This window comes from Helicobacter sp. 16-1353 (assembly GCF_003288815.1).
Lineage (GTDB): Bacteria > Campylobacterota > Campylobacteria > Campylobacterales > Helicobacteraceae > NHYM01.
The window spans coordinates 57672-115342 of sequence record NZ_NHYM01000003.1 but is presented as its reverse complement, the minus strand read 5'-3'; the positions used below and the strand labels follow the sequence as shown (position 1 = coordinate 115342).

Genomic DNA, 57671 nt, shown 5'->3' with positions numbered 1-57671 from the left:
GGTGCTAAAATCTCTAAATTTAGAATCTAGCTTTTTATACCCCAAAACACCCGTTGCGGTGTGCGGGTCGATGATAATGCCCTTGTTAGCGGAATCTCTAATAACCTCCAAAACGCTCTCATCGTCGCTAAAAACCGCCTCGAAATCCTCTCTTAATTTCGCCAGTTCTCCCTCGCTTAGGGCGTAGCTCTTATTTTTATCCAAAGATTCCATTAGCTCTTTTGTCCGCACCGCCCCAAATAGGCTAAAAAGCACTCGCTCGACATTTGAGCTTTTTAGGATATCCATCGCTGGGGAGAGCGTTTTTATGAGTTTTTTATTGGAAATATCGTATTTGCCACTTTTTATTAGCTCATAAAGGACGCAGTTTGCGTTCGTGGCGATGATAATTTTATTGATTTTCACGCCCATTTTTTTAGCAAAAAACGCCCCCAACGCATTACCAAAATTCCCACTTGGCACGATGATATTAATGGCTTCCCCAGCCTTAATCGCCCCATTTTTAAGCAAGTAAATATAGGAGTGAATGTGATAGATGATTTGAAAAATAATCCGCCCAAAATTCACAGAATTTGTCGCAGACAAGGCGAAATTATGCGAATCTAAAAAGCCCCTAAACTCCGCGTCGCTAAGCAAATCTTTTAACGCACTCTGCGCCATATCAAAGTCGCCATTTAGGGCGATGACCTTGGTGTTTTTGGCATTTACGCTTGTCATTTGAAGCCGCTGCACATCGCTCGTGCCGCCATTTGGATACATGCAAACGCAAAAAATATTTTCCTTATCCTTTATCGCCTCAAGCGTGGCTGGTCCCGTGTCGCCACTCGTGGCAGTCAAAATCAAATATTTTTGGCTTTTTTGCTTCGCCAACGCACATAAAATCGCCCCGAAAGGCTGCATTGCCATATCTTTAAACGCCCGTGTTGGACCCGTAAAAAGATTTTGCAAGTATAGATTTGGCTCTAGCTTCGTGTAGCTTAGGGGCAAGTTTGGGTTATCAAAAGACCTATAAGATTCTAGGGCGTCTCTTAGTAGATTCGTGGCGAAATTATTGGAATGGGCGGAATCTGTGGAATCTAGATTCGCAGAATCTGGATTCTTGGAATCTGCAGAATCTGCGACGAAATCTTTAGATTTTACGCCAGATTCCGCCGAATCTAGATTCTTGGAATCCACGCCAGATTCCGCCCCAAACTCGCTAAATCCTAAGATATTAAACACATATTCCACCAACTCAAAATATTCTAAATCCGCAATTTTTTCTAGCTCAATTTGCGGGAAAGATTCCAAGCTATAAAGCCCATTAAAACTCGCACTTGGGTTTAAAATCGCCTCAGCTAGGCTCACTTTTAGTGGCTTTTTGCCGTCATTTCCTCTTGTTTCTACTAGCATTTTTTACCTTTGTTTTTAGATTATCGCCCAAAAAATCGTGCAATTTGTTATATTCGCTCTTGTTTAAAAATCGGCTTTTCCCCACTGGCAAGGCATTTAGCGAGATAAAGCCATAGCTTACGCGCTTTAGCTCCAAGACTTCCAGTCCAAAATATGCGAAAAATCGCCTTAACTCGCGGTTTTTCCCCTCACTTATGCCGACTTTGATTTTCGTGTATTTTTCATTTTCAGAGATTACCTCAAATAGCCCAAATGGGGCGAAGTCCATAGAAATTATCTTGCTATTTTTATGCCCTCCAGCCCTTGCGTCCTCCACGCTCATTCCCAAAAAAGCGGAATCTATTATTTTTTGTGTGATTTTGCCGCTCACTTTTAGATTGTAGATTCGTTCCAATTTGCTCTCCATTAGGGCTTTGATGACCTTTGGGCTGTCGCTTAAAAGCAATAATCCGCTTGAAGCAAAGTCCAATCGCCCCACTGGCAAAAAGTGGCTAAACTTCCCAAGACTCTCATAAATCGTCTTTCGCCCTCTATCATCGACTTTGCTTACAATCTCGCCTTTTGGCTTGTGGTAGGCAACTACGCTGTATTTGGTGGAATCTTTGGGCTTGATTTCCTTGCCATTGATAAAGATTCGCAAGATTCTAGAATCCTTAGAATCTTTAGAATCTGTCGCATTTTTCACGCTTTTTTTAATCTTGCCAAAATCCCTAGAATCCGGAATCTTATCACTCAACTCTGCTATTTTATGATTAATCTTTACCTTGCCCTCTTTGATTAGATTATCCGCCTCACGCCTTGAATAGTGCGTATTGTGGGCTATCCATTGATTAATACGCATTAAGCAATCTTTATTGTTGATTTTATTTTTTCTTTGAAATGATTATTAATCCTATATGATGAATACAAATCATAACTTAAATCATTAGTTTTAATCCTAAATACAAGTCGCTCTATCCCACTATTTTCAATTGCTAGATTCTGAATCTCTTTTAGAATCTCATAGCTTATATTACAAGGGAGATGTAGAAAATAGTCGATAATCTCTTCTTGGATAGAATCCTCTTTATATGTGGAGTTTGATAAATCCTGAGAATCTTCATTTTCATCATTAAATTCTGGAGTTACTCTCTCTTTGCTTGCTTTTTCTAACGATAATATAACTTGTTCAAGTTGCAAAGACATAGTCCCATCTCTTGAGTTAGCACGACATTTTAAACAAATAGGAGAATCTTTAGATGCCAACTCAATCTCAGCTAAATGCTTTTCAAAAACCTGTAGCCAAATATTTCCAACCTTATCTACCATCAAGATTTCGGCAAAAGGATTCCCCTTTTTGCTAATTCTTTTTTTAATATCTTTGATAATTCCAACGATAAGTGCTTTTGAGTTATCCTTAAGATGTTGAATATTATTGCTAAATACAACGCCTTTGATTTTATCTATATCTTTACTAAAATCATCTAAAGGATTCCCACTCATAAAAATTCCAAGCATTTCATACTCAAAATCTAATAATTGATTTTTGGTATATTCCTCCTCATCTTGGATATTTAAACTAACCGAATTAGACAAATCATCTGCACCAAAAAGGGAGTTTTGCGAACTTACCATTTCTAGATTCTTAGAATTATTCCTAATAATATCCGCTAATAAATCAATATTATTAATAATACTTTTTATGCTAAAACCCAGACCATTTAATGCACCTGATTTAGCTAAGGATTCAAGCACTTTTTTATTTATCACTTTAGAATCCATCTTACTTAAAAATTCATTTAGATTATTAAAAGATTTGCCATCTCTAGCTTGTAAAATCATCTGTATGGGATTCTCCCCTATTCCCTTAATCGCACTAAACCCAAAAATAATGCTTTTCTCTCCATCAATAGTCGTAACACTGAAATCCTCTTGTGAGCTATTAATATGTGGCGGAAGGACTTTAATACCCATATTGCGACATTCTTGTATGTATTGATTGATTTTATCAACATTATTTTTTTCACTAGTTAGCAAAGCAGCCATAAATTCGTGTTTATAATAAGTCTTTAAAAACGCTGTTTGGAAGCTTATCATTGCATAAGCTGCCGAATGTGATTTGTTAAATCCATATCCAGCGAATTTTACTATTAGTTCCCATAGCTCATCGCTTTTTCTCACATCAAAGCCCATTTTTGACGCACCGCTTAAAAATTTAGCTTTATTCTCTGCCATAATTTTTGTATCTTTTTTACCCATTGCACGACGAATTAAATCTGCCTCACCAAGTGAGAATCCGCCTATTGTTTGAACTATTTGCATAACCTGCTCTTGATAAACAATAACGCCATAAGTGCTTTTTAGAATGGATTCTAGCTCAGGAAAAATATATGTTATTTTTTTAACACCATGTTTTCTATCGATAAAATCATCAAGCATCCCTGAATCCATAGGACCCGGACGAAAAAGTGCCAAAACAGCGACCAAATCATCAAAGCAATTTGTTTTTAGCTTTTTATTTAATGACCTCATTCCACTAGATTCTATTTGAAACATTCCAATGGTATCGCCATTTTGAATAGTCTTATAAACTTCTTGGTCATTTAGGTCAATATTATTAAAATCCAATTTATCATTAATTAAATCAAATGTTTTTTGTATAACAGTTAGTGTTTTTAACCCTAAGAAATCAAATTTTATTAGATTAACTTTTTCTAGATAATCCATAGAATATTGAGTGGCGATTTTATCCCCAATTTTACAAAGTGGAATCTTATTCCATAATTCTTGCTCACTATCTATTACAATTGCCGCAGCGTGAGTCCCAAGATTGCGTTTTTGATTTTCTAATACAAGTGCTGTCTCCCAAACATTTTTAAGCTCAATATCACTATTGATTGTTGTAGAAATTTTTGGTTCTAGCTCAAAAGCACCCATCTTATCTCTATCGTGTAATTCTCCAGTTTTTAACTGAATCTTTAACTTATTTGGTATGAGTTTTGCAAATTCATCAGCCTTTTTATATTCTATACCAAAAACCCTAGCAACATCTCTTATTACCGACTTTGCAGACATTGAGTTAAATGTAACAACTTGGGCGACATTGTATTGTCCGTATTTTTGGATTACATAATTAATTATATCACCCCGCCTATCTTGGCAAAAGTCCATATCAATATCTGGCATTGAAACACGCTCTGGATTTAAAAATCGCTCAAAAAGTAAAATATGTTTTATAGGGTCAATATCTGTGATTTTTAGGCAAAACGCCACCAAACTCCCAGCCGCACTTCCCCTCCCGGGTCCAACTGGTATATTTTGCTTTTTTGCCTCTCTCACAAAATCCCAAACTATAAGCATATATCCGGAAAATTTCATTCCTTTGATAACTTCCACTTCATATTTAAGTCTATCTTTATATATTTGGTGATTTTCTTCACTTACATATTTAAGTCTATCTTTCAAACCCTCTTCGCATTTATACGCAAAATACGCATCATCATCAGCATAATCCAATCCCTCTGCTTTTGCATATTCTTTTGTAAATTTGAATGTTGGAGGAGCTGGTGGGGTATTAGCAATCAATAGATTGCCATTTGAATCCTTTATCTCTGTGCTTTTTAAATCTAGTTTTAAATCACATTTATTAACTATTTCTTGGGTGTTTTCCAAAACTTCCGGAATATCGGCAAAAAGTTTTTGCATCTCCTCAGTAGATTTTATATAAAACTCGTTAACAGAATGTTTTAGTCGCTTTTCGTCTTTTAGTATTTTACCCATAGAAATACACATCAATACTTCTTGAGAAAATGAATCTTTCTTAGTCGTATAATGTGTATCGTTTGTAGCGATTAGCTTTATCCCACTTGCTAATGATAGATTAATAATCTGCTCATCGATAAATCTCTGCTCAGCAATCCCATGCCGCATAATCTCCAAATAAAAATCATCGCCGAAAATATCCCTATACTCCAAAGCAACGCTTTTTGCGTGTTCGAATCCTTTTGCAATATTTCTACTACTCATTGTATTTAAGTGGTAATTTACCTCACCTTGCAAACAAGCAGACGAGCAAATAAGCCCTTTGGAATACTCTTTTAGAATCTTTTTATTAATACGCGGATTCTTGTAGAATCCATTCAAATATGCTTGTGAGCTAAGATACATAAGATTTTGATAACCCTCTAAATCCTTTGCATATAAACACAAATGGAATCTAAGTGGATTTTTAGATTCTAATAATTCATCATTATGTATATATGTTTCAATCCCAATAATAGGCTTAATCCCCTCTTTTAGCATATTTATATAAAAATCTAATGCCCCAAACATACTTCCGTGGTCGGTCAATGCCACTGAAGTCATATTTAGCTCTTTTAATCTTTTGGCAAGTTTTTTAATTTGATTTGCACCATCAAGAAGAGAATATTCACTATGAAGATGCAAATGTGTGAAATTACTCATTTATACACCCTTATTTAGTAAAAAATGTTTCTATAAACTTACTAACTAAAACGATTACAATAACAAGCGGTGCTACATACTTAACTATGGCATACCATATATTAAATACTTCTCTTTTCATAAATCCTCTAGCAAATTTATAAACCCTCTTTTTCCCAACGATAAAAGTTAAGAATAATAATGCGGATAATCCCCCAAGTGGCATAATAATAGCAGCAGTTATGAAATCCACCCAATCAAATAATGATTTCTTAAAGAATGTTAGATATGAGCCAAAATCCTTAGTCAATGATAGAATAACAAAGATTCCAACGATAAATATAGCAATACAAATATAATATGAAGCTTTTGTCCTACTTATATTATAAGTATCGGATATATATGCCACAGGTGGCTCTAAAATAGATATAGTAGAAGTTATACCAGCAAAAAGAACGGCTACAAAAAATAAGAATGATATAATCTCTCCATAAGCCATTTGTTCAAACGCTAAAGGCAATGAGACAAATAGCATTCCGGGTCCCGCACTTGCCTCTTGTCCGTAATTAAATAAAAATGTAAAAATGATAATCCCTGCGATTAGAGAAACCACTATTCCAGAGAGTGCAACCCAAGCTGCTGATGAAAGAAGATTATCACCTTTTTTAGCCGATGAGCTATATGTTATTATCGTGCCAACACCAATAGAGAGCGAGAAAAACATTTGACTTAATGCCATAATAACAACACTTGGATTAATCTTACTTATATCAAATACAAATAAAAATCTTATTGCTTCCCCAAATGATGGCATAGTTAAGGAGTAGAAAAGCAATCCAATAAAAATAATAAATAATAACGGCATTAAGATAAAATTATATTTTTCAAGCCCATTTTTAACGCCTTTTGATACGATATATGCAGTTAGAAACATACACACAGCAAATGAAACAATAGAAGCAAGAATACTATCACTCACTAATGTATTAAAGATATTTTTTGAGGATTCTATATCACTAGGAAGCCCAAAAGTAACTATCGCTAAATAATAAAACGCCCAGCCCAAAACAACAGCATAAAATGTAAGGATTAGTGGACCACCTACAATCATTATACTTGCTTTTTTCCAATATTTTTTCTCGCTTGGGTCTAACTCATCAAATGCACCAACAACATTTTTTTGCGTTTTATTCCCTATAATCATTTTTGCTACTAGGATTGGGATTCCTATGCAAATAGTTAGTATTATATAAACCAAAACAAACGCACTTCCGCCAGATTCTCCTGTCATATATGGGAATCTCCAAATATGCCCAAGTCCAATAGAGCTACCCAAAGTAGCCAATATAAAACCTAATTTTGTAAAATTATTCATAACACTCGCTTTGTATTTAAGTTTGATAATTTTGAATAATATATAAATTTTTATTTATGAATAATTAAATTGCTTATTTATTTATATATTATTGCAATAAATATTAGTCATTGATTGATTTATAATATTGTTTTAGTTTTTCATTCTGTGTGCTTTGAATGCTGGAAATGGCATTAATACTACTTGAATACATAAGTGAAATGCCAGTCATTATATTATTCCCGCCACTACTTGCACCCCTAATCTTTGCAAATCTAGCAGAAATAAATGGAGAAAAAGCAAAACCTTTATAGATACTTACATCAAGTCGCATATTCAAATTAACATTATAAATAAGGTCGCTCTCTCTAAATCTAGAATAACCTACATATTGCCTTGTGAATCCTTGATAAACAAGTTTTATATCATCATTAATTGGAGTTTTTGCTCTTAGTCCAAGTTCAACTGCTCCTTTAATGCTACTTGGCTTATAAGAAAAGTCTATCTCACCAACACCTGCTAAATATAGCTCATCAATATATTTACCATCTAAAAATCTTGCTCCAGCTTTATATCTTAAATATTGGTTGCGTGAGCCATCTTCTTTTTTTGTAAATTCAGTTTGATACTCACCATCTATAAAAGGTCCAAAAAATCCTTTTTCAAACATAAATGATTTACGCGTATATCCCGTATTAAGTATAAAATTATCTGCTGTTTCTGTTTTCGTGGTTTGCTCATATTTTGGGCTTAATATAATCAAGCCATACTCCGCATAAAGCGTATTCGATAATCTAGAATTCTCAAAATTATACTCCAAAGCCAAATCAGCAACAGCACTTGCAACGGTAGTATTATCTCCGCTAAATTGATTTATCTCTAATTCACGATATACATCACTTACATTTATACTCGTATTTGAAAAATCAATAGCAATTCGCCTTATATTTATCATAAGTAAGGTATCTTCTATAGTATCGATAAAGCCAGTAAAAGTATCCTCAATATATTTATTTGGAAAAATCTTTCTCCAAATCTCATTTTCTAATTTTTTAGAATCTTGTTTATTGGAATCTTGCGTGGAATCTTTATTTTGATTAAAAACTTGATTTTGTAAATCAGTATCAATAGCAACTCGAGTAGAATCCTGTGCTAAGGGAATATTAGACAAACTTGATGATTGAACTATAGTTAAAAAAATAAAAAATAAAATAAATATTCTCAATTATTATCCATTAAAGTATAATAAACTCGACCCCCAAGTAAGCCCTCCACCAAATGCGTCCAATAAAAGTAAATCTCCATTTTTTAGCTTACCACTACTATAAATATCATCAATAGCCATAGGAATACTAGCAGCAGAAGTGTTGCCATATTTTTGGATAGTTAATACAATCTTATTAGAATCTATATTAATTATATCACCAACTGCATTTATGATTCTAAGATTTGCTTGATGTGGGATAAAATAACTAATATCCTCGCTTTTAATATTATTTTTTAATAGAATTTCTTTAACATCATTTGCTAGGGTTTTGACTGCTAATTTAAAGGTTTCATTACCTTTCATTTTTAACAATAATGGCTTCCCTGTAGTATTTTTTATATTTTTAACGGAATCTAGCCCACCATTAGAACATATTGGGGTCATTAAAAAGTCATTATATTTACCATTTGCACTGATATTTACATCAATAATTCGCTTAGATTTATCATTAGTAGCACTAATAACCGCAGCCCCTGCACCATCGCCAAATAAAACACAAGTGCCTCTATCATTAAAATCAAGTATAGAGCTGATTTTCTCTGCCCCTACTATCAAAACATTTTTATACATATTAGATTCTATAAAAGATTTTGCAAGTGAAAGTAGGTATATAAAACCGCTACAAGCACTTATAATATCAAATGCAGGTTTATTCTCAATACCTAATCTATAAGAAATCAAACAAGCATTAGAGGGCATTCCTAGATAATCAGGAGATAGAGTCGCACAAATAACAATATCAATATCATCAATCGAGATTCCAGCTCTTTGTATTGCTACTTTAGCAGCTTTTACGCCAATATCACTAGAGGTTTCTTCGCTATCTGCAAAATACCTTGTTTTAATCCCTGTTCGCTTTGTAATCCACTCATCAGAAGTATCAATAAATTTTTCAAAATCCTTATTGTTTATACAATTTTTAGGAATATAGGAAGCTATAGATACCATCGATGCGTATATTTTACTCAAAATAGCCTCCTTTAAGTTTTATTATATTAAAAAATCGCTAGTGATTTTCTCAACGACTTTAGATTCCACCGCATTAATCCCTTGATAAATAGCACATTCAATCGCTCTCGGGCTACTTTTCCCGTGGCAAATAATGATATTTTTGGTAACCCCAAGAAGCGGGGCTCCGCCATATTCTTCATAATGCACTCGCTTTTTTAACGCACCAAAGGCATTCATCATAAATAACGCCCCGATTTTCGAGCGAAACGATTTTTTCACTTCCTCTTTCAAAATCTTTATTATCGCTTCAGCGACGCCCTCACTTGCCTTTAGCACAAGATTCCCCATAAAGCCATCGCAGACAATCACCTCAACAGAACCATTAAAAATATCATTTCCCTCGACATTGCCTTTGAAAAAACTATATTTTTTTAGCTCTTTGAAAACTTCCTTTGTAAGTTCATTGCCCTTATTATCTTCCTCGCCATTTGCTAAAAGCCCTACTCTAGGATTCTCATATCCAAGCACGGATTTTGCGTATTCATAGCCCATTCGTGCAAATTCTACCAAATGCTCTGCTTTACAATCCACATTCGCCCCAGCATCTAAAATAATGCTTGGCTTTCCGTCGATTCGTGGCATAGTAGTGCAAATCGCTGGACGACTAACACCTGCAATCCGCCCGAATCTAAGTGTAGCTAAACTCATACTAGCTCCACTATGCCCAGCGGAAATCACCACATCAGCTTCGCCATTTCGCACAATCTCAATTGCCTGATAAATGGAGCTATCTTTCTTTTTTAGGGCATTTGTAGCGGAATCTTCCATTTTAATATAATCAGCACAATGTTGAACTTCAATATGTTTATCACTAGAATCTAAATATGGCGATATTAATGCCTCATCTCCAACGATAATTGCGTGAAATGCCCTACATTTAAGAGCTGATTGCACACCTCTTATTATCGGTTCTACACCATTATCACCGCCCATAGCATCTATAACTATTTTAAGCATTGAAGCCTCGATTATTTATAATTTCCTGTTTCTTTATTCATCGTATGTGGTAGCTTCCAATTGCCATTTTTATCTTTTACTGGCACTTGAAGTTTGATTTTATAATGCGTTCTTCGCTTCAAACCTCGTGTTTTGCTAACTCTTCTCTTTGGAACAACTGCCATTTTTACTCCTTTTTGTAATTTTATTATTCTTTTGTGTGATATTCAAGATTTATGGATTCTAGCTCACTTTTAAATATAAAGCTTAAATCCATATATCCATCAAAAAATTCAATCACATCAAAATTTTCATCATTAATTTGATTTTCAAAAATGCCATCTTTTGCAAATAGCACTACATTTTCATTAAGATTCTTAGTAAATTCCTCGCCACTTAAATCACAAATTAAATTAATATTACCACTGATTATAGAATCTATCTTAACCAAACCATTTGCAAGTTTGTAAAAACTACCCACAACTTTTACATTATAATTTTTATCACTTAAATCTAATGTAAATTGCTTTGGTGAAGCAACAATCTTCCTAAATTCTATTTTCAAGATTCTATATTTATTTTATTTCTGTTTGTGCAAAGAAGAACGAAATCTCATTTTTTGCATTCTCCAAGCTATCACTTCCATGAACTGCATTTGCATCAATACTCTCAGCAAAATCCGCTCGAATAGTCCCAGCTTGTGCCTTTTTTGGGTCTGTGTCGCCCATTAGCTCTCTATTTTTCTTAACCGCATTTTCTCCCTCTAAAACCATCACTACAACCGCTCCGCTCGTCATAAAATCCACCAAATCCTTAAAAAATGGTCGCTCTTTATGAATCGCATAAAATTCCCCAGCACTAGCTCTATCCAAAAGTAGCTTTTTTATAGCGACAATCTTTAAGCCATTGCTTTCAAATCTATCAATAATTTTCCCAATTACATTCTTTTTGACGGCGTCTGGTTTTATTATTGAAAGTGTTCTCTCCATAAATAAAACTCCTACATTAAATTAAAAATAAAGCTAAAATTTTAGCATAAATAAATTTTACTTCACTTTAATGAATGCTATTTTAAGATTTTGCTAAGTTAATCTAAGAAGATTAATCACCAGAATCTACTTCTAGTGATTAAAATAATACAATCTAAACAACAGAAACGCTATCGTTTCTTTGAGCATCACTTATATCATCTCTATTTACAGAACCCTTAGCACTCCAAACAATGCAACCCTCAGTAGGACAAGAAGTAGCACAAGCAGGCTCATCATTATGACCTACACACTCTACACATTTATCAGCATAAACATAGTAGATTCCCTCTCCTGTTGGATTATCATCATCATCAACTATCGCATTAACAGGACACTCATCTATACAAGAACCACACGAAATACACGAATCAGTAATTTTAACAGACATTATAACTCTCCCATAATATATTTTTGGCTTTTGCCTATATAAGTATAAACAATTTTTGTAAAAACTAAAGACAAATTAAATAAAAAAATATTGAATTTTTTAAAAATCTTTTATTGCTTCCACTTTAATTGGTTTTCTCTAAAATTCACTTAGCCGCTCCCAAAATGCCACATAACTCGCAGTTTCTCTATAAATTGCTCGAGATAAATTAAAAGATTTATGCCATTTGGGTTAGCTTAAATATCGCCTTAAGGCATTTTTTAACCTCATTAAAGCTACATTTATGCGTATTATTAAAATCAACTCTACGCCAAATTTATGATTTTAAATCGCAATTCCCCGTAGCTAGTTTGCAAATCTATCTAAAATCTATCTATGACTTTTCCCGCTCTCGCCGACTAAAACTGCCTTGATTTTCTTATCTTTGAAATACTTTTCGCCCACTACTTTCCATAGCTCTTTGCCCTCGTCCCAAGTGAGTAAATCAATATCACTCACGCTTTTTACAAAGTCATAATACACCGCATAAAAGCTTAGAAAATCCACATTTTTAGATTCTGTGATTTTTTTAAGTCGTGCCCTCTCTGCCATTTTTTCCTTTTCGCTCATATTTTTTAGGTCATAATATGGCACATAGTAGCTAGTCTTAAACCCAGCATTTTTAAAAATCCCTAGATTTTCCCAGCTCCCACTCTCCACGATAATTTCATTATATGAAATGCCGTTTTTATCACAAATCCTTTTTAGCTCAGCTAGGGCGTTTTGGGCGTTTTTAGCATTTAGATTCTTAAAGTCAAGCCAGATTCTAGCCTCCGCATTTGGCTCTCTAATAAACTCAATCTTAGCTAAATTTTCTAACATTAAATCCAAATCCAAATTTATAGACTTCACGCCATTTTTCCCACCCAAGCCATCATGCCCGACATCAAAATACCACCGCTCTCCATTATGCAAAAAATGCGTATCAATCTCAAAGCTATTATATTTCTTGCTAAATTCGTGTAATTTCTCCACGCTATTTACGCGATGAAGCCAGATTCTGCTACCTAGTTTAGCGTATTTATCGCTCTGATTTCGTAGCTCAAAATCGTAATTTTTATCATAAACCATTCGAATCCGCTTTTGATTAAAATCATCACTAAATAATGAGCGAGACGATTCAAACTCGCCCACTTTAATCCCACTAACATCAAGCAAGGCGTGGATAAAGTCATCACTCATAAATGGCTTGTTTTTGGCATTTTGAATCTTTTGGGACAGATTTGGATAAGTGGCGATAAACTCATCACTCATAAAAACTAAAAATGGGATTTCTACCATAAAGCGTGAGACCATACTCCCAGTATGCCCCGCAAAATCACGGAAATCATACACCTCTTCTCCGTGGTCGCTAAAATAAAATACAAGGCTATTTTTATCCTTAAATCGCTTTATAATCTCGCTCACTATAAAATCATTATACAAAATCGCATTTGCATACTCCGCCCTAATCTGCCTTTGCTCAAGGCTTAAATCTGGGTTTTTAATATCATCTTTGGTGAATTTATCAAACGCTCTTGGATAGCGATTTTTAAACGCCCCATGCGTCCCCATAAGGTGAATAATGTAGAAATTCTTTTGGGTTTTGGCTTGTGTGTTTAGTGAATTTTTGGCTGGATTATTGCTTAGATTCTCGCTTGGAATCTCGTTTGGAATCTTAGGCGGATTTTCTGTCCGCGTCTTAGTGGAATCTAGCGTTTTTAGCCCCATTTTTGCCTCTCTATCTTTAATCACCCTATCTAAAAGTGGCAATATCTTTTCATCATATGGCTTCTCGCTAAAACTGCCACTAAGAGTGGTGAAAAGTGTGAGATTTGAGCGTCTAGCGATAGTTTCTGGGGCATTGCCATAGATTGAAACTACCTCTTGATTGCTAATCCAGCTCGTGTAATATCCCGCTAACTTCATAATATCGATTAGATTCATCGTCTTATACCACGGAATCTGTGCTTTATTCTCATAATTGCTAAATGTCAAAACCTCCTTTAACACGATGTCTGTGTGGGTTGCCGGCGAGATGACATCGCTAAAAATTGCTAGATTTTTAGGCGGTATTTTGCTAAGAAGTGGATTGTTTGGTAAGGGTGGATTTGTGGAATCTTGGGCTTTAAAATCTTTGGAATCTGCGGAATCTATGGAATTTTTAGAATCCGCTGTTTTAGAATCTGGAATCTTAGAATCTAGATTCTTGCTACATTAACGCCATATTCTCACCTAAGCTTAAATTCTGCCCTTACTAACTCACCTTTATACTAAAAGTTCGTTGTGTTGGGTGGATTCCCACAGTTTCTGCCCTAGAATCTAACTTCTCGCATTCTAGCACAATCTAGATTCGCACTTGTGCCTAAGTTTAAATCAGTTCTACCACCCCAATTTAACATTAAAAAATCCGCTATTCTGTATAGATTCATCGCCAAAGTTTCCTAGATAGTTTAAGCCTAGTTCTATATTTGAATTAACTTGATAGTTTACTCCAAGTCCAAAGTAAGCTATGAGTTTGTCTGCTCCCAAATTGTAAGATTGGGTGTAAGACTGAATTCCACCATTTGAAATTTGAATATTTCCAGTTGGATTATTTAGCAAGTATTTTATCCCAAGTGTGGAATCTAGCCCAATGCCATTATCAAAATTAATATTATAATTTATCCCTAAATCTGCATAGATTAGATTTGTGAATTGAGCTTTAAAAGTTTGTGAGCCAATTATTGTGTCGCTTGAATTTAATCCAAGTGAATTTAATCCAAGTTCAACTCCAAAGATTCCAGCAGATTCAAAATCAAAGTCTTTTCCAAATGCTATATTTAGGTTATAACCAAGTGAGTTAGAATCTGCTTTATTCACATTATTTGAGATTACATAATTTGCATTATTATTTATGAAAACTGCGTCGATTAGGGCTTTCACATACATTTTATAAACCAAATCAAGCTTATAATGAAGCCCTAAAAGTGCATTTAGATTCGTAGATTCTATAGATTCATTTGTATTTGAACCTTTTAGATTCCCATAGCTAAAGCCTATATGAGTTCCAAGTGTGTGAGAATCTCCAAGCTTTGCATTAAACCCACTAACAAATCCATAGCTTAATCCACTTACATTATTTGCATTGATTATAGAGTGTGTAATAAATGGAGTAAAGAAAAAGTGATAGTTATGTAAATATTGCATATTAGATTCATTAGTATTTGCAAGATTACAACTACCATTAATCCTATCAATTACAATATTTTCACCACTAATGCTAGTATCTAGCTCTGTGGTATTTTTAGCAGTATTATTATGATACATTAGGCTACATTGATTATCTTGGATTTTTACTGGGTGATTGCCTAGGACTTGTTTATTTATGCTATTTAGTGCTAGGACTTGGATTCTTTGCTCTTGGGAGCTAGTGGAAAAGGCATTTTTTAGACTTGCTCCACGATATGTATTTTTAAATACATTATGTCCTATATGTTGGCTTAGGAGATTCACATTTGAGATATTTGATTTAAGACTTATGCTACCTATATTTGCTTGGATTCCTTGAGATTGGTTTGCACCTTTTACTACGATTCTAAAGCTATCTGCTACACTTCCCCTTTGTAGCTCATAAGTGGAATCTAGTAGTTCTAAGTGGGAGTATAAATCACTAACGCTTACATTATTACTATACACTATATCATACACACTGCCATCATTATTTACAATTAGTTTACTTAAAAGATAGTCTTTATTTAGCTCGAAATCTCCGCCAATAGATATGAGAATCTTGGAGTTAGAATCTAAGAGTTTTATGCCATTTCCAGCACTTGAGTAATTATCGTTTATAACTAAATGTGATATATCATCAATAACACCAGTGTAGCCATTAAATGCATTAAAATCATTTGCGGTTTTAGTGATATCTAGGTGGTAGTTTGAGATGTTTATAGTTGCAGTTGCGCCTATATTATAGATATGGGCGATTCCGCCATAACTTGGGTCTCGGCTCATGGAGATTCTGCCTTGGTTGTTTAGGTTGGCGATTGTAGCATAATCGCCATGATTTTGAAATCTTGTGATAGTCCCATCGCTTAGGTTGTTTAGCGTGGCGATTGTGCCAGTGTTGTCCACTGTTGCGATTGTGCCGGAGTTGGTTAGCGTTGTTATAGTGCTACTACTAAATGAGTTCTGTAATAGAGTGATTGCGCCGGAGTTAGTTAGAGTGGCTATCGTTCCTCCGTCATTATTAAGATTTGATATATTTCCAGCCTTTAAGTTCTCTAGCGCGTTAATTGAGCCTTGATTGTTTAGAGTGTTAACTGTTCCGTTATTATAAAAATATGATGTTATATTTCCAGTGTTTGTGTTAGTTAGCGTGGTTATCGTGCCTTGATTGTTTAGCCTATCGATTTTGTTGGAACTATCTAGTGTTATGATATTTCCACCATATGGGTTGTTTAATAGAGAAATCGTTCCTTGATTGTTTAGATTATTTAGTGTTCCTTCATTATCAAACAATGCTATATTTCCAGTGCTTAAGTTATTTAGTGCACTGATTGTGCTGAAATTCTCTATTTTTGTGATATTGCTTTGGTTGCTTAATGTGGTAATTAAGCCTTTATTGCTTAGATTAGTGGCTATATTGCCGCGATTTTCTATTGTGGTTATCTCGCCTTGGTTGTTTAAGCTACCGATTGTGCCTACATTTTCTATTTCATCTATGGTTCCCGTGCTAGTGTTGGTTAATGATTCAATTGTGCCGGTGGTGGCATTTGCAATACCAGCATTCGCTCCTCCGCTAATTGTTCCGGAGTTATCTAGCGTAGTTATTGTGCCATTATTCACAAACCCTACGCTTCCTACTCCACCGATTGTGCCTTTATTGTTTAGAGTCTTTATTGTCCCACTATTGGTAAAATCCGCTATAGTCCCAAGAGCATAAGTGCTTAGATTATTTAGCGTTGTGATTGTGCCGGAGTTGCTTAGTGTGGCTATATTGTTGTGGTTGTCTAGCGTGGTTATCTCGCCTTGGTTGTCTAGCGTGGAGATTGTGCCAATGCTTTCTATTTCATCTATGGTTCCCGTGTCAGTGTTGGTTAGTGTGCCTATCGTTCCTACATTTGAATTCTCAATACCATTTGTGATTTTTCCGCTGTTATTTAGTGTAGTTATCGTGCTGTGATTGTGAATGCTCACCATTCCGCTAATCGTGCCGGAGTTGTTTAGTGTGCCAATAATCGCGTTGCCCCAATTTTGAATGCCGATTCCTGCACTAATCGTGGCATTGTTATTTAATGCTCCAATCGTGGTCGTGGCTCCATCAATTAGAATGCCGTATAATGTTACTGCGGTGGTTATATCCGCATTTATATTTACATTATTGTATGATGTGCTTATCCTTTGCTCTGTAGTCTGTGGAGTATTGATATTTAGGTCTGTCGCGTGGAGTTGGATAGAAAGGGCTAGGGCGAAAAGTGGAACTATTAAGAATCTTGCGAATTTATGGAATCTTGTGAGATTGTGGAATCTGCCTAGATTCTGCTTTAGGTTGGAGAATCCTTTAAGATTCTCTGCTAGTTTAGGAAATCTATTTAGATTTTTCGCTAGTTTAGGGAAATTAGTTAGATTCCCCCCCCCCCCCCCATTTTGTGGCTTGGCTAAAGGGTTTTTGGCTAAAGCGTTAGAAAAATGCAAATTGTAGATTTTAGAAAAATACGACATGAAAAAGCCTTTGTAAATTAAAATGCTAAATTGTAACACAAATTTAAGATTTTATTGGGGGCATTCGCAAATATATAAATTTAAGCTTTATTTAAAAAATATGTAATTTAGTGTAGAATTTTAAATAAAAGGAGCAGAAATGCAAGTAACACTAGAGATTTCCAATGCAAATAAATTATAATGCTCGAAAATTAATATAAAGCGTGGAAATGTTAGCAAAATCGCATATGTGCTTGGGGCTACTTGGAGCTGTGGGAGTAAATAGTCTCTTGGGGTTTTTGGGTGTGAATCTTGGGGGGATTTTAGATTCGAATTCTGTTGAAGTATTGAAAAATTTGGATTTGGTGGATTTGGGCGTGGTGGATTCTGCTTTGGATTCTACTAAAAATGGGGTGGATTCTGTGGCGGATTTTACTTTGAATGTGGCGGATTCTGCTAAAAATATGAAAGATTCCGCAAACGATATAGATTCCGCTAGATTCGCCCTAGATTCTGTCGCTTCCGCAAACGATATAAACACCACAAACGCCATAGATTCCACAATTTTAAAAGATTCCGCCACTTCCGCAGCCACCACAATCTCCGCAAATCTCGGCTTTTTATTTCTCTTGCCATTTGTGATTTTAGGCTCTGTGTTCCCCGATATTGACGAGCCACGAAGCTTTATAGGACGAAAGCTCCCCATAATCTCGCATTTAGTTAGCCTTAGCTTTTCACATCGCGGATTTACACACTTTTTGATTTTCGGCATTTTGGTGGCGATGTGCGGAGTTGTGGTATTATTTTATAGTCAAGTTTTGGGGCTTTGCGTTTTTGCCTTTGCATTTGGAATTTTAATGCACCAAGTCGGCGATATGATGACAATCAGCGGAATCCCATATTATTTTTTCCCGCTCTCTAGCAAAAAAGCAGTTTTATTGCCGAGATTTTTACGATTTAGAACTGGTGGGGCGGTCGAAAAAGGAATTTTATATGGCATTTTTATCCCACTTATCGCATTTTTGGGATTAGAATCTGCTGGATTGGCTTCTAGCGTGGGAGATTTAGTGATGAATTTAGAAAATATATTAACAAATTTAGGGGGTTTATTATCAAAGTAGGACAAATGCAGTTTTTGAAAATTGCCAGATTTAGCCCAAATGGGGCGTATTTAATCGACACAGAATCCAAAAGAGCGGATTCTAAGAGCGACTTTGAAGTCTTGCTACCAAATCGCTATATCGCTGACGAAATGGAGCTAAATAGCCTTGTATGGGCGTTTATCTACACGGATAGCGAAGATAGGATAATCGCTATTACCGATATGCCAAAGGCGTTACTTGGGGATATAGTCGCCCTTGAAGTCGCAGATATCGCAAGTAATGGAATCTATTTGGATATGGGGATTCCAAAGGATATTTTTATGCCTAGCAAAAATCCAAAGCGATTTAAAGTGGGGCAGAAAGTCGTAGTTAAGATTACGCTAGATAGGCAAAATCGCCTTATTGCAAGGCAGAATCTAGCGGATTACTTGAGTGCGGCGAGTGCGGAATCTTTTGGGAAAATTGGCGGAGATTCTAGGGATTCTAAAAACTTTAAAAATATAGATTCGGCGGATTCTAAAGTGCGAGATTCTAGGGATTATAAGGTTTCTAAGAATCATAAAAGGGCAGATTCTGGGCGATTAGATTCGGCGGATTCTAAGCGGTTGGATTCTAAGGATTTGGATTCCAAAAACGCGGATTCCAAAGATTTTCAGCTCGTAAATATTTTGCCATTTATGAAAACGGATATTGGTTTGAATTGCGTTGTAAATGGGAAGTTTTTCGGCATTATCCACAATAACGACATCAATCAAAACATCGCAATTGGCGAGAATATCAAAGGCATTGTGAAAAAAATCCGAAGCGATGGCAAGCTAGATTTGGGACTTAGGCGAGATACGAAAAATGTAAAAACGCTAATTTTAGAGGCATTGGAAGCTGGTAAAAAGCTAAGCTTTACACTAAATAGTGATGAAGTGAGGGCTATGCTAAATACTAGTAAAAAGTCTTTTAAAATCGCCGCAAGCTCACTGGTAAAAGAGGACAAAATCGCATTTGATAAGAATCTAAATAGCTTTATAAAAGTGAAGAATACAAGAAAGAAATAATTATAAATAAAATCTAAATTTGGATTCTAGATGAATTATGTAAAATCTAAATAAAATCAGTAATAAAGCAGGTTCTAAAAGAGATTCTAAGATTAAAATCTTTTAAGAATCTCCATTAAGAATTTTATAAATTATAATTTATCCGCATTTTGGGCGAGATATTCTGCTACGCCTTTTGCGTCTGCTTTCATACCTTTATCGCCTTTATGCCAACCAGCAGGGCAAACTTCGCCATTTTCTTCAAAGAAAAGAAGCGCATCTACCATTCTTAGCGTCTCATCGACATTTCGTCCAAGTGGTAAATCATTGATTGTTGCGTGGCGAATGACTTTATTTCTATCGATTAGGAAAGTCCCTCTTAACGCCACAGCTCCGCCAAAAAGCACATCATAATCCCTAGAAATCGACTTTGTAATATCTGATACGATTGGGAACTTCACAGCTCCAATTCCGCCATTTTTCACATCTGTGTTTCTCCAAGCAAAATGCACTTCTTTAGAATCCACAGAAACGCCAATTAGGTTAATCCCTCTATCGTTAAATTCCTTGATTCTATTGTCAAATGCGATGATTTCAGATGGACAAACGAATGTAAAATCCTTTGGCCAGAAAAATAAAATCGCACCATTTTTACCAATATTGCTGTATAACTCGAAATTATCATTAAACTGCCCGTCCGCAGTTACCGCCTCAGCAGTAAAATTTGGGGCTTGTTTTGTAACTAACATTTTTTATCTCCTTGTAATTTTTATTATTTTAACTCTAAAGTTTAAAGTTAGAAAACGGATTATACAACTTGAAATATTAAAATTCTTTAAAATCCAAGATAAATTAGGGCAAATTAAAACAAATTTAATAAATTAATGTTAAAATTTTGGACTTTTAAAAATTTAAAATACAAGGTGAATTTATGAAAAATGAGTTTTTATTTACTTCAGAATCTGTTACCGAAGGGCATCCGGATAAAATGGCAGACCAAATCAGCGATGCGATTTTGGACTATATAATACAAAAAGATAAAAAGGCTAGAGTGGCGTGTGAAACGCTACTATCAAATGGCTTTGGGGTGATTGCTGGAGAGCTAAAGACAACCGCGTATGTGCCTATGCAAGACATCGCACGGGAGGTAATCCGCGAGATAGGCTATACAGACGCATTATATGGCTTTGACTATCGTAGTGCTGGGATTTTAAATGGCATTGGAGAGCAGAGCCCGGATATAAATCAAGGCGTAGATAGGGAAGATGGAGAGATTGGTGCGGGCGACCAAGGGCTTATGTTTGGCTATGCGTGTGAGGAGACAGAAACGCTAATGCCACTGCCAATTTTCTTAGCTCACCGCCTAACAGAGGGCTTAGCAGCTGCTAGGAAAGATGGGAGTTTGCCATTTTTACGCCCAGATGGTAAGTCGCAAGTAACGATAAAATACGAGGACGACAAGCCAATTTATATCGATACGATTGTAATCTCCACGCAACACTCCCCAGATGTGAAGTATAACCACCTAAAAGACGCTGTAATCGAAGAAATCGTGCAAAAAGTCATACCGCAAAAATACTTGCAAGACAATATCAAATACCACATAAACCCAACTGGGAAGTTTGTAATCGGCGGTCCACAAGGCGACGCGGGGCTAACTGGGCGAAAAATCATCGTGGATACCTATGGCGGAAGCTGTCCGCATGGAGGCGGAGCATTCAGCGGGAAAGACCCTAGCAAGGTCGATAGAAGCGGTGCATACATCGCAAGATATATCGCTAAAAATCTAGTCGCCGCAAAAGTGGCTAAAAAAGTAACCGTGCAGATTTCATATGCAATTGGCGTGGTTGAGCCAGTTTCTATTCTTATAAACACGCACGGCACTTCAAAATTTAGCAGCGAACAAATCGAAAAATGCGTTAGAGCCAATTTTAGGCTAACGCCAAAAGGTATTATCGAATCGCTTGATTTACTTCGACCGATTTATCGAAAGACTGCTAGTTACGGGCATTTTGGGCGAGAATTAGCGGAATTTAGCTGGGAAAAAACAGATAAAGTTGAGGCGATTAGAGACTTTTTAAAGATTAAGTAGGTTAATTAAGCCTTAAAAATTTGCAATTTTGGGGACAAAAAAAGCGAAGAAACTAATATTTTTTAGATTCTTTAAAATCCTAATTGGTTTTATTTTGTCCTATCCATCGCTTTTTTAAAGTGTGAGGCTAATGTCTCACATAAGATTTTAAAAATAGTGGAGCAATTTTTAGATTAATTAGATTCAGCGTGAAGCACCAAAAAGAGGTAGCGAGTAGGAATAGATTAAAACATAAGCCGAATGTTTAATCTATTCAAAAAACCTTGAAAGCTTCACAAAAATTTTATTTCAAGCGAATCTATTTCCTTAGTTTATGCCTCTAAGCAGTTCTTTTTCTAGCAAAACGAGGTATTAGTCTAAGTTTGGTAAAAATCGAGTAGGAGGCACTTCTACTCCCTTACTACTTGATTTTGGCAAGGAAACTTCGCTTCGCATACGCAAGGGTGAGAAATAGTTTAGAATCTATTTTAAAAATTGTGGAGCAATCTTTAGCTTAATTAGATTCTGTGCGTAGCACTAACAAATCGTCATAGGGTTGATAAGGAAATTGGCTAAAGCCTTATTTTACTAGAAACTTCGCTTTAGGGGATTGCAATAGGTATGGGAGAGCGATTCGCTTTTACTAGAAATTTCGCTCCGCTTATTTTCAAGGAAGCTACGCTTTCAAGGAAACTTTGTTTCACCTTTGGCAAATCATCATTCAAGTTCCCTTGCCTTTAAAATAACAGCTAATACTTATTTAAAAAATACTAGAATCTTAGATTTTAAAAAAGGAGAAGATTTGAATAAATTAGTAACAACATTAAAAAATCAATCCATTATTTTAGATAAATTTTATCTTTATTGCGTGGTGGTTTGCACTGCTGGATTTGCCTTGCATTTGGGAATTATGGGGAATTCTAGCTTATTAAAATTTGGTGCGAAAATGGCTCTTACTCTAGGCTTAAATATGGCGATATTTTTTATTATTTTTTATGGAATCTTTAAAATCCCGCCTAGATTCTCAAAATTTAAGAATCTTTGTAAATACGCTCTTGCTGGACTTTCCGCGATGATTTTAATCATAGAGTTATTTTTGATTTTTTCTTTTAGCTCTTTAATCCGCCAAGATTTTATTGAGGTGGCTTTACAGACAAATATGGCTGAATCTAGCGAGTTTCTGGGCTTTTATATGACTAAAAATTTGGCTTTAATCTATGGCATTTTTATACTTTTAAGTGCGATTTATTTTAAAGCATTTAATTTTAGGCTAAAGATTGATAGAAATTTTGGCGTGATTGCTACGCTTGTGCTTTGCTTTGGGTATTTTTTGGCGAGTATGGGTTATAGCATTAAGAGAGATGAGGTTTGTTTTGCACTAAATACTACTTCTTTTGGGAGGCTTAGCTGTGCCACCACTCTCGCACTTAAAGATACAAAAGCTTATTTGGAGCAGTATGCAAAGCTAAATAATGAGCTAGATTCCTTTATAAAAGAGCAATTAGCAAATAGGGGGGGGGCAGCAGTATATAGCTGAAAACAACGCTACTATCCTAAATATCGTAATCATAATTGGCGAATCTACACAACGAAATCATATGCAAATCTATCAAAACTTACAAAACTTACAGAATCCCAAAAACTTACAATCTCCCCAAAACTCGCAGAATCTAGATTCTTAAAAATCCCGCAGAATCTTTGCGGATTTTTTAAGTTTAGATTCTTTCAAATTTAATGCAATATCTTATGGCATAAAATCTCAAATCTTTAGCCAAATAACTCCACCACCATTTCTAATTTTACTTTTGGCTATTTAAAATCTATTAGATTCTTAAAAAATCGTTGAATTTTTGGAATCTTGATTGTTAGAACATCTTAGAATCTTATTAGATGCTATAAATAACGACGCTGTAATTGAGCGTAAAACTAATGGATAATCAATACTAAAAGTTTTATTGGCTAATAAAATCTTTTCCCTTTGACTGAATCCGCCCTCTGCTCCTATTATAAAACTATCAAATAATGTTAAATTACTATTTTCACCATTAAAATCGAGGGCTATGGCATTTTTATAATTTTCTAATACCATATCCAAGTTTGGAAGAATTTCTATATCCATTAAATCCATTCTTCCGCATTGTTCGCAAGAATTAATTATAATTTTTATCAATCTATCCATATTTACTTTTTGATTTTTTTGACTAAAATCACTATAAAAAAATGTAATTTTTTGGACAAAAAGCTCATTTAACGATGGTAGTATTTTGCTAAACTCATTCATATCAACTATTGCTTGAATGATATGTGTTTTGGGGGATTTGTGCTTGATGATACTAGAATCTACATATTCTAATAATGTTTCTTTTTTGCCTTTATTGACTATTTTATAATAATAGATTCTAGAATCTACTAGATTTGCGAATCTTAATACATCGCCAATATTATGTTTTTCTCGCCTAACATTAAAAATATGATGCATTGCATTTTTATCTAAGATAATGCTTTTATCTCCGCAGTTTTTATGATAAATAAATTGCAATTTTTTTCCTTAGATAATAAATAAAATACAAATGAAATAAAGTATATATAATATCTTTGATATGCTTATGTATTTATTTTGGAAATGCTTATTTTTGCGTGTATAACGGAGTTTTTTAATCCTATAAATCTCTGTGGCAATAATCAATATATTTACTAAAATCATAACATAAACAATCATTGTCATATTAAATTTCATCATAGCTAAGACACTAATCCCGCTAAGTCCAGCCACTCCCAAAAAGCCAAAAAATAGCGGTGTTAAAAACCACATTATTTTGTGTATCTTGGAGAAATCTTTAAATATAAATAATGAAATTAGATTTATCAAAATGATAATAGCTAGAATCCAACCGATAAATTTGTGAAATAATATTGCGTGTTGCAATGCTAATGCTTCCAAATGATAGCCTTTAGAAATAAATAATTGGTATTGTAACTAAAATGCCCGATTTATTATTTTTGATTAACAAAATACTAATATATTTATGAAATAATCCTAATTAATATCTTAAATAATTTTAGATTCATAGGTGATTTTTCCTTTATATAAGAATTTTTATTATATTATTATTTTTTTTATTTAAAATCTTAATTAAGGTAATGAGTTGGTAGATAAACAAAATGAAGCTGTAGTTTTGCTTAATATGGGTGGTCCAAATAATCTTTTTGAGGTTGAGCTTTTTTTAAAAAATATGTTTAATGACCCGCTTATTTTAACGATTAAAAGCCCATTTATGCGTAAAATGGTCGCTAATATGATTGCAAATTCAAGATTAGAATCTGCAAAAAGTAATTATAAACATATTGGCTCAAAATCGCCCCTAGTTGAGCTTACATTTAAGCTAACAAAGCAATTACAAGCATTGGATTCTACTAGATTCTACACTTATGCTATGCGTTATACGCCTCCGTTTAGCGATTCTGTGGCGATGGAATTAAAAAATAAAAATATTAATAAAATTACACTTTTTTCTATGTATCCGCAATATTCAAATACGACGACTTTATCTTCTGTTAGGGATTTTCTACGCGCATTAAAAGAATTGGATTATAATCCAGAGATAAAAATTGTAGAAAACTACCCAACTGATAGCGGTTTTATAGAATCTTGCATTGAGAAAATCAAAGAAACAAATAAGAATTTCGGTGATTTTATATTGTTTTTATCCGCACATTCTATTCCAAAAAGAATGATTGATTTAGGCGACCCATATAAAAATGAGATAGAGCAAAGTGCAAAAGCCCTAAAAGAGGCACTAGAATTCCAAAATATCTATTTTAAAAAAATTATCATTACTTATCAATCCAAGATTGGTCCTGTTAAATGGCTTGAGCCATCTACTGCTGATATGATAAAAAAATACAAAGATAGTAATATTATGATTTATCCACTTGCATTTAGCATTGATAATTCCGAAACAGATTATGAGCTTGAGATAGAAAATCGACATCTAGCACAGAATCTTGGCATAAAAGAATATGTTGTTTGCAAATGTCCAAACTACTCCACCACATTTGCTAAGGCAATCATTAATCTAATAAATTCAACAAAAAAGGATATAAAAGATGCAAAAATTTAATATTTTAGCTCTAACATTATCATTATTTTTTATCGCTTGTAGTGATGATAAGATAGATTCTAGTCTTATTTCAAGCGGGGCAATTATGGACGAAGAAGCTAGGGAAATAGAGCAGAATCTAGATAAAGCAAGTTATGCGGAATTGGCAGATTTATTTTTGGATACAAAAGATGTAGCATTTGATAAAGATGTGTTGATTGTTTTTGGTAAAAATAATTGTAAGTATTGCGATATGCTTAAGGATACTATTAAAAATGATGCAAATTTAAAACAAATAATAAAAGACAATTTTAATCCATACTATATAAATACAAGCTATACAAAGACACATAATATTGATTTTGGTAGCAAAACATCGCATATAAAAACAAATGATTTTGCTAGTATTTTTGGTATAAACTCCACTCCAGCAATTATCTTTCTATCTAAAGATGGGAATGTTAAATATATGTATCCCGGATTTACCCCACAGCTTAAAGATTTAATTATAAATGTAACGCAAAAGGATTCTTCAATGGGTAATTATGTAGAAATTGACAAAAAAATACAGAATCTTAAGGGTTAATATGAAATTGCTAAAAACATTATTTGCGTCGCTATATGCGGCAGTTCCACTTATGATTATATATGCTATTTTGATTGGTGTTGCTACATTTATTGAGAATGATTATGGGACAAATACCGCAAAAGCATTGATTTATAATACTTGGTTTTTTAATATCCTACATTTGTGGATTTTAGTGTGTTTGGTCGGTGTTATTATTCGCTATAAATTACTTCAACAGAAAAAATATGCATCTTTTGTATTACATCTTTCTTTTATTGTGATAATAATTGGTGCGGGGGTTACACGATTTTTTGGCGAAGAGGGAATAATGCATATTAGAGAAGGGGAGAGTTCATCATCTTATACAAGCTTAGAAAACTCCTTAAATATACTTGTTGTTGATGGAGATAAAAAATATAATCTATATATTCCTACAAATATCAATTATGCCACTTCAAAAAAGCTTAATGAAAAAGTGATATTTGGAGATAAATATTTTGTAATAAAATCAAATAGTATCGATAAAATGAATGATATAAAAACAGATACTACCTCCATACTAAATGGTGTTATTTTGTATAATGATATGGAATATCCGCTAACATTAATTGGTGGTAGTAGCAATGCACAAGATAGTGTTGTGGATTTGAATGGTGCAAAAGTTATTTTAAATTGGGGTCCAAGAATGGTTCATCTACCTTTTAGTTTATACCTTAATGATTTTATTTTAGATAGATATCCGGGTTCGATGTCCCCATCTTCGTATGAAGCAAAGGTAACATTAATTGATGAAGAGAAAAATATTGAAATGCCATATGATATTTATATGAATCATACGCTTGATTATCGTGGATTTAGATTCTTCCAATCATCTTATGATGAAGATGAAAAAGGCACAATACTAAGTGTAAATAATGACCCCGGAAAACTACCTACTTATTTTGGATATTTTTTATTAATTGTAGGTTCTATTTGGGTTATATTTGCAAAATCAGGTCGTTTTAGAAAACTTGGGAGATTCCTAAAATCTCAAAGCATATATAGCTTTATACTCCTAGCTTTATTATTAGCGAATGCTCCTTTATATGCTACAGAGCAGATTCCAGAATCTAATACAGAATCCACTCTCAATGATATTCCCCAAGAAAATATACTCAAAACATTGCAATTATTAAGAGATAATAGCAAGGAACAAGCAAGATTATTTGGGGAATTACAAGTTCAAGATTATGGCGGAAGAATTAAGCCTGTCGATACATTAGCAGGGGAATTAGTGCATAAAATGACTAAGAAAGATAATTTTTTAGGATTATCAAATACACAAGTTATTTTAGGAATGATTTTATATGCTAATGAATGGCGAAGTATAAAAGTGATAAAAATCTCCACGCCACAATTGCGAGAAATTATCGGTGTTGATGTAAATGAAGATTACATTTCATTTAATGATTTATTCACTCAAGAGGGGGAATACAAGCTAACAAACTATGTAGAGGAAGCAAATAGAAAAAAACCAGCCGATAGAGGGACATTTGATAAGGATTTATTAAATGTCGATGAGAGGGTAAATATCGCTTATGGAATCTTTACAGCACAATTTTTGAAAATATTTCCAATTCCAAATAATGGTGAAATGTGGCTTTCTCCTATAGATATTATGACCTTTGGTAGCGATGCTATATCTATAAAAGTTCAAACTATGTTACAGAACTATTTTAGTGGTTTTGATGAAGGGCTTCTTGATAATAATTGGGAGCAAGCAACAAAAGCATTACAAGATATTAAAAACTATCAAAAAGAATACAGCAATCCAGATATTTATCTAAGTGAGGATAAGCTAAAAGCAGAGATATTTTTAAACCATACAAATTTATTTAAACAACTCATTTTGCCTTATATTTTTGTTGGGCTTATTATGTTTATCATTGTGTTTATTTGTATTTTTAAACATAATGCAAAACTTTTAAAAGTGCTTAAATTCCTATATTTTATATCCGCCTTTATTGTGCTTTTACATCTTATAGCGTTGATTCTAAGATGGTATGTTTCTGGACACGCACCTTGGAGTAATGCCTATGAATCTATGCTTTATATTGCATTTACATCTGGAATCGCTGGGGTGGTATTTTTTAGAAAATCATATTTAGCTATTTCAACATCAATGTTTTTAGCTGGAATCTCGCTTTTTGTTGCGAATCTTGGCTTTATGGACCCACAAATTGGCAATCTCGTGCCAGTTTTAAAATCATATTGGCTAAATATCCATGTGTCAGTTATTACGGCAAGTTATGGATTTTTAGGATTATGCTTTTTACTTGGAATAATTACATTGATATTAATAATCATTAGAAATAATAAAAATGAAAAAATAGATTCCACTATTAATTCCATTACAGCGATAAATGAGATGTCGATGATTCTTGGTTTAGTATTGCTTTGTGTTGGTAACTTTCTTGGTGGTATATGGGCAAATGAATCTTGGGGTAGATATTGGGGTTGGGACCCAAAAGAAACTTGGTCTTTAGTAACGATTGGAGTTTATGCTATCATTTTACACTTGAGATTTATATTTAAGAAAAATCTACAATATATATTTGCAAGTAGTAGTGTGGTAGGATTCTTCAGTGTTTTGATGACTTATTTTGGGGTGAATTATTATTTATCCGGACTTCATTCATATGCAGCTGGAGACCCACTTCCTATACCTACATTTTTATATGTTATGGTCGTAGGCGTAATCTTGCTTATAGTAGTAGCATTTTTTAAAAGGAATATGGAATATATAAAAATCTAAAAGGAGTTAAAAGTGAAAAAGTTTTTTATAGGGTTATTATTTTTAATAATTATTATTTTGGTTGTAGTTTTTGTGCTTTTATTTACTTCGTTTGGAAATAATATACTAAAACCACATATCCAAAGCCAGATTGATAAATATTCACCAATTCCAATTAGTTTAGATGTTTTTAACTTACGATGGGGGAGTTTTACATTAGAGTTAAATTCTCAAAGCAATATCAATATTACATCAAATGGAACATTTTCTTTAATTGGGCAAGATATTGATGCGATATTAAATATCAAAATTGCAAATCCTTCAAACATTAAAGAATTAGCAACTGCTGGAGTAAATCTACAAAATGATTTTTTAATAGAAAATGTAATTAGAGGTAAATTTACAAATATTGAGATAGATACTAAGAGTAATATCGCAAATGGGAATCTTAGGATAGTAACGACTATAGCGAACTTTAAACCTACGAAAATTATTGCAGATTTGGAAAAGCTACAAGTAGATGAACTACTTGCTGTTGTCGGTAAAAAGCCTTATGTAAGTGGAGAAATAAACGCAAATGCTAATATTGTGGGCGATGAGAATCTACAATTTACAGGACAGGCTTTGGCTAAAATTAGCAGTGGCACTGTATCTACCAATCTAGTAAAACAAGATTTTAATATAGCTGTGCCATCTACTACATTTACGGTAAATCTATTGGCAAATTTTGATGGAACAAATATTATACATAAATTGGAATTTCTATCAAATATAGGAAATATTAATTCTAATGGTAACACCATAATCAAAACATTAAAAACAAATTCGACTTATGATGTTGATATAGCGGATTTATCGCCATTTACTCCTTTTGTTGGTATGCCTTTACGAGGGTCATTTAGAACTGATGGTAAGATAATTGGAAATGCCAAGTGGATGAATGTAGAGGGGAAAAGCGATTTTGCCGCAAGTAATACAATGTATTCCGTATCATTTGAGCAATATACAAAACCTAAAGATGCATTAATCACAATCAAAAATCTAAGAATTGAAGATGTTTTATATATGCTTGTAAAGCCTATTTATTCTAAAGGATTGCTAAATGCAAATTTGGATTTTAAAGGAATCTCAAGTGCTATAAACGGCAATTATTCACATACACTAAATGGGAATATCCAAAAAAATGTCATTAAAAATGAATTTGATATAAATCTTAATAATAATTTATCTTATACGCATAAAGCAAATGCCACATTTAGTAATGGAAATGGTTTGATAAATGCGGATATTTTAACAGAATTAGCTAATTTGAATGTAAAAAATGCGGTGTTAAATATAAGCAATTTATCATTAAATGCACCATATACGCTTGATGTGCTTGATTTGAAAAAGCTTGCATTTATCACCCCAAAAGAATTAAAAGGAAGTATCCATGCAAATGGAGAGATTAAATGGACCCCAACATCTCTATATGCGGATTTAAAAAGCGATATTTTTGGCGGGAATCTTGATGCACATCTAAACAATAATATAGCTAGTATAATGATTAAAAATATGAATTCGACTGGAATCCTAGATATGCTCCAATATCCACAATTTTTTAAATCTAATATCAACGGCGATATACAATACGATACACAAACACAGCAAGGCAAAATGGAGATGATATTAAATCAAGGTTCATTTACAGAAAATAAACTAACAAATTTAATTCAAAATCTCTTAAAATTTGACACCACAAAAGAGGTTTATAATAATATTAAAATCGATGGAACTATCGATAAAAAATTAATTACAGCAGACTTAAATATGCTTAGCAATAATACAAGTGTTACATCAAAAGATGCAAAGATTGACATAGAAAACGATAATATTAATGCGAATCTTGTCCTAAAAGTGCAGAATTATGAGCTAGGAGCGATTGTAAGCGGTAAAATAGCCAATCCAAATATTAAGCTTGATACGAAAAAATTAGGTCAAGATATATTGAAAAATCTTAAATCTAATAAAAAAGTCCAAGAGCAGAAAGAAAAAATTGAAACAAAGATAGAGGAGCAAAAACAGCAATTACAAGATAAGGCAAAAGATGCTTTGCAAAAAGGTTTAGATAAGTTATTTAATAAATAATGAATCCAAATCATATTCCTGTTTTATGCGATGAGGTTTGTGGCTTTTTTGCAGATTCAAGCGGACTTATTGTAGATGCCACTCTTGGGCTTGGGGGGCATTCTCTAGCACTTTTGGAATCCAATCCTAAGATAAAAATCATAGGAATTGATAAGGATAGAGAAGCATTAAATCTAGCCAATGATAGATTATCACATTTTGGTGATAGGTTTAGTGCGATACATTCAAGTTTTGCTATCGGTATAAAAAAAATTATTAATGAAAATAAAGAAATATCTGGAATCCTAGCTGATATTGGCATATCATCGTATCAAATCGATAATCCCAATAGAGGATTTAGCTTTTATAGCGAGAATCTTGATATGAGAATGGATTTAGATTCTACGATTGATGCTAAGATGATTGTAAATTCCTACACAAAAGAGGAATTAAATAGAATCTTTATGGAATATGGCGAGATTAAGAATCCAAATAATATCACAAAATTAATCTTAGATTATCGTAGAAATCGCCCCATAAATACCGCAAAAGAGCTAAGCAATATAATAGAGCTAAATACTAGGGGTAAAACCAAGATTCACCCTGCCACTTTAATCTTTCAAGCTTTGCGCATAGAAGTAAATAATGAGCTAGAAGAGCTTGAGAGATTTTTAGATAATACGGAGAATCTTAAAAATACAAAAATTGCTATAATTTCATTTCATTCACTTGAAGATAGGATAGTAAAAGAGCGATTTAGGCTTTGGGCGAAAAATTGCATTTGCAATGAAAATGTTATGAAATGCGAGTGTGGAAATAATAATGCAAAAGGTGTAAATCTCACTAAAAAGCCAATTATTCCTAGTGCTAAAGAAATTGCATTAAATAATCGCTCAAGAAGTGCAAAAATGAGAGGTTTTAGATTTTATGAATGATATAAATGAAGTAAATGCAGATGAAAAACAAGCTCTTTTAGAGAATCTAGAAGAAGATGAGGGGATTGATTTAGGTGCTATTTTTGTGGCTTATGGCATATTTTTTTTAGTGATTCTTGTATTTATGCCAAAAATATATCTTGCAAATAATATCTATTATGCAAGTAGAGATATTAACTATCTTCAAGCCCAGAAAGAAGCGTTAAAAAATGAAAACTCAGAGCTACAACAACAACTAGAAAGCACTAAGTTTAATTTCTTAACACTTGATATTGAGGAGATTAAATAAGGCTTAAATGCTAGAATTGCAATCCAGCTTCTAATCCCCAATGTTTAAGATTCTTAATAGGTGCATTATATGTAAAAAATAATTGAGCAAATATATCTACAACATTGCCTATATTATATCCCACACCAGCATATACCTTTCCGCCCAATAAAAAATCCCATTTCAATTTTTGTTTGTCATTATTATCATTGAAAAACATCGCTTTAAAATTTAATCCATATCTAATTTTTAGATTCTCTAAACCACTGCTATCTTCACCCCAGAATCCAAATGGCAGATAGATATAATTAGTCGTAGTTTTATTTATAACACTTTGCACAACACTTTGATACCCAAGCCCCAAATAAGCACTTCCAGCTAACATTCCAAGCTTTGCCATATCTTCGTCCATTCTAGCACCAAAGCGATATTCGGCTTCCCAACCGCTATATTTCGCCTTAACATCATTCACTTTTGTATTTGAACCAAAAGTCATTCTACCCAAAACTTCGTGCGTAAAATTTTCAGTGTAGAAAATAGCACGCAAACCACCCTCTTGAATTGTCCCTTTTTGTGGTGTATTTAGCCAACCAAAACCATATAATGCCTCTAAATTAAAAGTTTTAGCAAATAGCATAGGAGATGAAATCATCATAACAATTAGTAATTTTTTTAGCATAACCTCTACCTTACAAATATTTAAGAATTTTCTATTTAAGGATTTTACCATAACTTATATAGCATAATCGCATAATTTAAAATACTATATTAGAAAAACAAAGCAAGATTTATTCCAAAAATTAGCTTAAGATTTAATAATAAGGTTAAAATATGCAGGATTTAAAATCATTATTAGATAAACATTATCATTTAAGAAATACTACATTTGAGCTAAGTTTAGAGAAGCCAGACCCACTTTTTGCGGTAAAGAAAAATATGCATATGAAAAATATCGATGAAATAGCTGTTATTTGTGCTCTTTTATCTTATGGCAATGCTAAACAGATTCTAAAAATATTACTTTCACTTGATTTTAGTTTATTGGATAATGAAAACGCCATTTTAAATGCGGAGTTTCCACTATATAGATTCCAAAATAGAGATGATATAAAAGCTATTTTTCTATGTATGAATAAAATTATCCAAAATGGCGGAATAAAGCGTATTTTTGTAGAATCTTATAGTAAGGAAAATAATGTAATAAGTGGAATAAATGCGATGATAGAATCCTTACGCTCTAATGTCGTTCTTACAAAAGGACTTGATTTTCTAATTGGACGCAAAAGTATAAAAGCCACTTCTTCTTCGCCACTAAAAAGATGGAATATGTTTTTAAGATGGTTTGTGAGAAATGATAATATTGATATTGGATTATGGAGTGATAAAGTCAGCACAAAAGATTTGATTCTACCGCTTGATACGCATACTTTTAGACTTTCAAAAAAATTAAATCTCCTAACTAGAAAAACCTATGATTTGCAATCGGCATTAGATATTACAGATTCGCTTAAGAGATTCTCCCCAAATGACCCTATTAAATATGATTTTGCACTTTATCGTTTGGGACAAGAAAAGATATTATAAAATATAAAAAGCGGAGATTCTACGATATATTTATTTGCTTAATTGCATTTTGTTTTCATTATCATTTAACCATATGAGAATCTTTGCAACAGCCAAATAGGAATCTACATCTATCTCATCATTAACATCAAGATTTATTAGGGAATCTACTAATTCCTTATTTTGAAAAATGGGAATATTATATTCCTTTGCCTTTTGGATTATTGCAAATGCAAATCTATCTTTTCCTGTGGCAGTTATCTTTGGTATGGGGGTTTGCTCACCATAAAGCAATGCTACGGCTTTTTTTGTATTATTTATACTAGGCATTTAGTAGCTCGCTAGGATAGAATCTATTACTTTCCACCTAGAATCCTTAGAATCTATATTCATCGTGCTTAATATATGGTATATGCTTCTATTTATTATATCTGTTTCGATATTTACTCGTCTTTGTGGCTTATATGTATGAAATAATGTTTCATAAAAAGTATGAGGAATAATAGTAAGTCTAAAATTATCATTTTTTATAGAATTTATAGTCAAACTTATGCCATCAATAGCGATACTCCCTTTTGGAACGATTAATGGGGCTTTGTTTATGTTAAATTTTATTATAAAATCAAATCCATTTTGGTTTTTTTGTATGCTTTCTATTACACCTATGCAATCAATATGCCCTTGCACTATATGCCCATCTAGCTTATCATTTAAGCTCAATGCTTCTTCTAAATGAACTTTTCCATTAAGATTTTCTAATGCTATTAAATCTCGCGTTTCTTTACTTAATAATGCATCAAATTCATTATTTGCAAATCTAGTAACTGTTAAACAAGCACCATTTACAGCGATACTAGCCCCAATTTTTGGTTTTAAATCGCTTTGAATGGTGATTAATTCATTGTTTATATTCTTTACAATGCCTATATTTCTAACTAATCCACTAAACATACTAATGCCTTAAAAGTTTTGCTATTATTTTACTAAAAAACTTAGGAGTTTGCATTGTATATTGATACGCATTGCCATTTGGATAGCAAGGAATATATTAATAATTTAGATAGTGTAATTACAAATGCCATTGATTTGGGCTTAGAAAGGATAGTAATTCCGGGGGCAAATATAAATGACCTACAATATGCTATTGATATAAGTGAAAAATATGATATTGTTTATTTTGCAAGTGGAATCCATCCAAGTGAAATAGAGAATCTAAATGAAGATTCTAAATCTATATTAAAAAATGCACTATCGCACTCTAAATGCGTAGCTATCGGCGAAATAGGGCTTGATTATCATTATTTGGATTCTAATCCTAGCATAGCAAATGATACAAAAGCAAAACAAAAGATTGCATTTAGATACCAAATTGAATTAGCATTAGAAAATAGTAAACCAATAATTATCCACACAAGAGATTCAAACGATGATGTAAAAGCTATTTTAAGTGATTATGCAAATGAACTTAATGCCGTTATTTTTCATTGTTTTGGTGGTGATATGAATCTATTTGGATTTTTAAAATGCCCGTGTTACTATGGAATTGGCGGTATTGTGAGTTTTAAAAATGCACATTCTTTAAGAGAAAGTTTAAAAGAGATTCCACTAGAATCGTTACTTCTTGAAACAGATGCACCATATCTTTCTCCTACGCCACATCGTGGTAAAACTAACACTCCAGAGTATATTCCACTAATCGCTTCTCACCTTGCAAATACATTGCAAATGGATATAAATAAACTCGCAGCAATAACAACAATGAATGCAAAATCTGTATTTAGATTCTAGATTTATCCTTACAAAACCAGCCTAAAATAGCATAGTTTAAACATAGCAAAATAAACTTTAAGAAAAAGTAAGTATAATTTTTAGTTTTATCAATTATAAATACAGGGGTTTTGGTGAAAGTTAAACTAAACTTATCTAAATTATTATTTTATAAGTTAGCATTTATCGGTTTATTAGTTTCAAGTAGTAATGCAAATTTTTATGAAAATCAATATATAACAAAAGGTCAAAATATATTAGCAGCGTTTGATATTGATAGGTCATTTCAAATGGATTTAGATTTATTTGAAATGCACCATAGAAAAACAAAAGGCGAAAAGTGGGAATCTTTCTTGGAAAGTTTTGATAAAGGCTACACTTACATTCCCATATTAAAACAAATGCTAAATGATGCGGGAGTTCCACAGGAATTTTTATATCTAGCTATGGCAGAATCCGAATTCTCTCCTCGTGCTTATTCTCCTAAAAAGGCTTCTGGAATCTGGCAGATTATGCCAAAAACAGGGAGGCAACTAGGGCTAAGAATTGATGAATTTATTGATGAACGAAGAGACCCTATAAAATCAACAGAAGCTGCAATTAAATATCTTAAATCATTATATAACGCAACAGGCAAATGGTATCTTGCTGCAATGGCGTATAATTGTGGCATTGGTAGATTACAAAAAGCCATAAAAGAGGCAGGTAGCGATGATATTTATGTGTTAATGGACGAGCAGAAAAAATACATTCCTTCTGAAACTAGAAATTATATAAGAATGATTATATCAATGGGTATAGCCTTTAATGATATAAATACACTCAAAACTGAAGAAAAAGAGTATTTTTTAAATCGTGGAGCGGCACTTACTCTAGCTTCTATTAAGCTTCCAGCTGGAACGAGTTTAGAATCTATCTCAAAAGGTGCGGGGATGGATTTAAAAGAATTGCAACAATATAATAGGCAGTTTAAATATAATTTTCTCCCACCAATCAAAGGCGAATATGATGTTTATTTGCCATATGATTATCTTTTAGATTTTAAGCAGAATTTTAAACCTAAAAAAATTGATTTAGAAAATTATTTTATTGTTTATAGGGTAAAAAAGGGCGATAGCTTATATAGTATTTCACGAAAATATGGTATTAGTATTGCTACATTAAAAAATGCAAATAATCTAAATAAAACATTATTATCCATAAATCAAAAGCTTATCGTTCCACTTATGCAAAGTAAGTATAAAATTGCAAATAATGCGTTTAGGGGGAAATAATTGAAAATTATCTTTTTATCATTTGCGATATTATTATTTATTACAGGTTGTGCTAGCACTAGCACTTATCGTGGCGGAATCGGCTCATATCAGGATTATGATGGATTCCAAGATTATCTCAATCGCTATACGCCAACAGATTCTAATAATAGCGAATATTATTATGATGATAATACCTATAGCACAAATAGTGGAAATACATCTAGCGGAGGCTCATCTAGTAGCCAATCAAATCTACAAAAAACCATAACTCCACCACCAGAAAATATAAAATTAGGTGCTGCTAGAGATGGAGAAGCAGTTCAAAGAGCCACTATGAAGCCTTATCAAATAAATGGTAAGTGGTATTATCCACAACAAGTTAGTATTGGTGAAACATATGATGGCATTGCTAGTTGGTATGGACCTGATTTCCATAATAAAAAAACCTCAAATGGCGAAACCTATGATATGCATCTCCACACCGCCGCCCATAAAACACTACCTATGAATACACTTGTAAAGGTTGTTAGTAAGGATACAAATAAAAGCACTATTGTTCGTATAAATGATAGAGGTCCATTTGTAGAAGGTAGGATAATAGATTTGTCCGCTGCTGCTGCAAAAGATATTGATATGGTGAAAAGTGGCACAGCAAGAGTAAATATCGAAGTTATTGGATTTGGTGGCGTTGTGTCAAATGAAATTGCTAGTTCATCTACATTAGTAAAAGATATGGTTAATTCTAATGAATTTAAAAATGAATTCAAAACAGGTAATGTCGAGAAAACCTTTGATGGTGGAAATTTTGCTATCCAAATCGGGGCATTTAGGAAAAAAGCTGGTGCGGAGATTTATAGAGATTCGCATAAATATAATAATTATTCCACCATTATAAAAGATGGCGATTTGAATAATGAGCCTATTTATCGCGTATTTGTAACAGGATTTAAAAGCGAAGCAGAGGCTAGAGATTTTCTTAAGGATAATAAGATTGATGGATTTTTTATCCGCGATTAAATTAAGGGGAATGTAATGAAATCATTAACGAGAACTACAAAAGAGACGAATATCACTGCGAATCTAAATCTATACGGAAGCGGACAAAGTAAGGTTGATACGGGGATTGGATTTTTTAATCATATGCTTGATAGTTTTGCTAAGCATAGTTTGATTGATTTAGAATTAGCTTGTAATGGCGATTTGGAAGTGGATTTTCATCACACTATTGAGGATTGCGGAATCGTAATTGGAAAGCTTTTAAATCAATCTCTTTACCCTGTTTTAAATATTGAGCGATTTGGATTTGCAAGTGTAGTTATGGACGAATCTTGCGTAGAATCCTCTGTTGATATTTCAAATAGGGCATTTTTGGTTTTTGAAGCACCTTTAAGTGGGAAAATAGGGACATTTGATGCGGAGCTAGTAGAGGAGTTTTTTAAAGCAATTGTTTTTAATGCAAATATAAGCACCCATATTATTTTTAGACGCGGTAGGAATCTCCACCATATAAGCGAAGCTATTTTTAAAAGTTTTGCTGTGGCGTTGAGAAATGCTATTAGAATCAATGATAGAATCTCACTTCCTTCCACAAAAGGTGTTTTATGATTGAGCTTTTGTGTATTGATGTTGATGGAACTTTGAGTGATGGAAAACTGCATTATACATTGAATACGGATTCTCCAGAGATATTCAAATCCTTTAATGTAAAAGATGGATTAGGACTTGTGTATTGGCATAAAATAGGCAAAAAAAGTGCGATAATCACAGGACGAAGTAATCCCATTGTAGAGCGGAGAGCAAAGGAATTGAATATCGATTTTATCTTTATGGGTATAAAAGATAAAGGTCAATGTGTGCGGAATCTAAAAGAAAAATTACATCTAAATACAGAATCTTGTGCGGCAATTGGCGATGATATGAATGATATTTTAATGTTTAAAGAAGTTGGCATTAGCTTTGCACCATTGGATTGTGCAAATGGCATTAAGAATATTGTAACTATAAATCTCACCAAAGAAGGTGGAAATGGAGCTATTAGAGAGGCTATTGAATACATACTAAAAAAAGAAGATTTATATGAAGAATTTCTTAAATGTTGGCAATAGCGTTTCATTCTTTTTTCTTTTTTTATTGATTTTAAGCGTGATTATAATATTTTCTTTTGATAAGAATGTTGTCTCTCCTTATGTTAGCCCGGGAGATATTCCAAAGATTGAGTTAAATAATTTTACGATTTATCAAGTAAATAATAAAAATCTTTTAATGAAATTAAATGCTAGAAATGCAAAACAATTTGATAAATTTGAGGAATTTTATGATGTTTTATTAGAGCGATTGAGTAATAATATACTTGATACGATAACTGCACCAACCGCTCTTAAAAAAGGAGATAGCATATTTTTTGATAATGGGGTGAATGATGTTCGCGATGGTTATAATATCTACACCACAAAGGGCGTTTATCGTATTGATAAAAATATAATGGAGGGAGATGGATTTTTCAGTATTAAAGGGAATTTCCAAGATATAAAAGGTGATAATATTTATTATGATGCAAAGAATGGCATAACAAAAGCAGAAAATATAGAAGCAAAGCTAACACCACAACGAAAAAAGAAATGATATGAGATTTTTTATTTTAGTTATTTTTACATTATTATTTTTAAATGCTGCCGATACGCTTGAAGTTAAGGCATTAAATTTTGAGGCAGATGAAAATAATGGAATTATAGAGCTAAATAATAATGTAGAGATTAAAAAAGGACAAGATGAATTATATGCTTCAAAGGTGGTTATTCATATTGATAAGAATAGAATCCCGCTTAATTATTCAGCCTATGGCGGGGTTACATTTGTTGTTGTTACAAAGGATAATAGAAAATTACACGGAAAAGCAAATGAGGTATTTTATAATGCCACTAATGGCGAATATAAGCTTATTGGCGATGGTGAAGTAATAGAAGATAATAAAATAAATTCAGTTACAGGCGAAGAAATAATAATTAATAATGATATAGGTTATGTAAATATTACAGGGACATCAAATAAACCAGCAAAGCTTATTTTTCAATTAGAAGATAGCGAACGAAAAATAGAAGATAATAATGCCACAAACAACTAATATACAAAAAGATTCTAGCAAATCCATTAATGATTCTATATTTGTGCTACATTCAAACTTTATAAAATCTATTGAGAATCTATCCACTGCTCCAAGTGTGCTTTATAGTGAGATTGCCATTTTAGGACGAAGTAATGTCGGCAAATCTACATTAATTAATCTACTTTTAAATAATAAAAATCTTGCTAAATCCTCCCATACGCCGGGCAAAACAAAGCTTATTAATTTTTTCTTATCTTCGTGGAAAAAAAATAATATAGTATATGATTTAAGATTTATTGATTTTCCGGGATTTGGTTATGCAAAGGTTTCTAAAGCACAAAAAAATGCTTGGGATAAGAATCTAAGCACATTTTTAAAAGCCAGAGATTCTATTAAACTTTTCATTCATCTAATAGATTCTAGACACACGATGTTGCAAATTGATAATGAAATAGATTTATTTTTAAAAGATATTCTAAGGGCAGATAGCAGTATTTTAGAAGTTTTTACAAAATATGATAAATTAACTAAGAATGATTTTCACAAGCTAAAACAACAAAATAAAATTTGTGTTTCCTATAATGACAAACAAAGTGTAGAATCCTTGCGTAATGTCGTTTTAAATAAGCTTTATGGAGTTTAAATGGATTTTATAATACTAAAGCCAAATTTACTTGATATTCCAGAAATGCGGAATCTCATCTTACCTGAGGTGCAAAAAGGTGTGATTTTAGATAGAAGCGAAGATGAAATCGCAAATGCAATTCGTTCTTATAGTATTGTTAGGAATGAAAAAGGTGAGATAATCGCATTTTGTGCATTGCATATCCATTCGATGATTTTAGGCGAGGTAAGGTCGCTAAATGTTCGTGAAGATTGCAGACGCAAAGGAATCGCCACAATGCTTATAAAATCACTTATAGATGAAGCGAAAAATCTATATTTAAAGGAGATTCTAACACTTACATACAAGAGAGTTGTTTTTGAGAAATTAGGCTTTAAAGAAATAGAAAAAGAAAAACTACCAAACCACAAAATATGGGCGGATTGTATAAAATGTATTCGATTTCCAATATGCGACGAAATAGCACTTATAAAAACTATATAAATACAAGTTTATTTCTATGCTTTTTACTTTTTTATAATTTTCTAAGTAGTATGTATTTATTTCTACCGCCTTTATTTGGTGTGTTATTCTTATATTTTATTCGTTTATTTAATGATTCTAGATATTATGCATTATTCTTTTTTGCCCTTGTAACTTTTGTTTATGAGATAGATAAGAGATTCTATCCGGGAATCTTATTTATCATCTATATCTTAGTTTATATATTATTATTTTTAAAAATAGTTAAGATATTTGGTAAATTTAATATATTTGAGATTCTATATGCTCCTATAATCTATATTTCATATTTTTTTATTAATTTCTTTATAATGCTTCTTTATAATGATAATATTGATATTTGGACGCCTATGATATTTTTATATATATTATGTGAAATTATTTTAATATTGGTGATAAGATGGATATTCGGTATAAAATAATCTTATCTACAGTTGTAGCGGTATTTTTGATTATATTGGCTAGATTGTATTATATTGCTGTTGTTTCACACGATTCTTTTAAAGAACAAGCAAGACATAATACTATGCGAACAGAGATTCTAACTCCAGCACGAGGGCAGATTCTAGATAGAAATAATCAACCTCTTGCAGTTAATAATTTGGGATATTCTATATCACTTAGCCCATATTTAGGCAGAAAAAGTAATCTAAAAATACTTAGCGATGAGATTGATAAGATAGTCTCGCTTCTACCACATTTAGATAGAGATGAGCTTAAAAGCGCGTATTTGAAAGAATATTCACCATATAATCATAATTATATTGTTATAGTTAGATTTATCCCTTATGAATATATGTATAAAGCATATACGATACTAAGCCAAAGCGATAATATTAGAATCCTTAATGCGACAAAAAGATTCTATCCAAATGGAGCATTAGCTTCGCATGTAGTAGGATATATCGGTGCAGCAAATGAGAAAGAAATCGCAAATGATGAGAGTTTAAGATTTATTGGATTAGTAGGCAAAACGGGCTTAGAGAAATATTACAATGATTTTTTACAAGGTGAGTTAGGATATATTAAAACAAAAGTTGATGTATTGCATCGAACTGTTGAGGTTATTGATAAAATTAGTGTAAATAAACGACACGATATGACTTTAGGCATTGATATAGAATTACAAAAACAGCTTGATATTGCATTTAAAGATAAAGCTGGGGCAGCGATTATTATGGATGCTCATAATGGCGAGATTCTAGCGGCTGGAAGTTATCCGGAATATAATCTAAATTATTTTATCAATGGTATGAGTAAGGAGCAGTGGGATGAGCTTATAAATAGCCTAAATAATCCATTTTTAAATAAGATGATAAATGGCACTTACCCGCCCGGAAGTGTTGTAAAAATGGGCGTTGGGCTTAGCTTTTTAGAATATGGCGATATAAATGAGCGAACTGTAGTTGAAACACCCGCATTTATTGAAGTAGGCGGAAGGCGATTTCGCGATTGGACGCATAAGGGGCACGGAAGCTCAGATTTGATAAAGGCGATTAGACGAAGTGTGGATGTGTATTTTTATAAACTAAGCCAAAAAATAGGTGATGAAAAAATGGCTAAAACACTTAAAACAATGGGTTTTGGGGAAATAACTGGTGTTGATTTACCCAATGAATCTAATGGAATCTTGCCAACAAAAGAATGGAAATTAGCCAATCGAGGAGAGCCGTGGTTTATCGGCGATACTATAACAACCTCAATTGGACAGGGTTTATTTTTAACCACTCCAATGCAGATTGCTAGATATACAGCATTGATTGCAACATCAAAACTCCCAACGCCACATTTTGTAAAAAAACTAGGAGATGAAGAAGTTGAATTTATCCCAAAAGATGTATTAAGCGATTTTCAAAAAAGCAAATTATCAAGCTTAGCTTTAGGAATGTATCAAGTTTGCAATAGCGAAGATGGCACAGCGTATAGGGTTACGAGAAATTCTCCAGTTACCCTTGCTTGTAAAACAGGAACAGCACAAGTTGTTGGAATCCCACAAGATATAATAAGCAGAATCCCAGAAAAACAAATGGAGTATTATCATCGCTCACACGCTTGGATGACAGCTTTTTTGCCGTATAAGAATCCAAAATATGTAATAACGATTTTAGTGGAGCACGGCGGAAGTGCAGGAGAAGCAACAGGAGCGATACTTACAGCCTTATCAAAAAAACTATTAGAGCTAGGCTATGTAGGAGGGAAAAATAATGCTAAATAAAATTGATGATAAAACTATTTTAATAACAGGCGGAACAGGTAGTTTTGGCAAAGAATTTGTAAGAACGATATTAGAAAAATATAATCCAAAAAAAGTGATTATCTATAGCAGAGATGAACTAAAGCAATATGAAATGGCATTGCAATTTAATGACAAGCGAATGCGATATTTCATCGGTGATGTGCGAGATGAAAACCGACTTCAATCTGCATTAAATGGCGTTGATATTTGCATCCACGCCGCTGCTCTAAAGCAAGTCCCTATTGCCGAATACAATCCAATGGAATGCATAAAAACAAATATTTATGGTGCAAGTAATATTATAGAATCTTGTTTGAAAATGGAAGTAGGGGAGATTATCGCACTTAGCACGGATAAAGCTGCAAATCCTATAAATCTTTATGGTGCGACAAAACTTTGTAGCGATAAACTTTTTGTTAGTGCAAATAATATAAAAGGTGTATTAAAATCCAAATTTAGCGTGGTTAGATATGGAAATGTAGTGGGAAGTCGCGGAAGTGTCGTGCCATTTTTTAAAAAACTTCGTGATAGTAAAGCCGAATTTATCCCTATCACTGATGAACGAATGACTAGATTCTTTATTACATTAAATAATGGCGTTGAATTTGTCCTTAAAAGTTTAGAGCGAATGCAAGGCGGCGAGATTTTCGTTCCTAAGATTCCAAGTGTTAAGATTTTAGATTTAGCGAAAGCTATAGCTCCAGAGATTCCGCATAAAATAGTTGGTATTCGTCCGGGAGAAAAACTACACGAAGTTATGATTCCAAGAGATGATGCGAGGCATTGTAAGGAATTTGATGATTTTTATATTATAGAGCCAACTATCAACTTTAATTCACCTATTGATTATTCCTATACATTATTAAATGAAAAAGGCAAAACTATTTGTGATGATTTTGAATATAATAGCTTTACAAATACAAAATGGCTCACAAAAGATGAGATATTGGCATTATTAGAACAATAAGTCTTTATTGTTTCTTTAAAATGGATAAAATATAATTATGTTAATTAATGTAAAAAATTTAAGGATAAGTTTTGACTTTAGGTTATGAAATACCGCAAGGTAGCAAGATTCATTTTGGATTAAGTGCCAAAATCAAGCGAGACATTGAGCTTAAGGCTGTTGATATTTTTTATCAAAATGGATTTGAAGAGATTCTCACTCCTAGCTTTAGCTTTGGTTTAGAAGATATTATTTATAAATATAAAGCCATTCGCATAAGTGCAGATGATAATAAGCAAATGATATTGCGAAATGATAATACAACTGATGTTATAAAGATTATACACCGACATTTAGGCAATAAAATTAGTAATAAAAAGTGGTTTTATATCCAACCATCATTTTCTTATCCAAGCACAGAGATAAACCAAATTGGGGCTGAATTTTTAGATAAAGATTCACTAGGAAATATACTATGTATTGCTGTAAATATTTTCTTGGAATTAGAGCTAAACCCAATTTTACAAATCTCAAATATGAATATCCCTAAACTTTGTGTTAAAGAAAGTGAGCTTGATATTGATATATTTTCTAAGATGAAAATTGATAGGATTCTAAAGTCTGCTTCGTATTTTGGCGACCTTCTCTCCATACAAACAAAAAATGACTTAGAAAGCTATATTCCAAAAGCACCAAGATTTTTAAAAGAAGAATTAGAGATTTTGCTACATAGTGCGAGTTATTGTGATTATAAAAATACAATGTTTTCACCATTATATTACTCGCCAAATGGTTATTATGATAGCTTATTTTTTAGAATGTTTAATGATAATAAGATATTTTTACTTGGTGGAAAATACGAGATAGATGATGTGCAATCTTGCGGGTTTGCCATCTATACAAATGAGGTTGTGGAATATATTTTAAATAAGGTAGTTGAATGAGAAAATGTGATGTTGTTGTTGGAATCCAATGGGGAGATGAAGGAAAAGGTAAGATTGTAGATAATCTAGCAAAAAACTATGATATTGTAGTTCGTTATCAAGGGGGACATAACGCTGGACATACTATTGTAGTCGATGGCAAAAAAATCGCACTTCATTTAGTTCCAAGTGGAATCCTATATAATAATTGTATAAATTTGATTAGTAATGGAGTGGTGCTGAATCCTGAAGCATTTTTAAATGAAATCTCTCAATTTGATAATACAGAGGGGAGAATCTTTATAGACCCAAAGACGCATTTAATACTGCCTTATCACGAAGCAATCGATAGATTAAAAGAGCAGGATATAAAAACTGCAATCGGCACAACCTGTAAAGGCATAGGACCGACTTATGTGGATAAGGTTGGCAGGAGTGGCTTTAGGGTTGGCGATTTGCTAAATATCGATGATTTTATCTTACGATTAAAGCAACATCTAGAATCCATAGCTTTCTATAATATTATTTATAATGTCAAGCTCCCTGATATTGATGATTTGTCTAGAAAGATTAGAGATTATGCTACAAAACTCCCCCCTTTTATAAAAAATACTAATGAAATACTCTGGGAGGCGATGGATTCCAATAAAAAGATTCTCCTAGAGGGTGCACAAGGAAGTATGCTTGATATTGACCACGGAACATATCCATATGTTACAAGCTCAAATACTATCTCAGCGGGTGCTTGTATCGGTAGTGGAATCTCGCCTCACGATATAGGCGAAGTAATAGGCATAGCAAAAGCATATTGCACGCGTGTTGGAAAAGGGTATTTTCCTAGTGAAGATTTTGGCGATGATGGGAAAACATTACAAAAAAATGGTGGCGAATTCGGCACAACTACAGGTAGAGCAAGACGCTGTGGTTGGTTTGATGCGGTGGCTTGTAAATATGCTATTAGATTAAATGGAGTTACGCAATTAGCTTTGATGAAACTCGATGTTCTTGATGGATTTAGTAGTATAAAAATATGTGTAGGTTATAAAAAAGATGGAAAAGAATTATCAAGTTTTCCATTTAGTCTTAGAGATGTAGAGCCAATATATGAAGAATTTAAGGGTTTTAATGGAGTAAAAGGCATAAGAGATTTTGAGAATCTACCTAAGGAAGCGAAAGATTATATATTTGCATTAGAAAAAATATTGCAAACTAAAATATCTATAATATCAACTAGTGCAGATAGAAACGACACCATAAAGCGATGAAAACAAAATTTAGCATTATTTTAAAAATCAAAAAAGATATTTTAAATAAGATTGAGCGGGAATTAATCACTATCAATAATGCTATTGCAAATAAAGAAAAAGAAATCGCTAATCTCAAATCCCAATTAAAAGAGATGAAAGTGCCAAATGTCAGTGTGTATCAAGAATTACTATCATTTAAAAATGCAGTTAGTGCGTTTCAGCTTGAAATAGAGCAAGAAAATAATATACTAGAATTAATGAAATCAACCAAGATTGATATAAATAAAAAATATAAACTAGCAATGATAGAATACGAAAAGATTAATTATCTCCATCTCCAAGAGATAGAATGGGCATTAAATAGGCTAAGTAGAGAAGAACAAAAGGTATTAGATGAATTTGGCGGAATCCTACATCATAGAAATAAATAAAATAATTTTAAGGAGTGTTTTTTGAATAGATTTATCCTTATGTATTGTTTATTTTTAGGTATTGTTGTCGGCGAGGAATTAAATCAAAATACAAGTAATGTGATTGATTGTAATGTAATTTTTGAGCAGCGAAAAGATGAGATTACACAAGAAATAGCAAGAGTAGAGCAACAAAAAAGAATGATGACTTCTCTATACGAAGAACAACAAGCATTAAATAATAAAAAACTTCAAGAGTTACAACTCCAAGAGCAGCGAATAGAATCCTTATTAAAAGAAGCCGCAGAGCAGAAAAATCAAATACAGGAATTAATAAAACAAAATGAAGAACTTCTAGCAAATATACAAAATGCAAAAAATGACAAAATAACCCAAACTTACGCAAAAATGCGAGATTCAAAAGCTGGAGCGATTATAGAAAATATGCCATTAAAAGATGCCGCAGAATTGCTTTTTTCAATGGATTCTAAAGATATGAGTAAGATTCTATCAAAGATGACCCCGCAAAGAGCAGCTCAATTAACAGAAATGCTAAAGGCTGGACCGCCATTTTGGGATATGGAATAGTTTTATTTAAGATTTATTTTACTCCCTAGAATCTCCTCTATTAAATATCGTGGACGCCCCTTTGTCTCGCTATAAATCTTGCCAATATACTCACCAATAATGCCTAGACTAAGCATTTGGATTCCCCCTAGGAAATATATCGGCACGACGATAGAAGCCCAGCCGGGCACCGCAGAATCGCTAAAAATAGCTACAAGAAGCCCATAAAGCCCCAAGATTCCACTAAAAATCGATATAACACACCCAAGACTAAATACCAATCTTAAAGGCGTAACGCTAAAGCTTGTAATGCCATTTAGCGCAAGGGAAAGCATTTTAGCGAGATTATACTTGCTTTTGCCAAGTTCGCGCTTTTTTACCTCAAAATGCACTATCGAGCTTTTTAAGCCAATCTCTAAAAATATCCCTCGCAAGAATAGATTGACCTCCTTATACTTGGCGATAAAGTTCAACGCCTTATTGCTAAGTAGCCTAAAATCAGCGTGATTTTTGATGATATTGACCCCAAAAAATCGCATTAGATTATAAAATCCCAAAGCACTATATTTCTTAAATGCCGAATCCCCAGCTCTATCGCTCCTTACGCCAAAAACTATATCGCTACCATTGCTAAAATGCTCCAAAAACTCGGCAATTTTATTAATATCTTGCTGCAAATCGCAATCAATGCTAATAGCACAATCGCATTTGTCCCTAGCATATTCTAATCCCGCCAAAAGGGCATTTTGATGTCCATAGTTTTTGCTAAGTTTTATGGAGATTATTTGGGTAGATTCCGCCTTAGATTTTGTAGATTCTGCGGATTGCGATTTGGATTCTAGCTTGGATTCCGCTTTGGTTTCCATTCTGGATTCTGTAGATTCCGCGGATTCTATAGACTTAGATTCCGCCATAGATTCCCCATTTGCCATAAAAGATTTTAAAATATCATAGCTTTTATCATTGCTCCCATCGTTTATAAAAATCATAAAACTTTGCTTTGATATTCTAGATTCCGCCTTTAGTTTGGCTAGGAGAGCTGAAAATATCTCAAGGCTTTTTCCTAAAACTTCCTCTTCGTTATAATACGGCACGATTAGGGCTAGAGTTGGCGGGGATTTAGATTTATTAGATTCTATAAAATTATTAGATTTTACGCACTCGCTAGATTTTCTAAGATTATTAGATTCTATAGATTCTTGAGATTTGGCAGATTTTCTAAACTTATTAGATTCACCGGATTTTACGAATTTATCGCTAGATTTTCTACTTAGATTCCTATCAAAACTCCTATTATGGGGGGGGGTAGATATAGTTTCCATATTTTTAGATTTTAGAATCTTAGATTCTACATTTTTAGATTTCACACTCTTAGATTCTAGATTTTCTACAATCTTATTCTTTTTGCTTCTCATCGCTCTCCCTTTACACGATATACGCTAAAGTGGATTGGTAGGGCATAAATATTTTGGCTTAAAACTAGGCTTGGATTAGATTGAGACACCATAGATTTTAGGGCAGATTTAATGCCTAAAAGTGGGATATTTAAGCCCCATTTGCTTTCAAATAAAAGCTCGTAATTATGATTTTTTATATAATTTTCATCAATGTTAAAAGTCATATATGGCGTGATTACTACCAAATCACCGGGCTTTTTTGGCACCTTTTCATTACTCTTAAAAACAGCATATGGCGAATTGGGATTTTCTTTCCCCAAAATCTCATTATCAATCCCCAAATCTGAGTAAAAATCAAAATCCTTTAGCCCCTTAAATTCAAGATTCTTTATAAAGCTATGATAGACTTCTCCGCTTGAAGCACGATTTACGCCATCAAGATAGATATTTGTATGCGGATTCTCCTTGATATAGGAATCTAGGAATGAAAGTGTGGCTTGATAGTTATTTGGCACGGCTTTGTAGTGATTAAATTGATAAATGAATGCTGGAAGCGAATTGAGAATAAAAATTACCACACAAAGCCCAAAAACGCCCTTAATTGCTAGATTCCCCCAATATTTCCTAAAATAATATGCTAGTGGAAAAAGGGCAAAAATATATGCTGGAAGCGGATAGTGAAATGAGTAAATATTTAACGCTAAATACGCCAAAGAATGCAAAGCAGAAGCCAAAATACAAGAATCTAAAAATGGATTAATCCGCTCTTTTTTCACACTCACGCAAAAGATTCTAAAAAGTGCTAAAACAAAAATGCCGATAAATAAAAATGGCTCACTAAGTGCGTAATTTATGGCACTTTTCGCAAACACAAGCAAGGCACTATAGGGCGTATCGCCATATCGCCCAGAGTTTGTTTTCTCCAAAATCACAAATATAAAATATAGCACAACCCACACAACACAGCTAAGAATAAGGGCTAAATCTAAGATTTTTGGCTTTGTGGGTTTAAATAAGGGCATTTTGTCATTTATGGCTGAAAAAATGAGATGAAAAAATGCAAAGCTCCCAAGCATAATAAATGCAACTTCTTTAAAATAAAGTGCTAAGCTCCCAGAAATTAGGGCGATTAGGAAATAGAAATTTGAATTTTTAAAGCTAAATTTAATGAATGTGAAAATAAAAATTGCAAAAAATACGCTCTCCAACTTTTCCGGCACAAAAAGTCGTAAAAATGCCGTAGCAAAGGCTGGAGTTAGCATAAAAAGCGTAATTGCAATCATCGCTAAAAGCGTTGAATTTTGGAATGTTGAATCTTGGGCGTTTTGTGTGAGATTTTGGTGCGTTAAATTTGGATTGCTATTTGAATGTGTGAGATTTGTAGAATCTAGCACGGAATCTAAAATAATTTTAAGACCAAAAAACAAGCAAAGTGCCGTAATTAGTGCAAAAATAGCAGTAAAAATATAAATTGCATTAATATTTAGCCCAAAAATTGCATAAATGATATTCAAATCCATTGCATCAAGCGGATAAAATCGCCCAATTGATGGGAGAATAAATAGCGGGATAAACTCACCTTTTGCAAGTGTGGAAATAACGATATGGTCGTCAATCACGCCAAAATTAGGAAAAATCGCAATATTTAGCAAATAGATACACAAAAAAGCGATAAAAAATATAGTGAAAAGTTTTTCTTTAAATTGTGGGTTTTGGAAGTTTAATTTAGATTTTCGTTGTCCCCCCCCCCCCATAGATGTATTGTATTTCAAAGCAGTCCTTTAGTGTAGAAATTGCAAAATTTTATTTAACTTACAATTAAACATTGCTTTTTTGGGGTAAATTTTATTAGGAAATATTGCATTTTTATTATTAGAGAAAAATTTTAAGATAAGATTCTATATTTTAATATTAGGAATATAGAAGTGGATAATATCTTAAAAAACAAAAATATTTTGATTTTAGTAACAGGCTCTATTGCGATTTATAAAATACTTGATTTGATTAGCAATCTTAAAAAAATGGAAGCAAAAACTGCCGTAGTTATGAGTGATGAGGCATTAAACCTTATACAACCACTATGTTTTGAAGCCCTTAGTAACAAGGAAGTATTATATTCTAAAACACAGAGTCATAGCAAAGATTCACCAAATCATATAAGCTACGCCCTTTGGGCGGATATAGCTATACTTGCTCCTGCTAGTGTAAATAGTATAGCAAAGCTTCGTTATGGGATTGCCGATACATTAGTATTATCAACACTTTTTGCTTGTCAATGTCCTATTCTAATAGCTCCTAGTGCAAATATAAATATGATGGAATCTATCCAAAATAAACAGAATCTAAAAGATTTATCTAAAATGGGTTATACAATAATTCCACCGCGTGAGACGCTTTTAGCTTGTAATATAGTCGCAAAAGGTGCGATGGCTACTATAGATGAAATAATTTTTCATATAAAAAAGAGTTTTATAAAAAAAGATTTTTGGATAAATAAAGATATTGTAATAACAGGTGGAGGTAGCATAGAGCAAATAGATAATATTCGCCATATTTCAAATAATTCAAGCGGATTACAATCATCAAATTTAGCGTTGATTTTCTATCTCTTAGGGGCAAAAGTTAGGCTTATTTCATCTAAATTCCCGCTAACATTACCACTTGATATAAATATTACTAATGTTAAATCAAATAATGATTTTAGAAATGCACTAAAAAAGTATTGCAAAAAAGATTCTATACTCATAATGGCGGCTGCGATTAGTGATTTTATAGTGCAGAATCCTAAGAATGAAAAAATAAAAAAAGAAGATATAGGCAAATCGTGGAATCTAGAATTAATTCAAGATGAAGATATTTTAAGCAATATAAATTGTGCGTTTAAAGTTGGATTTAAAGCTGAGAGTAATGAAAATATCGCAGAATCTAAAGCTAGGAAAATGCTACAACCAAAAACTTTAGGTGGGAAAGATTGCGATTTGGTTGTATTAAATATCATAAATGATAATAATAAAATTGGTTCAAATGATAATGAAATCACCATTTTTAGCAAAGATTCTAAGATTTTTTTATCCAAAAAGGATAAATTTAGCATAAGTTTTGAAATAGCAAATATAATGGAAAAAGAGCTTCAATCAAGATGATTAGCAAGATTCTTAATATTTCTAAAATATCACAGAATCTATCACAAACAAAGCATTACAATACTACTCTGCCTATATTGCTTCAGGTTATGGAAAAAACTAGAATGGGATATTTATTAAAACTTGGCAATAATATAATTGAAGCAAAAAGTATGAATAATCTACAAATTGGTAGCAAATATTGGGCAATAGTTAAAGATTCTAGTGTTAATGAAATCCTTATTTCTAATCTAATAAAGCAACCAAAAATATTTGATAACGCAAAAAAATCCAGCCTTAAATTTGATATAAATGAGTTTGAAAGCTTATTAAAAGATTCTAGATTTATTGAAAAATTTAGCGACAATTTGATTGAAAAATCTATAGCCTCTAGCACAAAAGATGATTTTTTATTTCTTACTAATTCTTTGATTGCATTGAATAAAAAAATTCTTAATATTGTTATAAACGATAATAAAAAGGATATATTGTTGCAGATTAAAAAACCAAAAGATGGCAAAATCGAATTTAGTGCTATTTTCAATAATCTTGGTTTGATAAATGGGGTTATATATAATAATCAATCGTTGATTATAAAAACACAATATAAAAATGTTAGAAATATATTAGAAAATAATATAAAAAATTTAGAAGGCTTTGATGAATTTGATGAGATTAGAATAATTTTCGATGAAAATATTAACATATTTTTTAATCTATATAATGATGGCATTCTTGATTTGGAAGTTTAAAAATCGAATTATAAACATAATTGTAAATAAAAAATAAATATAATATAATGGCACATTTTATCGTAGTATATAAAGGAAAAAACATAATGAGAAAAAGTTTTTCTTTGGTTGAATTAGTATTTGTTATCGTAATAATTGGTGCTTTGGCTGGGTTGGCAACAACTTGGCTATTTGAAACTAGAATGGATTCTCAAGTAGCGACATTAAAAAGCGATGTGGCTACTTTATTAACGCAAGTTCCTGCTGAAATAGTCGCAGGGAATATTGATGTTGATACTGCAGCACCCGAAGGTTTTTCTACTTGGGGAGAATGGCTTATGTATGTTGGAGCTTTGGATAAAGCACGATGGAAATCAACAGAAAATGGCGTAGTAGCAATATCGTATGTCAATAATAACAATAATTCCAATCAAGTATTATGTGATGGAGAATATCTATATATTGATTTAATCGATGGAGTGTTGCATTTCATACCAAGTAACATTAATGCCAATGCTTCTAATTTCTGTAAAATATTTCGCAATAGCTATAATCAAAATTCTGAAACAAAAATAAATCTTAAATCATCAAATGCTATGCAATATTAATTTTTAGGTTAGCAAAATCGCAAATCCTTATAATCCACAGGCAGTAGATAGTCCTTTGTTTCTATTAGATTCTTATATACTCCAAAATCATATCCTATTTTAAAAAGCCTATCCAATGCCTTTATTTGTATTTCATTTAATGTTATTGAGTTATTATTGGCATACATATTTAGATATTTTTCTAGATTATTTTGATTTACTCTAACATAATTTTCAAGCATTGTAGATAGAATCTTTTTATTATTGACAGCGACTCTAACGGCATTTGTCAATATCTCTTGACACTCAATTGCACGAAGTAGGGGAATCGAACGAGATATTGCCATTCCACCGAGCGGTAGCGGTAGAGAATCCCCCGCTAAATCAATCCAAATATCCCAAAGTTTTGCCTCAACTTCAAGACTATCATCAAAATTTAGTATAGATTCGTGTATCAAAACTCCTGCATCGACTTCACCCGTAAGAACGGCATTTTCAATCTCCAAAAAGTTTTTATAAACTATTCTTGCATTTGGATATTTAATCTTAAAAATCATTGCATTTGTAGTCCATTTGCCACTTAAAGCGACCTTAAAATTATCCTTTAAAGATTTACCTCTTTTTTTAATAAGCTTAGGTCCATATCCCTCTCCAAAGGACATAGCTGTGCTAAGTAGGGCATAATTATTTTTTATAAATGGATATAAAGCAAATGAAATAGCAGAGATTAGATATTTTGAATCTAATGCCCCTTCATTTAAGCTCTCAATATCAAGTGCGATATTACTAAATTTAATATTTTTTGAACCAATCCAGCCAAAATAAATCGCATAATACATAAAAATATCATCTGCATCGGGCGAATGTGCAACAACAATTTTACTCATAAATAACTCTTTATTTAGAATTTGAATTTATTTTAACTAAAAAATAGATAGAATTTGCATTATTTTTACATTTTAAGAGGTATATATGATTGATAAAGATAAACAAAAAGCGATTGAATTAGCACTAAAACAAGTCGATAAAGCCTTTGGCAAGGGGGCTTTGATACGACTTGGTGATAAGCAAAGTGAAAAAATAGAATGCATTTCCACAGGCTCACTTGGGCTTGATTTGGCACTTGGAATAGGTGGAATCCCAAAAGGTAGAATTATTGAAATCTATGGACCAGAATCCAGCGGCAAAACCACATTAAGTTTGCAAATAACCGCAGAGTGTCAAAAACAAGGTGGAATCTGTGCTTTTATCGACGCAGAACACGCATTAGATGTGTATTACGCCAAAAAACTCGGCGTCGATGTGGAGAATCTCTATGTTTCCCAACCAGATTATGGTGAGCAAGCATTAGAGATTTTAGAAACATTAACTAGAAGCGGTGGAGTTGATTTAATAGTTGTAGATTCTGTAGCAGCCCTAACACCAAAAGCTGAAATAGATGGCGATATGGGCGATGCACATGTAGGGCTTCAAGCAAGGCTTATGAGCCAAGCATTGCGTAAAATAACAGGTATTTTGCATAGAATGAATACTACTGTTATTTTCATTAATCAAATTAGAATGAAAATAGGAAATATAGGCTATGGTAATCCAGAAACAACAACTGGCGGTAATGCTTTAAAATTTTATTCTAGTGTTAGGATTGATGTTAGACGAATAAAAACATTAAAAGTAAACGAACAAGCCATAGGAAATACCGTTCGTGCAAAAGTGGTAAAAAACAAGGTTGCTCCGCCATTTAGAGAGGCTGAGTTTGACATTATGTTTGGCGAGGGAATTTCTAAGCTAGGCGAGTTGGTAGACTACGGCGTGAAGCTTGATATTATCGATAAAAGTGGTGCGTGGTTTAGCTATAAAGATAAGAAAATCGCACAAGGCAAGGAAAATTCCAAGATTTTCCTAAAAGAAAACCCAGACATCGCCAATGAAATCGAGGCAAAAATCAAAGAGCAAATCGGTGCAAGTAGCGAGATAATCGAGTTTGTAGATGAGAATGTAGATGATACTGATAATAGCGAGGAGAAAAAATGATTTATATAGATGATGTATTTGCCGATGAGGTGCTAGATAGCAGAGGGAATCCAACTATTAGGGTTACCATTGGGCTAAATAATGGGCTTTCTTGCAATGCAATCGTGCCAAGCGGGGCGTCCACTGGGAAAAGAGAGGCATTGGAATTACGCGACGACGATAAGGCGAGATTCCTTGGCAAGGGCGTTCTTAAAGCGTGTGAGAATGTCAATACGACCATTGCGGAGGCGTTAATCGGGGTTTCGCCATTTAATCAAAATGAGCTTGATAAGATTATGGCTGAGTTAGACGGCACGGAGAATTACTCCAAGCTAGGGGCAAATGCGATTTTAGGCACTTCTATGGCTCTTGCAAAGGCAAGTGCGGAAGCCCTAGAAATCCCGCTATATCGCTACATCGGTGGCATTAATGCAAATATCCTGCCAGTGCCAATGCTAAATATTATCAATGGCGGAAGCCACGCTGACAATACGGTGGATTTCCAAGAGTATATGATAATGCCACTTGGTTTTTCTAGCTTTAGGGAGGCGCTTCGGGCAAGTAGCGAGGTGTATTGGAATCTTAAAAATATCTTAAAATCACAAGGGCATATTACGAGTATCGGCGATGAGGGAGGCTTTGCACCGAACTTGAAAAATAATGAAGAGCCAATCGAGGTGATTTTAAAAGCGATAAAACAGGCTGGATATAAAGAGGGCGAACAAATCGCAATCGCCCTTGATGTCGCCAGTAGCGAGTTTGTAAATGGCGAGGGCAAGTATGTTTTAGCAGCTGAAAATAAATCTTTAAGTGGCGAGGAATTGATTGAATATTATGAGAATCTTTGTGCGAAATACCCAATAGTTTCGATTGAAGATGGCTTGAGTGAGGACGATTGGGAGGGCTGGGCGAAGCTAACTAAAAAGCTAGGCGATAAAATCCAGCTTGTGGGCGATGACTTGTTTGTGACAAATGAGAAAATTTTGCGTGAGGGCATTGGCAAAAATATCGCAAACGCCGTGCTTGTAAAGCCAAATCAAATCGGCTCCGTTTCGCAGACTATGCAGACCGTGCGACTGGCTGGGCGACACAAATATAAGTGCATTATGAGCCACAGGAGCGGGGAAAGCGAGGATAGCTTCATCGCGGACTTCGCTGTGGGGCTAAATACAGGCGAGATAAAGACTGGTAGCACCGCAAGGAGTGAGAGAATCGCAAAGTATAATCGCCTTTTAGAAATCGAAAATGAGCTGGATTGCCCGGAATATTTAGGCTGGAATCTATTTAAGTAAATGGCAAAATTATTTGAAGAAAAGCTAAGTATATGGGATAAGATACGACTTTATCGCCCTTATATTTTGCTTATTATTGCTTTAATGATGTTGTTTGTTTATATTTTTATATTAATTTTTGGCAATAAATCCGTTTTTGTTTTACTTGAGCTACGAGAAGAGAAAAAAGAGCTAGAAACTAGTGTGAAATTCTACGAGCGACAGAATGCATTTCTACAAAAAGAGATTTTTGAGATAAGCGGTGGAAAATAAAATATATAAGGCTTAATAATCAATGAATAAAAGAATTATATTTTGCATTATGTTATTTGTAAGTTTGCTTTTTTCTAGAGATGATCCATTTGTCCCATTAGTCGTGCCAAAAGATTCTATTCGTCCGTATTATGGCGAGACAAGTGTATTTGATAAAGAAGAAATAAGTTTGCCTAGCAATGCTAGATTGATTAAAAAAATAGAAATAACTTATCAAAATATCGATGGCTCGATAGAAACTAAAAGTGTTGCTGTAAGTGGTAAAATAGATTGGAGAATGCCTTTGGTTGTTTCACAAATCTTAGATAAACCTATTTCCACTAACACTACTTTAGATTCTAAAGATTCTAGTATGGCGAATGTCTATAAAATAGACAATAATAACATATTTATAGCCTATGAAGGTAAGCTTTTGCGGGATTTTATAATGAAGAATCCTGATAGGATTGTGCTTGATTTTGATATAAATATGAAATATTATAAGAAAAATAAAATTGATATAAATAATCCTTATTTTACATCGATTAAATACGGATTACACGATGATTTTTTGCGAATTGTAGTTGAGCTTGATGGAAGCTATATTTATGATATTAAGCAAACACAAAATGGAGTTAATATAAATGTTAAATAATATCGTTCTAATCGGCTTTATGGGTTCTGGGAAAACAACTATTGGG

General features: G+C 33.1%; 58 protein-coding genes (2 of these 58 cut by a window edge). 36 read left to right on the top strand and 22 right to left on the bottom strand.

What is annotated here, in order from left to right:
- The 12 genes from thrC to CCY99_RS02730 form a co-directional block, all read right to left on the bottom strand.
- Positions 1–1392, bottom strand: the 5' portion of a protein-coding gene (gene thrC / locus CCY99_RS02785; protein ID WP_220092226.1) for a threonine synthase. It extends 357 nt beyond the left edge of the window; only the first 1392 of its 1749 coding nucleotides appear in the window; the start codon lies at positions 1390–1392; the stop codon falls past the left edge of the window.
- Positions 1367–2233 (bottom strand): pseudouridine synthase, encoded by an 867-nt coding sequence (locus tag CCY99_RS02780; protein ID WP_112059892.1) that lies wholly within the window; start codon positions 2231–2233, stop codon positions 1367–1369. The genes thrC and CCY99_RS02780 overlap by 26 nt, the downstream gene beginning before the upstream one ends.
- On the bottom strand, positions 2233–5835 hold the full coding sequence (gene dnaE, locus CCY99_RS02775; protein WP_112059891.1) for a DNA polymerase III subunit alpha: 3603 nt from the start codon (positions 5833–5835) through the stop codon (positions 2233–2235). Before dnaE ends, CCY99_RS02780 begins: the two co-directional genes overlap by 1 nt.
- A gap of 10 nt (positions 5836–5845) precedes the next feature.
- Positions 5846–7189: a sodium-dependent transporter gene (locus CCY99_RS02770; RefSeq protein WP_112059890.1), complete on the bottom strand. Its 1344-nt coding sequence runs from the start codon at positions 7187–7189 to the stop codon at positions 5846–5848.
- A 103-nt stretch (positions 7190–7292) separates the two neighbouring features.
- Positions 7293–8393: a hypothetical protein gene (locus CCY99_RS02765; RefSeq protein WP_112059889.1), complete on the bottom strand. Its 1101-nt coding sequence runs from the start codon at positions 8391–8393 to the stop codon at positions 7293–7295.
- Positions 8394–8396: 3 nt separating this feature from the next.
- Positions 8397–9383 carry a beta-ketoacyl-ACP synthase III gene (locus CCY99_RS02760; RefSeq protein WP_112059954.1) on the bottom strand — a complete coding sequence of 329 codons (987 nt, stop codon included), beginning with the start codon at positions 9381–9383 and terminating at the stop codon, positions 8397–8399.
- A 42-nt stretch (positions 9384–9425) separates the two neighbouring features.
- Positions 9426–10403 (bottom strand): phosphate acyltransferase PlsX, encoded by a 978-nt coding sequence (gene plsX, locus CCY99_RS02755; protein WP_112059888.1) that lies wholly within the window; start codon positions 10401–10403, stop codon positions 9426–9428.
- Between the two features lie 11 nt (positions 10404–10414).
- The gene (rpmF, locus tag CCY99_RS02750) at positions 10415–10567 is read right to left on the bottom strand and encodes a 50S ribosomal protein L32 (protein ID WP_112059887.1); all 153 of its coding nucleotides are present in this window, start codon (positions 10565–10567) and stop codon (positions 10415–10417) included.
- A 23-nt stretch (positions 10568–10590) separates the two neighbouring features.
- On the bottom strand, positions 10591–10947 hold the full coding sequence (locus CCY99_RS02745; RefSeq protein ID WP_112059886.1) for a hypothetical protein: 357 nt from the start codon (positions 10945–10947) through the stop codon (positions 10591–10593).
- Positions 10948–10957: 10 nt separating this feature from the next.
- Entirely contained in the window at positions 10958–11371 is a 414-nt protein-coding gene (gene ndk, locus CCY99_RS02740) for a nucleoside-diphosphate kinase (RefSeq protein ID WP_112059885.1), read from the bottom strand.
- 154 nt (positions 11372–11525) lie between these two features.
- Positions 11526–11801, bottom strand: a complete 276-nt coding sequence (locus CCY99_RS02735; protein WP_112059884.1) for a 4Fe-4S dicluster domain-containing protein — start codon at positions 11799–11801, stop codon at positions 11526–11528.
- 369 nt (positions 11802–12170) lie between these two features.
- The gene (locus CCY99_RS02730) at positions 12171–13895 is read right to left on the bottom strand and encodes a phosphoethanolamine transferase (protein WP_258443215.1); all 1725 of its coding nucleotides are present in this window, start codon (positions 13893–13895) and stop codon (positions 12171–12173) included.
- Between CCY99_RS02730 and CCY99_RS09825 the strand changes: the two genes are divergently transcribed.
- Positions 13858–14040: a hypothetical protein gene (locus tag CCY99_RS09825; RefSeq protein WP_258443155.1), complete on the top strand. Its 183-nt coding sequence runs from the start codon at positions 13858–13860 to the stop codon at positions 14038–14040. The genes CCY99_RS02730 and CCY99_RS09825 overlap by 38 nt on opposite strands.
- A 161-nt stretch (positions 14041–14201) precedes the next feature.
- Here CCY99_RS09825 and CCY99_RS02725 read toward each other — a convergent pair whose 3' ends face one another.
- Positions 14202–17525, bottom strand: a complete 3324-nt coding sequence (locus tag CCY99_RS02725; protein ID WP_112059882.1) for an autotransporter outer membrane beta-barrel domain-containing protein — start codon at positions 17523–17525, stop codon at positions 14202–14204.
- Positions 17526–17734: 209 nt separating this feature from the next.
- Here CCY99_RS02725 and CCY99_RS02720 point away from each other — a divergent pair, with 209 nt between their 5' ends.
- Positions 17735–18625: a metal-dependent hydrolase gene (locus CCY99_RS02720; RefSeq protein ID WP_112059881.1), complete on the top strand. Its 891-nt coding sequence runs from the start codon at positions 17735–17737 to the stop codon at positions 18623–18625.
- Positions 18626–18630: 5 nt separating this feature from the next.
- Positions 18631–19656 (top strand): S1-like domain-containing RNA-binding protein, encoded by a 1026-nt coding sequence (locus CCY99_RS02715; protein WP_112059880.1) that lies wholly within the window; start codon positions 18631–18633, stop codon positions 19654–19656.
- A 131-nt stretch (positions 19657–19787) separates the two neighbouring features.
- Here CCY99_RS02715 and CCY99_RS02710 read toward each other — a convergent pair whose 3' ends face one another.
- The gene (locus CCY99_RS02710) at positions 19788–20384 is read right to left on the bottom strand and encodes a peroxiredoxin (protein WP_112059879.1); all 597 of its coding nucleotides are present in this window, start codon (positions 20382–20384) and stop codon (positions 19788–19790) included.
- A 182-nt stretch (positions 20385–20566) separates the two neighbouring features.
- Between CCY99_RS02710 and metK the strand changes: the two genes are divergently transcribed.
- Together metK and CCY99_RS02700 are read left to right on the top strand one after the other, a co-directional pair.
- Positions 20567–21727 carry a methionine adenosyltransferase gene (gene metK / locus CCY99_RS02705; RefSeq protein WP_112059878.1) on the top strand — a complete coding sequence of 387 codons (1161 nt, stop codon included), beginning with the start codon at positions 20567–20569 and terminating at the stop codon, positions 21725–21727.
- Positions 21728–22508: 781 nt separating this feature from the next.
- Complete coding sequence (locus CCY99_RS02700; RefSeq protein WP_146744922.1) at positions 22509–23243, top strand: hypothetical protein; 735 nt, start codon at positions 22509–22511, stop codon at positions 23241–23243.
- 294 nt (positions 23244–23537) lie between these two features.
- On the opposite strand, the gene CCY99_RS02695 is transcribed toward CCY99_RS02700, so the two are convergent.
- Complete coding sequence (locus CCY99_RS02695) at positions 23538–24245, bottom strand: RsmE family RNA methyltransferase (protein WP_112059876.1); 708 nt, start codon at positions 24243–24245, stop codon at positions 23538–23540.
- 9 nt (positions 24246–24254) lie between these two features.
- Entirely contained in the window at positions 24255–24647 is a 393-nt protein-coding gene (locus CCY99_RS02690; protein WP_112059875.1) for a hypothetical protein, read from the bottom strand.
- 205 nt (positions 24648–24852) lie between these two features.
- Between CCY99_RS02690 and hemH the strand changes: the two genes are divergently transcribed.
- The 6 genes from hemH to CCY99_RS02660 are packed head-to-tail and all read left to right on the top strand — an operon-like array spanning position 24853 to position 32477.
- On the top strand, positions 24853–25827 hold the full coding sequence (gene hemH, locus CCY99_RS02685) for a ferrochelatase (RefSeq protein WP_258443148.1): 975 nt from the start codon (positions 24853–24855) through the stop codon (positions 25825–25827).
- Complete coding sequence (locus tag CCY99_RS02680; protein ID WP_112059874.1) at positions 25814–26392, top strand: thioredoxin fold domain-containing protein; 579 nt, start codon at positions 25814–25816, stop codon at positions 26390–26392. The genes hemH and CCY99_RS02680 overlap by 14 nt, the downstream gene beginning before the upstream one ends.
- Position 26393: 1 nt before the next feature.
- Entirely contained in the window at positions 26394–29168 is a 2775-nt protein-coding gene (ccsA, locus tag CCY99_RS02675) for a cytochrome c biogenesis protein CcsA (protein WP_112059873.1), read from the top strand.
- Between the two features lie 12 nt (positions 29169–29180).
- Positions 29181–31274 carry a hypothetical protein gene (locus CCY99_RS02670; RefSeq protein WP_112059872.1) on the top strand — a complete coding sequence of 698 codons (2094 nt, stop codon included), beginning with the start codon at positions 29181–29183 and terminating at the stop codon, positions 31272–31274.
- Entirely contained in the window at positions 31274–32188 is a 915-nt protein-coding gene (gene rsmH / locus CCY99_RS02665; RefSeq protein ID WP_112059871.1) for a 16S rRNA (cytosine(1402)-N(4))-methyltransferase RsmH, read from the top strand. Before CCY99_RS02670 ends, rsmH begins: the two co-directional genes overlap by 1 nt.
- Positions 32181–32477 (top strand): hypothetical protein, encoded by a 297-nt coding sequence (locus CCY99_RS02660; RefSeq protein WP_112059870.1) that lies wholly within the window; start codon positions 32181–32183, stop codon positions 32475–32477. The genes rsmH and CCY99_RS02660 overlap by 8 nt, the downstream gene beginning before the upstream one ends.
- Positions 32478–32487: 10 nt before the next feature.
- Here CCY99_RS02660 and CCY99_RS02655 read toward each other — a convergent pair whose 3' ends face one another.
- Positions 32488–33135: a hypothetical protein gene (locus tag CCY99_RS02655; RefSeq protein ID WP_112059869.1), complete on the bottom strand. Its 648-nt coding sequence runs from the start codon at positions 33133–33135 to the stop codon at positions 32488–32490.
- Between the two features lie 152 nt (positions 33136–33287).
- Between CCY99_RS02655 and CCY99_RS02650 the strand changes: the two genes are divergently transcribed.
- Positions 33288–34040 (top strand): TIGR02757 family protein, encoded by a 753-nt coding sequence (locus tag CCY99_RS02650; RefSeq protein WP_112059868.1) that lies wholly within the window; start codon positions 33288–33290, stop codon positions 34038–34040.
- Positions 34041–34070: 30 nt separating this feature from the next.
- Here the strand turns inward: CCY99_RS02650 and CCY99_RS02645 are convergent, their stop codons facing one another.
- The gene (locus CCY99_RS02645; protein WP_112059867.1) at positions 34071–34349 is read right to left on the bottom strand and encodes an EscU/YscU/HrcU family type III secretion system export apparatus switch protein; all 279 of its coding nucleotides are present in this window, start codon (positions 34347–34349) and stop codon (positions 34071–34073) included.
- Positions 34350–34970 (bottom strand): riboflavin synthase, encoded by a 621-nt coding sequence (gene ribE / locus CCY99_RS02640; RefSeq protein ID WP_112059866.1) that lies wholly within the window; start codon positions 34968–34970, stop codon positions 34350–34352.
- Between the two features lie 54 nt (positions 34971–35024).
- Here ribE and CCY99_RS02635 point away from each other — a divergent pair, with 54 nt between their 5' ends.
- The 16 genes from CCY99_RS02635 to CCY99_RS02565 all read left to right on the top strand — a co-directional run bounded on the left by CCY99_RS02635 (position 35025) and on the right by CCY99_RS02565 (position 47621).
- Entirely contained in the window at positions 35025–35807 is a 783-nt protein-coding gene (locus CCY99_RS02635; RefSeq protein WP_112059865.1) for a TatD family hydrolase, read from the top strand.
- Positions 35808–35920: 113 nt separating this feature from the next.
- Positions 35921–37060, top strand: a complete 1140-nt coding sequence (locus tag CCY99_RS02630; protein ID WP_258443139.1) for a lytic transglycosylase domain-containing protein — start codon at positions 35921–35923, stop codon at positions 37058–37060.
- Positions 37061–38059 (top strand): septal ring lytic transglycosylase RlpA family protein, encoded by a 999-nt coding sequence (locus tag CCY99_RS09990; protein ID WP_276567372.1) that lies wholly within the window; start codon positions 37061–37063, stop codon positions 38057–38059.
- Between the two features lie 15 nt (positions 38060–38074).
- Complete coding sequence (gene hisB / locus CCY99_RS09440; protein WP_181646806.1) at positions 38075–38647, top strand: imidazoleglycerol-phosphate dehydratase HisB; 573 nt, start codon at positions 38075–38077, stop codon at positions 38645–38647.
- Positions 38644–39147 carry an HAD hydrolase family protein gene (locus CCY99_RS02620; RefSeq protein WP_112059864.1) on the top strand — a complete coding sequence of 168 codons (504 nt, stop codon included), beginning with the start codon at positions 38644–38646 and terminating at the stop codon, positions 39145–39147. Before hisB ends, CCY99_RS02620 begins: the two co-directional genes overlap by 4 nt.
- On the top strand, positions 39119–39664 hold the full coding sequence (locus CCY99_RS02615; protein WP_112059863.1) for a hypothetical protein: 546 nt from the start codon (positions 39119–39121) through the stop codon (positions 39662–39664). The genes CCY99_RS02620 and CCY99_RS02615 overlap by 29 nt, the downstream gene beginning before the upstream one ends.
- Position 39665: 1 nt before the next feature.
- Positions 39666–40163, top strand: coding sequence for an LptA/OstA family protein (locus tag CCY99_RS02610; RefSeq protein WP_112059862.1), 498 nt, complete (start codon positions 39666–39668; stop codon positions 40161–40163).
- Entirely contained in the window at positions 40147–40788 is a 642-nt protein-coding gene (gene yihA / locus CCY99_RS02605) for a ribosome biogenesis GTP-binding protein YihA/YsxC (protein ID WP_112059861.1), read from the top strand. The genes CCY99_RS02610 and yihA overlap by 17 nt, the downstream gene beginning before the upstream one ends.
- Positions 40789–41253: an N-acetyltransferase gene (locus CCY99_RS02600; RefSeq protein ID WP_112059860.1), complete on the top strand. Its 465-nt coding sequence runs from the start codon at positions 40789–40791 to the stop codon at positions 41251–41253.
- Positions 41202–41693, top strand: a complete 492-nt coding sequence (locus tag CCY99_RS02595) for a hypothetical protein (RefSeq protein ID WP_181646805.1) — start codon at positions 41202–41204, stop codon at positions 41691–41693. Before CCY99_RS02600 ends, CCY99_RS02595 begins: the two co-directional genes overlap by 52 nt.
- On the top strand, positions 41672–43486 hold the full coding sequence (gene mrdA / locus CCY99_RS02590) for a penicillin-binding protein 2 (RefSeq protein WP_112059858.1): 1815 nt from the start codon (positions 41672–41674) through the stop codon (positions 43484–43486). Before CCY99_RS02595 ends, mrdA begins: the two co-directional genes overlap by 22 nt.
- Complete coding sequence (gene pseB / locus CCY99_RS02585) at positions 43476–44474, top strand: UDP-N-acetylglucosamine 4,6-dehydratase (inverting) (RefSeq protein WP_112059857.1); 999 nt, start codon at positions 43476–43478, stop codon at positions 44472–44474. The genes mrdA and pseB overlap by 11 nt, the downstream gene beginning before the upstream one ends.
- Positions 44475–44545: 71 nt before the next feature.
- Positions 44546–45397: an ATP phosphoribosyltransferase regulatory subunit gene (locus tag CCY99_RS02580; protein ID WP_112059856.1), complete on the top strand. Its 852-nt coding sequence runs from the start codon at positions 44546–44548 to the stop codon at positions 45395–45397.
- Positions 45394–46641: an adenylosuccinate synthase gene (locus tag CCY99_RS02575; RefSeq protein ID WP_112059855.1), complete on the top strand. Its 1248-nt coding sequence runs from the start codon at positions 45394–45396 to the stop codon at positions 46639–46641. Before CCY99_RS02580 ends, CCY99_RS02575 begins: the two co-directional genes overlap by 4 nt.
- Positions 46638–47054 carry a flagellar export protein FliJ gene (locus CCY99_RS02570; RefSeq protein ID WP_112059854.1) on the top strand — a complete coding sequence of 139 codons (417 nt, stop codon included), beginning with the start codon at positions 46638–46640 and terminating at the stop codon, positions 47052–47054. The genes CCY99_RS02575 and CCY99_RS02570 overlap by 4 nt, the downstream gene beginning before the upstream one ends.
- Before the next feature lie 21 nt (positions 47055–47075).
- Positions 47076–47621 carry a MotE family protein gene (locus tag CCY99_RS02565; RefSeq protein ID WP_112059853.1) on the top strand — a complete coding sequence of 182 codons (546 nt, stop codon included), beginning with the start codon at positions 47076–47078 and terminating at the stop codon, positions 47619–47621.
- 2 nt (positions 47622–47623) lie between these two features.
- On the opposite strand, the gene CCY99_RS02560 is transcribed toward CCY99_RS02565, so the two are convergent.
- Positions 47624–49015, bottom strand: a complete 1392-nt coding sequence (locus CCY99_RS02560; protein WP_258443130.1) for a glycosyltransferase family 2 protein — start codon at positions 49013–49015, stop codon at positions 47624–47626.
- Positions 49012–50769: a hypothetical protein gene (locus tag CCY99_RS02555; protein WP_112059852.1), complete on the bottom strand. Its 1758-nt coding sequence runs from the start codon at positions 50767–50769 to the stop codon at positions 49012–49014. Before CCY99_RS02555 ends, CCY99_RS02560 begins: the two co-directional genes overlap by 4 nt.
- A 153-nt stretch (positions 50770–50922) precedes the next feature.
- Between CCY99_RS02555 and coaBC the strand changes: the two genes are divergently transcribed.
- From coaBC to CCY99_RS02540, 3 genes are all read left to right on the top strand, one after another.
- Positions 50923–52140 (top strand): bifunctional phosphopantothenoylcysteine decarboxylase/phosphopantothenate--cysteine ligase CoaBC, encoded by a 1218-nt coding sequence (coaBC, locus tag CCY99_RS02550; protein ID WP_181646804.1) that lies wholly within the window; start codon positions 50923–50925, stop codon positions 52138–52140.
- Entirely contained in the window at positions 52137–52871 is a 735-nt protein-coding gene (locus tag CCY99_RS02545) for a hypothetical protein (protein WP_112059850.1), read from the top strand. The genes coaBC and CCY99_RS02545 overlap by 4 nt, the downstream gene beginning before the upstream one ends.
- An 86-nt stretch (positions 52872–52957) precedes the next feature.
- Entirely contained in the window at positions 52958–53458 is a 501-nt protein-coding gene (locus CCY99_RS02540) for a type II secretion system protein (protein WP_112059849.1), read from the top strand.
- 8 nt (positions 53459–53466) lie between these two features.
- Here the strand turns inward: CCY99_RS02540 and CCY99_RS02535 are convergent, their stop codons facing one another.
- Positions 53467–54324, bottom strand: coding sequence for an MqnA/MqnD/SBP family protein (locus tag CCY99_RS02535; protein WP_112059848.1), 858 nt, complete (start codon positions 54322–54324; stop codon positions 53467–53469).
- Between the two features lie 85 nt (positions 54325–54409).
- Between CCY99_RS02535 and recA the strand changes: the two genes are divergently transcribed.
- The 5 genes in view from recA to CCY99_RS02510 are tightly spaced (at most 22 nt apart) and all read left to right on the top strand, a layout consistent with a single transcriptional unit that may run on beyond the window.
- Complete coding sequence (recA, locus tag CCY99_RS02530) at positions 54410–55468, top strand: recombinase RecA (RefSeq protein ID WP_112059847.1); 1059 nt, start codon at positions 54410–54412, stop codon at positions 55466–55468.
- Complete coding sequence (gene eno, locus CCY99_RS02525; protein WP_112059846.1) at positions 55465–56739, top strand: phosphopyruvate hydratase; 1275 nt, start codon at positions 55465–55467, stop codon at positions 56737–56739. The genes recA and eno overlap by 4 nt, the downstream gene beginning before the upstream one ends.
- Entirely contained in the window at positions 56740–56991 is a 252-nt protein-coding gene (locus CCY99_RS02520; RefSeq protein ID WP_112059845.1) for a hypothetical protein, read from the top strand.
- Positions 56992–57013: 22 nt separating this feature from the next.
- The gene (locus tag CCY99_RS02515; protein ID WP_112059844.1) at positions 57014–57625 is read left to right on the top strand and encodes an AMIN domain-containing protein; all 612 of its coding nucleotides are present in this window, start codon (positions 57014–57016) and stop codon (positions 57623–57625) included.
- Positions 57615–57671: the 5' end (the start) of a shikimate kinase gene (locus CCY99_RS02510; RefSeq protein WP_112059843.1), read on the top strand. It continues 441 nt past the right edge of the window; 57 of the gene's 498 nt are visible here — the first part of the coding sequence; the start codon lies at positions 57615–57617; the stop codon falls past the right edge of the window. Before CCY99_RS02515 ends, CCY99_RS02510 begins: the two co-directional genes overlap by 11 nt.

Excerpts from the sequence above, each read along its gene's own strand:
- CCY99_RS02650 (WP_112059868.1), top strand. The coding sequence starts at position 33,288 with ATGCAGGATTTAAAATCATTATTAGATAAACATTATCATTTAAGAAAT.
- CCY99_RS02725 (WP_112059882.1), bottom strand. The coding sequence starts at position 17,525 with ATGTCGTATTTTTCTAAAATCTACAATTTGCATTTTTCTAACGCTTTA.
- plsX (WP_112059888.1), bottom strand. The coding sequence starts at position 10,403 with ATGCTTAAAATAGTTATAGATGCTATGGGCGGTGATAATGGTGTAGAA.
- CCY99_RS02515 (WP_112059844.1), top strand. The coding sequence starts at position 57,014 with ATGAATAAAAGAATTATATTTTGCATTATGTTATTTGTAAGTTTGCTT.
- CCY99_RS02610 (WP_112059862.1), top strand. The coding sequence starts at position 39,666 with ATGAGATTTTTTATTTTAGTTATTTTTACATTATTATTTTTAAATGCT.
- CCY99_RS02660 (WP_112059870.1), top strand. The coding sequence starts at position 32,181 with ATGAATGATATAAATGAAGTAAATGCAGATGAAAAACAAGCTCTTTTA.
- hisB (WP_181646806.1), top strand. The coding sequence starts at position 38,075 with ATGAAATCATTAACGAGAACTACAAAAGAGACGAATATCACTGCGAAT.
- CCY99_RS02780 (WP_112059892.1), bottom strand. The coding sequence starts at position 2,233 with ATGCGTATTAATCAATGGATAGCCCACAATACGCACTATTCAAGGCGT.
- yihA (WP_112059861.1), top strand. The coding sequence starts at position 40,147 with ATGCCACAAACAACTAATATACAAAAAGATTCTAGCAAATCCATTAAT.
- CCY99_RS02710 (WP_112059879.1), bottom strand. The coding sequence starts at position 20,384 with ATGTTAGTTACAAAACAAGCCCCAAATTTTACTGCTGAGGCGGTAACT.
- CCY99_RS02770 (WP_112059890.1), bottom strand. The coding sequence starts at position 7,189 with ATGAATAATTTTACAAAATTAGGTTTTATATTGGCTACTTTGGGTAGC.
- CCY99_RS02615 (WP_112059863.1), top strand. The coding sequence starts at position 39,119 with ATGAAGAATTTCTTAAATGTTGGCAATAGCGTTTCATTCTTTTTTCTT.
- CCY99_RS02540 (WP_112059849.1), top strand. The coding sequence starts at position 52,958 with ATGAGAAAAAGTTTTTCTTTGGTTGAATTAGTATTTGTTATCGTAATA.
- recA (WP_112059847.1), top strand. The coding sequence starts at position 54,410 with ATGATTGATAAAGATAAACAAAAAGCGATTGAATTAGCACTAAAACAA.
- CCY99_RS02620 (WP_112059864.1), top strand. The coding sequence starts at position 38,644 with ATGATTGAGCTTTTGTGTATTGATGTTGATGGAACTTTGAGTGATGGA.
- ccsA (WP_112059873.1), top strand. The coding sequence starts at position 26,394 with ATGAAATTGCTAAAAACATTATTTGCGTCGCTATATGCGGCAGTTCCA.
- ribE (WP_112059866.1), bottom strand. The coding sequence starts at position 34,970 with ATGTTTAGTGGATTAGTTAGAAATATAGGCATTGTAAAGAATATAAAC.
- CCY99_RS02715 (WP_112059880.1), top strand. The coding sequence starts at position 18,631 with ATGCAGTTTTTGAAAATTGCCAGATTTAGCCCAAATGGGGCGTATTTA.
- CCY99_RS02760 (WP_112059954.1), bottom strand. The coding sequence starts at position 9,383 with ATGGTATCTATAGCTTCCTATATTCCTAAAAATTGTATAAACAATAAG.
- rpmF (WP_112059887.1), bottom strand. The coding sequence starts at position 10,567 with ATGGCAGTTGTTCCAAAGAGAAGAGTTAGCAAAACACGAGGTTTGAAG.
- rsmH (WP_112059871.1), top strand. The coding sequence starts at position 31,274 with ATGAATCCAAATCATATTCCTGTTTTATGCGATGAGGTTTGTGGCTTT.
- ndk (WP_112059885.1), bottom strand. The coding sequence starts at position 11,371 with ATGGAGAGAACACTTTCAATAATAAAACCAGACGCCGTCAAAAAGAAT.
- CCY99_RS02570 (WP_112059854.1), top strand. The coding sequence starts at position 46,638 with ATGAAAACAAAATTTAGCATTATTTTAAAAATCAAAAAAGATATTTTA.
- CCY99_RS02680 (WP_112059874.1), top strand. The coding sequence starts at position 25,814 with ATGCAAAAATTTAATATTTTAGCTCTAACATTATCATTATTTTTTATC.
- dnaE (WP_112059891.1), bottom strand. The coding sequence starts at position 5,835 with ATGAGTAATTTCACACATTTGCATCTTCATAGTGAATATTCTCTTCTT.
- CCY99_RS02520 (WP_112059845.1), top strand. The coding sequence starts at position 56,740 with ATGGCAAAATTATTTGAAGAAAAGCTAAGTATATGGGATAAGATACGA.
- CCY99_RS09825 (WP_258443155.1), top strand. The coding sequence starts at position 13,858 with ATGACATCGCTAAAAATTGCTAGATTTTTAGGCGGTATTTTGCTAAGA.
- CCY99_RS02720 (WP_112059881.1), top strand. The coding sequence starts at position 17,735 with ATGTTAGCAAAATCGCATATGTGCTTGGGGCTACTTGGAGCTGTGGGA.
- CCY99_RS02575 (WP_112059855.1), top strand. The coding sequence starts at position 45,394 with ATGAGAAAATGTGATGTTGTTGTTGGAATCCAATGGGGAGATGAAGGA.
- CCY99_RS02545 (WP_112059850.1), top strand. The coding sequence starts at position 52,137 with ATGATTAGCAAGATTCTTAATATTTCTAAAATATCACAGAATCTATCA.
- CCY99_RS02535 (WP_112059848.1), bottom strand. The coding sequence starts at position 54,324 with ATGAGTAAAATTGTTGTTGCACATTCGCCCGATGCAGATGATATTTTT.
- CCY99_RS02600 (WP_112059860.1), top strand. The coding sequence starts at position 40,789 with ATGGATTTTATAATACTAAAGCCAAATTTACTTGATATTCCAGAAATG.
- CCY99_RS02735 (WP_112059884.1), bottom strand. The coding sequence starts at position 11,801 with ATGTCTGTTAAAATTACTGATTCGTGTATTTCGTGTGGTTCTTGTATA.
- metK (WP_112059878.1), top strand. The coding sequence starts at position 20,567 with ATGAAAAATGAGTTTTTATTTACTTCAGAATCTGTTACCGAAGGGCAT.
- CCY99_RS02655 (WP_112059869.1), bottom strand. The coding sequence starts at position 33,135 with ATGCTAAAAAAATTACTAATTGTTATGATGATTTCATCTCCTATGCTA.
- mrdA (WP_112059858.1), top strand. The coding sequence starts at position 41,672 with ATGGATATTCGGTATAAAATAATCTTATCTACAGTTGTAGCGGTATTT.
- CCY99_RS02645 (WP_112059867.1), bottom strand. The coding sequence starts at position 34,349 with ATGCCTAGTATAAATAATACAAAAAAAGCCGTAGCATTGCTTTATGGT.
- CCY99_RS02560 (WP_258443130.1), bottom strand. The coding sequence starts at position 49,015 with ATGAGAAGCAAAAAGAATAAGATTGTAGAAAATCTAGAATCTAAGAGT.
- pseB (WP_112059857.1), top strand. The coding sequence starts at position 43,476 with ATGCTAAATAAAATTGATGATAAAACTATTTTAATAACAGGCGGAACA.
- eno (WP_112059846.1), top strand. The coding sequence starts at position 55,465 with ATGATTTATATAGATGATGTATTTGCCGATGAGGTGCTAGATAGCAGA.
- CCY99_RS02595 (WP_181646805.1), top strand. The coding sequence starts at position 41,202 with ATGTATTCGATTTCCAATATGCGACGAAATAGCACTTATAAAAACTAT.